Below are 44,333 nucleotides of genomic sequence, written 5' to 3' on the forward strand. Positions count from 1 at the left end.
TACGGACCGGGTCCAGACCGGAGTCGGGCTCGTCGCAGAGGATGATCTGCGGGTCCATCACCAGGGCGCGGGCCAGGCTGGCGCGCTTGCGCATACCGCCGGAGATCTCGCCGGGGAACTTCTTCTCGTCACCGCCGAGACCGACCAGGGTCAGCTTCTCCATGACGATGTCACGGATCTCGCTTTCCTTCTTCTTGGTGTGCTCGCGCAGCGGGAACGCCGCGTTGTCGAACAGGTTCATCGATCCGAACAGGGCGCCGTCCTGGAACATGACGCCGAACAGCGTGCGGATCTCGTAGAGCTCCTTGGCCGAACACTGCAGGATGTCGGTGCCGTCGATGACGACCGAACCGCGCTCGGGCCGCAACAAGCCGATCAGGGACTTCAGGAAAACCGATTTGCCGGTACCCGACGGCCCCAGCAGGACGCTGACCTCCCCGGCGGGGATTTCCAGCGTCACGTCTTCCCAAATCCTCGAGGAGCCGAAGGACTTCGTCAGTCCATTCACCTCGATAGCGACGCCCATGGGGAATCCTTCCGTCGACAGTCGTGCCTGCCACCTGCCCTTTTATGTGGCATGAGTCACTGTAGCGCACGCCTGCCACACGGCATCAGGGATGCGGACGACAGCGGGAAAAATTGGCCGTCCTGAGATCACCCGGAAGCCCGCGCGGCAGCACCTATTTGACGCACGTGTTAGCCAGTGGGCGCCCAGTTGCCGTGGAAGCCCATCGGGACCCGCTGCGGCAGGTGGATGGTGGCCACCGGCTCGAGCGTCTGAGCGTCCAGCAGAAGCAATTGGCCTTCGTCGTGGCCGCGGTGATAGCCGAAGCCCATCAAGATGCCGTCGTCCTCGGCGCGGGGCGCGGGGTTGGGCACGAAGGACATCTCGCCGAGTAGAAGCCCGGCATCCAGCGGCGCAACCGTGCTGGATCCGGTGGCGTAGTCGTGTTTGTAGAGCGCGGTGGACATCTCGGACGCTCCGTTCGCCAGGTAGCCGCCGTCGGTGCCGATGGTGTAGCCGAATCGGTGCCGCCCGCCCAGCACGTTCTCGTTGATGCGCGGGAATTCCTGCGGGCGATCGTCGCGGCGTTCGCTGGTCACCGATCCGGTCCCGAGGTTGATGGTCCAGCGGTCCAGCGTGGGCCGGCTGTCGCCGGGACCGCGTAGGTCGTGGTCGAACATCCGCGAATAGCGGACCACATCGAGCACCAAAACCTCAGCGCCACCGCGCATCTCGGAGTAGGCGTTGAGCGGGTGGTAGACGTAGCAGGGTTCGATGTCGAACCAGCGAATGTCCTTATTGCCGCCCTCGCGCGGCATGACTCCGATGCGCGCCTGGTAGCTGGGATTCCAGCGGTAGGGCATCCGGCTGATCGGCTCGCGATTGTTGTTGATCATCGCGGTGACCGGACGGGGGACCCGGACGCGTCCGATCAACGACTGCATCACGAGCCGGGCCGGCAAACTCAACCAGCGCGGCACATTCGTCGGCATCACCTGCACCGGATCGAACGTCACCGGCAGGTCGTAGATCACCACGTAGTCGTCGGTCAGGGAGAAATCGTGCATCATCGGCGACCCCGCCACCTCGATGTCGACGGTGCGACGAGCGCGTCCCGAGTTATCGATCACCGAGTACTGCACGGTCCGCCCGCGGGTGAAAGCGTAGGACACCGCGTGCAATTCGCCGGTGCGCGGATCGCGGTGCGGATGGGCGGTGTAGCCCCCGAACAGGGTGCCGTCGAAGTCGCATGTCCCGTCGGTGTCCAGTTCCTCGGTCAGCCGGTAATTAGCCCCGCCCCCCTCGACGAGCGCAAGCGTTTGACCGGCGTGGCTCAGCACATTGGTGTTGGGGCCGACGGACAGCATCCCGGCGCGCGGGTTCAGCCCGCGGGGCGCCTGCTCATTCAACGCCCCGCACACGTGCGCGGTGCGCACCCAGCGGTTGCGATACCAGCGCGCCTGCCCGTCGCGCAGCGCCACCCCGTGCACCATGCCGTCGCCGCTGAACCAGTGGTAGACGGCCGGGTCCACCTCGGCGACCGGGTTGGGCCCGTTGCGCAGGTAGCGCCCGTCCAGGTGTTCGGGGATTCGTCCGGTGACGCGCAGATCGTGCGCGGTGACCTCCGTGCGCACCGGCGCAAGGAAGTCCTCGAGGTACGGGTTGCCGAGCTTGGCGGTCGTCGTGGTCGCCATGTCTGAGCTCCTATAACATTGTTATTTCGGCGTTATTGGCACGCTACGCTCCCGATGGGAGGATGGCAACGATGACTTCAGACGTTCAGCGCAGCGTTCGCGAGGAGATGCTGCACGCCGCGGTCGGCCTGCTCGATGAGCACGGGCCCGACGCCCTCCAGACGCGCAAGGTGGCCGGGATCGCGGGGACCTCCACGATGGCCGTGTACACCCACTTCGGCGGGATGCGCGGGTTGATCGCCGAAGTGGCCGAGGAAGGACTGCGGCAGTTCGACGCCGCACTGACCATGCCGCAGACCGCCGATCCCGTCGCAGACCTCTTTGTCATCGGCGCGGCCTACCGCCGCTACGCCATCAGGCGCCCGCACATGTATCGGCTGATGTTCGGCAGCACCAGCGCACACGGCATCAACGCGCCCGCCCACAATGTGCTGACCCTGACGGTCGCCGAGATCGAGCGGCGCCACCCCAGCTTTGCCCACGTGGTGCGAGGGGTGCACCGCTGCATGCAGGCCGGCCGGATCACCGTCGGCGCCGCCGACGACGACCCGTCCGTCGTGGCCACCGCAGCCCAGTTCTGGGCGTTGATCCACGGGTTCGTCATGCTGGAGCTGGCCGGCTATTACGGTGACGACGACTCGGCGGTCGCGCCGGTGCTCAGTGCGATGACCACCAATTTGCTTGCCGCCCTTGGCGATTCACCCGAGCTGGTGGCGCGGTCGCTGCAGTCGGCCAGGCGCTGAACGCGCGAAACCCCCGGGATGGCGATCCCGGGGGTTTGCGCGCGATGACTTACTTGACGGTGACGGTGGCGCCGGCTGCCTCGAGCTTGGTCTTGGCCTCGTCGGCGGCCTCCTTGGCCACCTTCTCCAGCAGCGGCTTGGGTGCGCCGTCGACCAGGTCCTTGGCCTCCTTGAGGCCCAGGCCGGAGACGATCTCGCGGACCACCTTGATGACGCCGATCTTCTTGTCACCGGCGGCCTCGAGGATCACGTCGAACTCCGACTGCTCCTCGGCGGCCTCGGCGGGCGCGCCACCGGCGGCGGCGCCACCGGCAGCGGCAACCGCGACCGGGGCGGCCGCGGTGACCTCGAAGGTCTCCTCGAACTTCTTCACGAAGTCCGAGAGCTCCAGCAGGGTCATTTCCTTGAAAGCGTCGAGCAGGTCGTCGGTAGACATCTTTGCCATGGGTATGGGTCCTTCCTTGTTTTTCCAGGTTTGGAGGTTGGTTGTTATTCGGCTTCGGCCGGGGTTTCCGGCGACTCGGCGGGTGTTTCCGAAGCTGGTTCCGGGGTGGCCTCGGCAGCGGCCGCCGGCTCTGCCGGAGCTGCTGGCCCCTCTGCGGCCTTCTTCTCTTGCAGCGCGGCCGCGAGGCGGGCGACCTGCGACGCCGGAGCGTTGAACAGCCCGGCCGCCTGGGCCAGGTTGCCCTTCATCGCGCCCGCCAGCTTGGCCAAAAGCACCTCGCGCGACTCGAGGTCGGCGATGCGCTCGACTTCGGCGACCGTCAGCGCGCGGCCGTCCATGTAGCCGCCCTTGATGACCAGCGCCTTATGGTCCTTGGCGAAGGTCTTGATGGCCTTGGCGGCGTCGACCGGTTCCCCGGTGACGAATGCGATGGCCGTCGGACCGGCGAACAACTCGTCGAGCCCCTCGACGCCCGCCTCCGTGGCCGCGCGCTTGACCAGCGTGTTCTTGGCCACCGAGTAGGTGGCCGCCCCGCCCAGCGAGCGCCGCAGCTCGGCCAGGTTGGCGACGGTCAGACCGCGGTACTCCGTGATCAGGGTGGCGGTCGATTCCTTGAACTGCTCGGCGATGTCTGCAACGGCGGTGGCCTTGTCAGCCCTGGCCATGCCTACCTCCTGAAGTAAAAAGTCAATGCGACGTGTCGTCTCGATGCCACCGAGAACGACGAACGCCCCGGCGCAGAAGCGGCCGGGGCGTGAACAGACGCCGGCCCGAGCCGGCGTTGATGCCTCGTCCTCCTGCGTGGGCCGCCGGGATACTCCCGGACCTTCAACCGATTGCTCGGTGACCGACGGTCTTCGGTGGATCGGCTAACACAATAGCGTGACCGGCGCGATCAGCCAAAACGGCGGGCTCAGGTGACGGCCAGGGCCAACAGCACGAACACCGCCAGCAGCAGGATCACCCGCACCCGGTGCCGTCGATCCCAGCGGGCGGCGAGCTCGCGGGAGAGCTCACCGGTGCTCGGCCACTTCGCGATGCGGTTGTTGATCGGCACCAGCATGGTCACCGTCAGCAGAATCACCACGGCCATCAGGCCGGCGGCGATGCCGCACAGCCAGTCGCGCTGCTCGCCGCGCTCCTGGATCGCGAGGGAGGCCACCAACAGCAGGACGACGGCGTACCAGAACGGCATCGTCGTGCCCAGGGCCCGGGCGGCGCCGCCGCGGGCGGCGCGAAAGCCGTCGTCGGGCAGCCGGGCGATGAGCGGGTGGAAGAAGACCGCGACCGCCAGCTCCACGCCCACCAACAGTCCGGTGACCACAACCGCGAGCGCATCGATGCTGTTGTTCATGGCAACGACACTGGCATGAACACTGCGGCGGGTCAGCTGAGGCTCGCGAGCCTGGCCGCGCCGATCAGCCCGGCGTCAGCGCCGAGTTCACCCGGCACCACGCGCAACCCGGACAAGAAGTCCAGGCCCGCGTATTCGGCGAGTTTCGCCCGCAGCGGGTCGAATAGCAGCGGCCCGGATCTGGCAACGCCTCCCCCGATCACCACGAGATCGAGATCGCACACCGCGCCGACCGAGGCGATCATCGCGGCGAGCGCGTTGCCTCCCCGCTGAAATGCCTGCCGGGCCGTCGGGTCTCCGGCCACCGCCGCGGCCGCCAGGTCGACCGCGCCGGCGCCGGGCGGCGCGGACCAGCCGTCCTCGCGCGCCCGGCGCACCATCCACGGCCCGGACGCAACGGTCTCCACGCAACCGTGACCGCCGCACGTGCAGGGCCGGCCGTCCAGTTCGACCACCACGTGTCCGACGTGACCGGCGTTGCCGGTGCGCCCCGAGTAGGGGACGCCGTCGAGCACCAGTCCACCGCCCACCCCGGTGGAGACCACCATGCCCAGCATGAATCGGGAGTGCGCGTCTTTCCCCGCTCCGATCCAGTGCTCCGCCAGGGCCATACAGACGCCGTCACCGGCCAGCACCACCGGTAGTCCGGGCACCGCCGCGGCAACTTTGTCGCGCAACGGGAAACGGTCCCAGCCGTCGATGTTGATCGGACTGACGGCTCCGCTGCGCAGATCGATGGGCCCGGCCGACGCGATCCCGACGGCGCCGACCGGAGCGTCGGCGGCCTGCAACGCGTCGCCGATCATGGCTTCGACGACGGCCCAGACGCCGTCGGCGGCGGCCGCGACCGGTGTGGGGCGGGTGGCGGTGTGCACCAGCTTTCCTCCCGAATCCGCCAGCGCGACAGCGATTTTGGTTCCGCCGATGTCCATGCAGAGGGTGAGCATGGCGTTCAGTGCCGGTGAGTGTTGTCGGGTTGGCGAGGGTCTCCGGGATGCTCGTAGCCGGGCGCCAACTTCACCAGCGCGGCGCGGCGCGCGTCCAGCCACAGCCGGAAGGCGCGCCGCCGTGCGGCGCCGCGTAGCTGCTCTTCGATCGCCGATCGCACGTCGTCCAGCGGTGGCGCCGCTGACGCCGCTGTGCGCCAGCCGTGTTCGCCTGGTTGCGGTGCGGCAAAGCGCAGGGGGTTGCGGGCGTGATAGGCGGCCACGTCGGCGTCGGCAACCCGCACCGCGGCGGTGACCTCCGCGAACAGCGCGCGGGCACGCGGATCGGCCAGCGCGGCCGCGGCGAAGCTGCCGATCTCCAGCCGGGCCGTCACGTCGGGCAGCAAGTCGGCCTCGGACGGCGCGCCGCGTCCGCTCAGCCCGCGCGCGGCCGCCTCCGCGGCGACCACCCGCTCGGTGACGATCAGCTGGGTCAGCCAGCGCCGCAGTTGGCGGCCCTCGCTGGAGCCGCTGACCGGCAGGCCGGCCGCGCCGCGTGAGGCGCGCAGCCGCGCTTCGGCGGCGTCGAGGTCACCCGCCGACACGGCCACGCCGGCAACGGTCGCTATCGGCTGGACGCTCATGTCACCGTCACCTTCACCGCCGGCGAGTAGACCAGTCGGCCGGCGCAGCCGATCCGCACCAGCGCCCACCACTGGCCGGGTTCCAGCCAGGCCGGCGGCGTCAGCTGGAAGCCTAGGTCGACGGTGGCGCGGGCGGGTAGCACCGCGCCGAGCGCCCCGGGACCCATCCAGGCCCACGTGCCCCACGGGCTGATCAGATGGGCCTCGAGATTCAGGTCGGCGCCGGCGTGGCTGCCGACCGTGACGGTCAGGGTGCCCGCTTCGCCGGGCTCGAGCGTGACGTCGGTGGGACCGTCGGCGAGGTAGACGAGCTCACCGGCTCCCCCGCCCACGGTCACCACGCAGACGTCCTCGACGGGCTGGCGCCAGGAGGCCGGGACCTCGTCGCCGGTGATGCGAAGTTCGGCGTGGACCGGGTAGCTACCGGGTTCGGCGCGCGCCGGGACCGACACCGCCACGTCGGTGTGCAGGTAGTCGCCGCCGGGCAGGGTGAAGGGCAGCTCGGCGGGTGTGGCCGTCCAGCCGTCCGGGCATCGGAGGGTGACCGTGCCGCGCAGCGTGGTGTCGGTGCTGTCGCTGGCCGCGGTGAGGCGCAACGTCACCTGGTCGCCGGCCTGCCCGGTCACCCGCAGCGGGTGCAGGTGGGCCATCGCAGGCAGCCCGCCGAGCGGCGCGGGGCCGCGATTGTGCAGCCAGTACCGCGCGTACAGCGGCTGCGCGGACTCGGCGTGCGGGGCCAGGTCGGCGGCGCCGGTCGCTGCCCGGGTCGCGTCGAAGCGGGCCAGCACGGTGGCCACCTGGTAGCCGTGCAGCTGGACCGTGGACACCGGCTCGGGGTGCGCTTCCAGCAGATCCGCGCGCGCCAGGTCGCGCACCGTCGCCACGTCGGAGTCGATGACGACGCCGGCGCCCTCGCCGGTTGTCTCCACCAGGCGCAGGGCGACGGCGGTCGGGTCCAGCGGCGCCGCGCTGCCCGCCGCGAGTGGGTTGCCGGCGGCCTTGAGGGCGGCCAGCTGTACCGATTCGGCCGGCTCGACGCGCAGCAGCGACCCGACCGTCGGCAGCCCCGCCCCCCGCCGCCCCGATGCGACGGCGAGCAGTGGCTGGGAGAACTGCGCACTGCGGGTGGGGACCTCGGCCTGCCGCCAGTCGCCGGCCCCGCTGACCAGTGCGTAGTCGAAGGTGTGGGTCCAGTGCTGCAGCTGGAAGTTGGACCCGTCGGGCGCGGTGCGGCGCGGGTCGTCGATCCAGATGCCCGAGGGCCAGCCGGTGCAGGACCGCATCAGCGCGGTGTGCAGCGTGCCCGCGGTGTCGACGGCGAAGCTGGGCACCCCGCGGTTGAGCAGGGCGACGGTGCGGTCCTCGAAACGTTCTGTGCCTGAGGGTGCTTGCTGCGCGACGGTGATCTCGGCGTCGCCGAGGTCGTCGGCCACGGCGGTGATCGCGGCCCGCAGGTCGTGCTCGTCGCGTCCGTCGATGACCAGCACCGGCAGCGCGCGGTGCGCACGCAGGTCGGCGTCGGGCACCCACACCGCGTCCAACGGCGTCTCGGCCGGCACCCACACCCGGGCCCGGCCGGTGGCGGTCAGCTGGCGCTCCAGTTCTTCGGCGTACGCCGGAGCGTCGGCCAGCACGGCCGCGGCGAAGGCGTTGCGGGCGGGCCCGCCCAGCACGATGCGAACGTCGGGCAGATTGGAATCGACCTCGAGGTTGCCGTAGCGGGGCTTGTCCGCGGAGCTGCAGGTGGCCGTGACGCCGGCGCGGACCAGCGCGACCATCAGCTCCCGGGCCAGCGGACCCGACACCGCTTCGGCCGGCGACACCACCTCGGCGACCGACATGGCCCGCACGCCGGTGTCCGATATCCGGACCCGGGCCGCCGAGGACAGCCCGAACCAGCCGTACGCCGGGTTGTCCAGGGTCCACAGGTGCTGGGCGGTGTCGACCGAGCGAGGACCGTCGTGCAGCAGCGCAAAACCCCGGCCCACGACGGCGTCGCCCACCTCGCTGACCGGCATGGCGCCCGGCACCGGGCACGGCCAGCGCAGCCGCACCAGCTGGTCGGCGCCGCTGAACTCATCGATCGTGGTGCGGCACTCCACCCTTGCGACGCCGTGCCACAGGGTCAGGGTCTGCGTGTAGCGCAGCAGCGTGCCGATCCGGCCGTGCACCACCACCCGCTGACCGAGGGGCCCGTGGAAGGCCTGCACCCGCGCCGGACCTTCGGACGAGCAGACCACCGGACCCTTGGGCAGCAGATGCCACGGGCCCTCGCCCTGGTTCGGGTGCGCCGGATATTCCTCGTAGACGGCCAGCTCGTTGCCCACCGCGGGACCGGCGATCAGCTCGCGTCCGTCCTGGATCAGCGAGGAGACTCCCCCGCCGCGCGCCGGGTCGACCTCGAGGCGGTAGTGCTCGTTGGCGATCACCGATCCCGCGACCGGTTGCCAGCCGGCGGGTTCGCCCCGTTCGGGCACGGGCACCAACCGGTATGCCCGCCAACCCAGCGACGGCACCCCGCGCGCCAGCCAGCTGACCGACCGGCCGCCGTGCTCGACGTGGGCCGCGTGCTCGACACCGTCGGCATCGAGCACCCGGACCCGGTCGCCCCGGTCGAGGCGCACGGTGACGATGTCGGTGCGTGGGCAGGTCAAGGGATTCCACACGACCACGTCGCCGTCGATTCCGCCGGACAGCAAGGCCAGCGAGTTGTCGCGGGCCGCGCGGCCCAGCTCCCAGGCGTCGCGCCACCCGGTCAGCAGATCGAGGTACACCTGGTCGGATTCCGAACCGGTGATGGCGTCGTGGTGTGCGCCGTAGACCAGCTGCACCCAGGCCTTGGCCAGGGCGGCCTGCGGGTACGCAGCACCGGTCAGCAGCCCGGCGAACACCGCGAAGCGCTCGGCCTGCAGCACGGCGTTCTCGGCGGCCCGGTTGGCCTGCTTGGTGTCGATGTACGACACGTCCTTGCCGGTGTAGATCGGGTTCATGTCCCGGGTCTGGGGCGATGGTTCTCGAGGCGCACCGCGCCCATGCGCCAGCTCGGCACGGACGGCCGCGAAGAAGTCGCACGGCAGCGCGCACACGAACCGCGGCCAGGTGTAGCGGGCGGCCCAGTGTCGGTGGATCTCGGTGACCCACTTGTTGGGCGGGGTGTAGTCGGTGCCGACGGGCAACAGCACGTTGCGGGTCAGGGCGACCTTTTTGAGCTGATCGAAGAGTTCGTACGTGGCGTTCTCGGCCTCGTCCAGTGACGCCGCGGAATCCATCCACCAGCCCGCCGAATAGTGCGCGGGCATGTAATGGGTGAGCAGGCCGCGCCCAGATGGCGAGATCCACTCGAACTCGCTGCAGAACTGCATCCGCTCGAGGCCGCGGGGTTCCGGGCCGATGTCGGGGCCGCCGTGGGCCGGGCCCCACTGGTGGTGCGGTCCCCTGGCCCACGAACTGGACGTCAGCCCCGCGTCGGCGGCCATCCCGGGGAATTGTGGATCGTGGCCGAACACGTCCAGCTGCCACGCGGTGGCGGGGTTTGCGCCAACGACGTGCCGCTGAAAACCCATGCCGTGGACCAGGTTCCGGATCGTCGTCTCGGGGCTGGTGAGGTTGGTGTTGGGTTCGTTGTAGGTGCCGCCCATCACCTCGACGCGGCCCTGGTCGATGAGCCGGCGCAGGTCGGCCCGGTCCTCGGGGTGGGTGTCCCAGTACGGCTTGAGGTAGTCGACCTCGGCCAGCACGAACTTGTACTCGGGGTCGCGGCGCGCCATCTCCAGGTGCGCGTGCACCAGGTCGAAGCCGTTCTGTTGGCGGGCCCGCCCCGGCGGGTCCTCCGCCCACTCGCTGGTGTAGGCGCCCTGGGTGTTCCACCACACCGGGTCGTAGTGGAAGTGGCTGACCATGAACATGGTCCAGCCCGGCTCGGCCACGGTGAACTCGAACGGCAGCCGCTGACCACCGGCCTGCACCCGCGCGGTGCGGCGCTGCCCGACGACGGCCTCGTGCACCGTCACCGCGACCTCGACGACCTCGCGCCCGGGTTCGGCGATCGCCTGCCCGAGCAGGCCGCGCCCGTCGACGCGGATCGGCGTGGGTTTGTCACACTCGGAGACGGTGACGCGGACCAGCTGCAGCGGCGCGTGCGGTGGCCCGACGAACAGGTCGGTCGACTCGGCCTTCGTCAGTCGCATGCCGAAACCACCTGCATCCCCGCACCTTACGGCGCGCGAGACCCTAGGATCGAGCTAACATCCGACAGTGCCCGCCCTCGCCCCGCCGGTTGCCGACGAACGCAGCGCCCTTCACGAATTCCTGGCATACCACCAGAGCGCGTATTTCGCGGTCAGCCACGGCCTCACCGACGACCAGGCCCGCTCCACGCCCTCGGTCAGCGCGCTGTCGATCGGGGGGCTGGTCAAGCACGCCACCGGAATGCAACGCAGCTGGATGGCGCGCGTGGCCGCGGCGCCGGAGGCGCCGCCGAAAGACCCCCGCCCGTTCGAGCAGATCGCCGCGGAGTTCGCCGACCAGCACGTGATGCGGCCCGACGAGACGCTGGCCGGGCTGCTGGCGTCGTTCAAGGCGCAGAACGCGACATCGCTGCGGCTGGTGGAGACCGCGGACCTGGACGCCGCGGTGCCGGTTCCGCGGGACATCCCGTGGTTCCCCAAGGACCAGCGGGCCTGGTCGGTGCGCTGGGTGATTTTGCACGTGATCAACGAGCTGGCCCGGCATGCCGGGCACGCCGACATCATCCGGGAGACGATCGACGGCGCCACCATGTACGAGCTGATCGCCGCGCGGGAGGGCTGGGCGATCGAGGGCTGGGTGCAGCCGTGGAAAAGCGGGCAAAGCGGTCGGCGCCCGAGTTAGAGGATTGGGACTCATCCGTTCGGGTTTGGCACACTGCACTGATGAGCTCTACCAAACATCGAGAGGGCGCCAAGCTCGACCGGGTGCCGTTGCCGGTCGAAGCGGCCCGGGTAGCCGCGACGGGTTGGCAGGTCACCCGCACCGGCGCCCGCATCCTCACCAAGCTTCCGGGTAGAGGCGCGTGGCAGCAGAAGGTGATCAAGCAGCTGCCGCAAACCTTCGCCGACCTGGGACCGACGTACGTCAAGTTCGGACAGATCATCGCCTCCAGCCCCGGGGCGTTCGGCGAATCCTTGTCCCGGGAGTTCCGCGGGCTGCTCGACCGGGTGCCGCCCGCCGACTCCGGCGAAGTGCACAAGCTCATCGTCGAAGACCTCGGCGGTGACCCGTCGGAGTTGTTCGCCAAATGGGACGAGACGCCGTTCGCATCGGCGTCCATCGCGCAGGTGCACTACGCCACCCTGCACACCGGTGAGGAGGTGGTCGTCAAGATCCAGCGGCCGGGCATCCGGCGCCGCGTCGCGGCCGACCTGCAGATCCTCAAGCGTTTCGCCCAGGCCGTCGAACTGGCGAAGCTGGGCCGCCGGCTCTCGGCGCAGGACGTGGTCGCCGACTTCTCCGACAACCTGGCCGAGGAGCTGAACTTCCGGCTCGAGGCCCAGTCGATGGAAGCCTGGGTGTCGCACCTGCACGCCTCCCCGCTGGGCAAGAACATCCGGGTGCCGCAGGTGTTCTGGGACTTCACCAGCGACCGGGTGCTGACCATGGAGCGGGTGCAGGGCATCCGGATCGACGACGTCGCGGCCATCCGCAAGGCCGGGTTCGACGGTGTCGAGCTGGTCAAGGCGCTGCTGTTCTCGCTGTTCGAGGGCGGGCTGCGGCACGGGCTGTTCCACGGCGATCTGCACGCAGGCAACCTCTACGTCGACGACCAGGGCCGCATCGTCTTCTTCGATTTCGGCATCATGGGCCGCATCGATCCCCGCACCCGCTGGCTGCTGCGCGAGCTGGTGTACGCGCTGCTGGTCAAGAAGGACCACGCCGCGGCGGGCAAGATCGTGGTGTTGATGGGCGCGGTCGGCACCATGAAGCCCGAGGCCGAGGCCGCCAAGGACCTGGAGAAGTTCGCGACCCCGCTGACCATGTCGACGCTGGGCGACATGTCCTACGCCGACATTGGCCGGCAGTTGTCGGCGCTGGCCGACGCCTACGATGTCAAGCTCCCCCGCGAGCTGGTGCTGATAGGCAAGCAATTCCTTTACGTCGAGCGGTACATGAAGCTGCTGGCGCCCAGGTGGCAGATGATGTCGGATCCGCAACTGACGGGCTATTTCGCGAACTTCATGGTCGAAGTCAGCCGCGAGCACTCCTCCGACATCGAGGTCTGATGGAGGTCCGCACCGGGAACGCCACGTCGGGCGACTTGAAGCTGTACTACGAGGACATGGGCGACTTCGACGACCCGCCCGTGCTGCTGATCATGGGGCTGGGCGCCCAGCTGCTGCTGTGGCGAACCGAGTTCTGCGAGAAGCTGGTCGGCCACGGCCTGCGCGTCATCCGGTACGACAACCGGGATGTCGGCCTGTCGAGTAAGACCCCGCGTCCGAGCTCGGGGCAGCCGCTGGTGACGCGCCTGGTCCGGTCCTTTCTGGGGCTGCCGAGCAAGGCGGCGTACAAGCTGGAGGACATGGCCGACGACGCCGCGGCCGTGCTCGATCACTTGGGCATCGAGCGGGCGCACGTCGTGGGCGCTTCGATGGGCGGCATGATCGCCCAGATTTTCGCCGGGCGATTCCAGGGGCGGACGAAAACGCTCGGCGTCATCTTCTCCAGCAACAATTCGTCGTTCCTGCCGCCGCCCGGGCCCCGCCAGTTGCTGGCCCTCATCAAGGGGCCGGCGCCGAGCTCGCCGCGCGACGTGATCATCGACAATGCGATCCGGGTCAGCAAGATCATCGGCAGCCCGCGGTACCTGGCTTCCGAGGAGCAGCTCCGGGCGGAGGCCATCGAAAGCTACGACCGGAGCTACTACCCGTGGGGCGTCGCCCGGCATTTCGACGCCGTGCTGGGCAGCGGCAGCCTGCGTCGCTACAACCGGCGGACCACCGCGCCCACCGTGGTGATCCACGGCCTGGCCGACAAGCTGATGCGCCCGTCCGGAGGGCGCGCCGTGACGCGGGCGATCGATGGGGCCCGACTGGTGACATACGACGGCATGGGCCATGATCTTCCACAGCAGTTGTGGGATCAGGTGATCGGCGTGCTCACGGAAAACTTCGATGAGGCACGCTAGCCAAAAACATTTGATAGAAACGCATCCCCGTGATTTTCAGTCCATGTCGCGGGGTTGTACGGTTGGCACAGAAGGGTGGGTGTCTCAAATGGCCAAGCTGAAGCCGTATTACGAAGAGTCGCAGGCAACCTACGACATTTCGGACGACTTCTTCGCGCTGTTCCTCGACCCGAACATGGTCTACACCTGCGCCTACTTCAAGAACGACGACATGACCCTGGAAGAGGCGCAGCTCGCCAAGATCGATCTGGCGCTGGACAAGATGAAACTCGAGCCGGGAATGACGGTGCTCGACGTCGGATGCGGCTGGGGGGGCGCCGTGGTCCGGGCGGTGGAGAAATACGACGTGAATGTCATCGGCATCACGCTGAGCCGCAACCACTACGCGCGCACCAAAGCGAGGCTGGCGGCGATCCCGACAACGCGGCGCACCGAGGCCCGCCTGCAGGGCTGGGAAGAGTTCGACGAGCAAGTCGATCGGATCATCAGCTTCGAGGCCTTCGACGCATTCAAGAAAGAGCGCTGGCCCGCGTTCTGGGATTGGGCCTACCAGACTCTTCCCGAAGGCAGCAGAATGCTGATGCACAGCATTTTCACGCATCCGCAGAACTACTGGCACGAGCACGGCATCACGATCACGATGTCCGATCTGCGATTCCTGCGCTTCCTCGGCAAGGAAATCTTCCCTGGCGGGAACATGTGCGGCGAACCCGATATCGTCGACTATTCCCGGGACAGCGGATTCACGCTCGAGCACACGCAATATCTGCAACCGCATTACGCGCGCACGCTCGACACGTGGGCGGCCAATCTTGCCGCAAATCGCGAACGGGCCATCGCCATCCAGTCCGAAGAGGTCTACGACCGCTTCATGCGCTATCTGACCGGCTGCGCGGAGCTTTTCCGCAAGGGCATTTCCAACGTGGCCCAGTACACGCTCACCAAGTAACGCCCGGTCGGCCGCGGCCGACCGGTCCGTGGCGGGTGGGTTGGCGTGAAACAGTTCACCCTGGAAAAGTAGACTCCACATTCGCGGTCGGGACCGCGACGCGCACGTGCACCCTTGCGAATTCAGGTCTCGGCATTGGGTATCGTTGCAGGTCACACGCGACCCCGCCGGTGCGTGCGCGGATCGCAGGAAGTGCACCTCATCGGAGGAGAACAGGACGAAAATGGCTGAGCAACCGACTAGCCCGACGAAGACGCGGACGCGTTCGGAGGACATCCAGGCGCATTACGACGTCTCCGACGACTTCTTCGGCCTGTTCCAGGACCCGTCCCGGATCTACAGCTGCGCCTACTTCGAGCGCGACGACATGAGCCTGGAAGAGGCCCAGTACGCCAAGATCGACCTCAACCTGGACAAATTGGACCTCAAGCCGGGCATGACCCTGCTCGACATCGGCTGCGGGTGGGGCACCACCATGAAGCGCGCCGTCGAGCGGTTCGACGTCAACGTCATCGGCCTGACGCTGTCCAAGAACCAGCACGCCCGCGCCGAAGCGTTGCTCGGTTCGATCGACAGCGAGCGCTCGCGCGACGTCCGCCTGCAGAACTGGGAGGATTTCAACGAGCCCGTCGACCGCATCGTGTCGATCGAGGCCTTCGAGCACTTCGGCCACGAGAACTACGACGACTTCTTCAAGCGGACGTTCGACATCATGCCCGACGACGGCCGGATGACCGTTCAAAGCAGTGTCAGCTACCACCCGTACGACCTGGCGGCGCGCGGCAAGAAGCTGAGCTTCGAGACGGCGCGGTTCATCAAGTTCATCGTCACCGAGATCTTCCCGGGCGGCCGGCTGCCGTCCACCCAGATGATGGTCGACCACGGTGAGAAGGCGGGATTCGTTGTGCCCGAACCGCTTTCGCTGCGGCCGCACTACATCAAGACCCTGCACATCTGGGGCGACACGCTTGAGTCGAATAAGGACAAGGCCATCGAGGTCACCTCAGAAGAGGTCTACAACCGCTACATCAAATATCTGCGCGGCTGCGAGCACTACTTCGGCGACGAGATGCTCGACGTCAGCCTGGTGACCTACCTCAAGCCGGGAGCTGCCGCCTAGCTGTCGGATCGGCGCTGCGGCGTTCGTCGAATAGGTAGAGAGTGGAGCACGAGGCTTCGCTCGCAACCGGAGGTGACGAACATGCAGTACTTCGCGCTGTTGATCAGTCAAGAGCAAGACCGCGCACCCGACGATGCGGCCGCAGCGATGGCGGCGTGGGAGAACTTCCACGCCAAAGCCGGCTCGGCGATCAAATCCGGAGACGCGCTGGCTCCCGCCGCCGCCGCGGTGGTCATCACCGGCGGCCCGGACGCGCCGGTGGTCACCGACGGGCCCTTCGCCGAGACCGCCGAGGTGGCCTGCGGCTACTACATGTTCGAAGCGGAGAACCTCGACGAGGCGCTGGCGCTGGCGCGCGATGTCCCGCTCGCCGCGTTCGGGGCCGTGGAAGTGTGGCCCGCGGTGCATTCACTTGAGCTGACCCGCAAGCTCACCGGCAACGACTGGCTCGCGCTGCTGCTGGAGCCGCCCGCCACCGCCCACACCCCGGGCACACCCGAGTGGGACGCGGTGGCGGCCAAGCACGCCGACCTCCACGCGGCCGCGGGCGATCACATCGTCGGCGGTGCGGCGCTGCACGACCGGTCCACGGCGACGACCGTGCGGGTGCGCAACGGCGAGGTTCTGATCACCGACGGGCCATACGTTGAGGGCGCCGAAATAGCTACTGGTATCTACCTACTGAGCGCCGCCGACCGCGACGAGGCCGTCAAGATCGCATCGATGATTCCCGCCTCGACGGTGCAGGTGCGGCAACTGGCTGGAGTCTCGGCCCTGTAGAGCATGGCGAACCTGGACGGCGTCTTCCGCCGGGAATGGGGACCCGCCGTGGCTACCCTCGCGCGGTGGTCCGGTGACCTCACCGTCGCCGAGGACGCCGTCCAGGAGGCCTGCGCCGAAGCGCTGCGCGCCTGGCCGCGCGACGGGGTGCCCGCAAACCCGGGCGGCTGGCTGGTAACCGTCGGCCGCAACCGGGCCCGGGACCGATTGCGCCGCGAGTCCTTGCGTCCGGGAAAGGAATTGGTGGCTGTGCTGGACGACATCATGGCGCGCACCGATCACACCGACCCGCATCCCGTTCGCGACGACGAGTTGCGGATGATGTTCACCTGCGCCCACCCGGCGCTGGACCGGCAGTCGCAATTGGCCCTGACGCTGCGATTGGTGTCCGGTTTGACCGTCGGCGAGATCGCGCGTGCGCTGTTGCAGACCGAGGCGGCCATCGGTCAGCGAATCACGCGCGCCAAGAACAAGATCCGGCACGCCAACATCCCGCTGCGGGTGCCGCCCGCCGAGTTGCTGCCCGAGCGCACGCCGCACGTGTTCGGTTGCGTCTATTCGGTGTTCACCGAGGGCTACTGGTCGACCGCCGGCCCGTCGGCGATCCGGGACGACCTGTGCGACGAAGGGATCCGGCTGGGCGCGGAGCTGTGCGCGCTGCTGCCCGACGAGCCGGAGGCGCACGCCCTGTCCGCCCTGATGCTGCTGCATGATTCGCGGCGCGCGACCCGCGTGGACGATTCCGGGATGCTGGTGCCGCTCGAGGACCAGGACCGGCGCCGATGGGACCGCGGGCGCATTTCGCGCGGGCTCGACCGGTTGCGGCACGCCCAAGGCTCGACGGGCCCCTATCTGCCTCAGGCCGTGATCGCGGCGCTGCACGCCACGGCACCGTCCTGGGAGCAGACCGATTGGGTTACCATCTGCGCGGCCTACGACCGGCTGTTCGGTTTGACCGATTCGCCGGTGGTGGCCGCCAACCGGGCGCTGGCGATCGGATTTCGCGACGGCCCCGATGCCGGCCTGGCCGCTCTGGACAAGGTCGCAGACGACCCGAGGCTGACCCGCTCGAACCTGGTCGCGACCGTGCGCGCCGACCTGCTGCGGCGCGCGGGCAGACCCGCCGCCGCGCTCGCCTGGTATCGAGCGGCGTTGCAGTCCAATGGATCCGACCCCGGCCGCGAGTTTCTGCGGCGGCGCATCGCCGAGTGCGGGGGTTAGCCCTCCGCGAAGTTGCGCGTGACGGCGGGGTCCACCGGGATGCCCGGCCCGGTCGTCGTCGAGACCACGATCTTGCGCAGGTAGCGGCCCTTGGACGCGGACGGCTTGAGCCGCAGCACCTCGTCCAGCGCGGCGCCGTAGTTCTCGGCCAGGGACTTCTCGTCGAAGGACGCCTTGCCGATCACGAAGTGCAGGTTGGCCTGCTTGTCGATGCGGAAGTTGATCTTGCCGCCCTTGATGTCGGCCACGGCCTTGGCGACGTCGGGGGTCACGGTGCCGGTCTTGGGGTTCGGCATCAGGCCGCGCGGTCCCAGGATCCGCGCGATGCGACCTACCTTGGCCATCTGGTCGGGCGTCGCGATCGCGGCGTCGAAGTCGAGGAACCCGCCCTGGATCTTCTCGATCAGGTCGTCACTGCCCACGATGTCGGCGCCGGCGGCCTGCGCCTGCTCGGCCTTGTCACCGACGGCGAACACCGCGACGCGGGCGGTCTTACCGGTGCCGTGCGGCAGGTTGACGGTGCCGCGGACCATCTGGTCGGCCTTGCGCGGGTCAACGCCCAGCCGGATCGCCACCTCGACGGTCGAGTCCTGCTTGGTCGACGACGTTTCCTTGGCGAGCTTGGCCGCTTCCAGCGGGGTGTAGAGATTGTCGCGGTCCACCTTCTCGGCGGCGGCGCGGTATGCCTTGCTGTTCTTGCTCATTGATTCATCCAATCGTGCGTTGGGTCGTGGTTGAAAAGCGGGCCGGAGCTGGCCCTCCCACGGTGGTGGTGCGGGTATTACTCGACGGTGATACCCATCGACCGGGCGGTGCCGGCGATGATCTTGGCGGCTGCGTCGATGTCGTTGGCGTTCAGATCGGCCTTCTTGGTCTCGGCGATCTCCTTGACCTGATCCCAGCTGACCTTGGCGACCTTGGTCTTGTGCGGCTCGGCCGATCCCTTGCCCACACCGGCGGCCTTGAGCAGCAGCTTGGCGGCGGGCGGCGTCTTGAGCGCGAAGGTGAAGCTGCGGTCTTCGTAGACCGTGATCTCCACCGGGATGACGTTGCCGCGCTGGTTTTCTGTCGCGGCGTTGTATGCCTTGCAGAACTCCATGATGTTGACGCCGTGCTGACCGAGCGCGGGCCCGACCGGCGGCGCCGGGTTGGCCTGCCCCGCCTGGATCTGAAGCTTGATCAGCCCGACGACTTTCTTCTTCGGGGCCATGAGATTGTGCTGTTCCTTCCTGGTTTACGCCGGGCGTATGCGCCGGTTTAGAGCTTGGAGACTTGGCCGAACGTCAACTCGACCGGGGTTTCGCGGCCGAAGATCGACACCAGCACCTTGAGCTTCTGCTGTTCGCCGTTGACCTCGCTGATCGTGGCCGGCAACGTCGCAAACGGGCCGTCCATGACCGTCACCGATTCGCCGACTTCGTAGTCGACCTCGATGGCCGGGCGTTCCAGGCCGCCCACCTCGGCGGCGGCGGCGGTGGTGGCGGCGCCCTTGGCGGCCTTCTTGGTCGCGCCGCGCGGCAGCAGGAACTTGACCACGTCGTCGAGCGTCAGCGCCGACGGGCGCGAGGTCGCCCCGACGAACCCGGTGACGCCGGGGGTGTTGCGGACCGCGGCCCACGAGTCGTCGGTGAGGTCCATGCGCACCAGGATGTAGCCGGGCAGCACCTTGCGGTTGACCTGCTTGCGCTGGCCGTTCTTGATCTCGGTGACCTCTTCGGTGGGCACCTCCACCTGGAAGATGTAGTCACCGACATCGAGGTTCTGCACACGGGTTTCGAGGTTGGCTTTCACCTTGTTCTCGTATCCCGCGTAGGAGTGGATGACATACCAGTCGCCGGGCTTGCTACGCAGTTCCGCCTTGAGCGTGGCGGCCGGGTCGGCCTCTTCGGCCGGTTCCTCGGGCGCCGCGGCGGCCTCGGCCGTCTCGTCGGTGGCGGCGTCCGCGGTCGCCTCGGTGACCTCAGCGGCCGCAGAGGTGTCCGTGGCCTGCGCCTCAGCGATTTCGTCCACGTCGACCGCTTCACCCGCGGACGGGTCACCGTCGAAGGTTGTCACGGTTTGAGTCCTCTCTGTCAATCGCTCAGCCGAACACCAACAGCACCAGCTTGGTCAGGCCGAAATCCGCCAGGCCGACCAGCGCCACCATGAAGGCCAGGAAAGCCAGCACAACGGAGGTGTAGGTGAGCATCTGCTTGCGGTTGGGCCAGATGACCTTCCGCATCTCTGCAACAACCTGCTTGAGGTAGTTGTAGACGAACACGAACGGGTTGACCCGCTGGTCGCCGGCCTTGGTCTTCGCGGCCTTCTTGGCCTTCGCGCCCTTCTTGGCCTTGCTCGGCGCGGAGACCTCGACCTCGTCGGAAGCCTCGGCGTCGTCGCCGCCCTCGACCGCCCGCTGCCGGGACCGCTTGCCCGTGGGGCGCTGTGGCCGCGTCACCACCGCTGTCCGACCGGCGCTCGCGCGGCCGTCCTCGTTCTCAGTGCCGTCGCTTGCGGCGTCGTTGGCAACATCGCCTTCGTCGCTCACCGCATGCTCCTTTGTTTGCTAGTACTTCGCGAACCATCCCGCCGATGGTGGGAACTTTCTTCCAGTGTCCACCATGCCAGGACGTTCGCCATTAGCAGGGGCGACAGGACTTGAACCTGCAACCTGCGGTTTTGGAGACCGCTGCTCTGCCAGTTGAGCTACGCCCCTTCGCGGTTGGCAGGCCAACCTGCGCTTACCTACCGGGGCCTACATGACACGCGCGCCTTCCGATTTGCTCGACTCACGGAAAGCGCGCTAATGCTGGGAAAACCCCGAGGACCGAGTGTACAACGGTGCGGGAGTCAGATACTAATTACGCCGTCCTGACGACCTGCCCGGACTCCGGGTCCCAGCGCAGGTTGTCGGACTGTTCGGCGTACTGGCTCATCAGCGTGGTGTAGGCCTCCAGGACCGGCTCACCCTGATCGTTGGTGCAGATGTTCTTGGTGACGACGATGTCGGCCCCGAAGCGCTCGTCTACCGACTGGATCTCCATCCGGGCCCACAGCTTGTCGCCGGCCTTGATCGGCTTGAGGAAGACGAACCGCTGGTCGACCTGGACGATCACCAGGGTTTCCATGCCGATGTCGACATGCCGGAAGAAGTCCAGCTGGACCAGCTTGGCGAAGATGGTCGCGAAGGTCAGCGGCGCGAGAATCGCGCTGTGGCCCAGTTCCGCGGCGGCGTCTTCGTTGTAGTAGGCGGGGTGGTCGTTCTTGATGGATTGCGCGAACGCACGCAGCTGCTCTCGCCCCACTTCGAAGGAATCGGCATACCGCCAGATCATTCCGCGGATGTCTGTCTTGAGCGCCATGGGCTACGCCAGAGTCGCGGACGCGATCGCCCTGCCGAAAATCTTCTTGCCGCCGGTGGTCGCCGTGAGCGCGATGGTCACGGACTTCGTCTCGGGATCAGCGGACTTCACCCGGCCGCTGAAGACTAGTTCGGCGCCCTTGCCGTCGTTGGGCACCGGCACCACGGCAGTGAACCTTACGTTGTACTCGGTGACCGCCCCGGGGTCGCCGATCCATGCGGTGACGTAACCGCCGCCTATGCCCATGGTCAGCATGCCGTGCGCAATCGCCGTGTCCAGGCCGACGACCTTGGCGATCTCGTCGTCCCAGTGGATCGGGTTCAAGTCGCCCGAAACACCCGCGTAATTCACCAGATCCTGTCGGGTCAGCGGGTAGGTCTTCTCGGGAAGCTGGTCACCCACCTTCACGGAACTGAACTCACGCAGTGGCATCAGAAAATCCCTCTTCTCCATCCTCGCCCGCACGGCCCGCGAGGGTCGTGTAGGTCTCTTGCACCACTTCACCGGTTTGGTTGGTGACGATGTTCTTCGTCACGATGATCTGAGTGCCATGCGACTGACGCACCGAATCCACGTAAACGTCGCAGAACAGCTTGTCGCCGGCCACGATCGGCTTCTGCATCTTGAGCACCTGGTCGACCTGGACGATTTGCTGGTCGGCGATCGCGATGTTCGCGTATTGGAAGAACGCGGTCTGGGCCTTGTATCCGAAAACACAGATGAAGGTCGGGGGCGCCACCAGACCGCCGTAACCGAGTTCGGCCGCCGCCTTCTCCTCGAGGAAGCAGGGATCGTGGTTTTGCACGGCCACCGCGTACTCGCGGATCTTCTCGCGCTCCACCTCGTAATGATCGGGGTAGCGGTAGTGCATCCCGACAATGCGTGTGGGTAACGGCACGGCTCTTAAACTACCTAGTCAATCGGAATAAACGCCCGCGGGTTGCCGCTAGCGCGTCTCCCGATGCGCCTGGTGCTTACCGCAGTTGGGGCAGAATTTCTTCAGCTCCAGTCGGTCCGGGTCGTTCCGGCGGTTTTTCTTGGTGATGTAGTTGCGGTGCTTGCACACCTCGCATGCCAAGGTGATCTTCGGCCGTACGTCGGTACTGGAAGCCATTACGGTTCTCTCTCGATTCCTGAACTGTGCTGTTGTGTTGTAGCGATGGCCGGACTCGAACCGGCGACCTAACGATTATGAGTCGTTCGCTCTAACCGACTGAGCTACATCGCCTCTGGCCACCCCATTCGGGGTCGGGGCCGCCACGCCTGCTCGGCGTCCGCCGAGCCCCCTAACGGAATCGAACCGTTGACCTTTTCCTTACCATGGAAACGCTCTACCGACTGAGCTAAGGGGGCCGTTCACCCGCAGCGATCTCCTCCGCGCGGGCCTAAAAGAGGGTACAGCCTGGCTCGCAGCGGAACCAAACCACGGGTAGCGACGACGCCGTCGGAAGCCGGTGCCCCTAATCGTGCGGGTTTACCCGGCGATCGATGAATCCGCGGCAAACATCAGCCGCTCTTGCCGTTGCGCCGAGGTTCCCAGGCACTGAGGTCGCTGAACTCGTCGTACTCATCGTCCTGTTCGACGGAATCGTCGTCGCTGAGCAGGGTCCGCAACGCGAGATTCACAGCCTCGCGCGCGTCGAGGAGATGGAAGCGGCGGATCGCCTCATCGATCAGATCGCCGTCGACCTCGATTTCGACCTTCTTCCTCATGCGCCAACAATACCCAGGGGGTACCGACCTAATCGGCTGCGAAACGGCGGTGTCGGTGGGCCGTTTCGGGTGGCGTCCTAGTCTGGTCACGTGCCAGAGGACCGGCTGTATTTTCGACAACTGCTCTCCGGTCGCGACTTCGCCGCCGGCGATATGTTCGCGACGCAGATGCGCAACTTCGCCTACCTGATCGGCGACCGGCAAACGGGTGACTGCGTGGTCGTCGACCCGGCCTACGCCGCCGGCGACCTGCTCGATGCGCTGGAGGCCGATGGCATGCACCTCTCCGGCGTGCTGGTGACCCACCACCACCCCGACCACGTCGGTGGCTCCATGATGGGGTTCGCGCTGCCGGGCCTGGCCGAACTGCTGGACCGGGCACCGGTGCCGGTACACGTCAATGCTTATGAGGCACTGTGGGTTTCGCGCGTCACCGGGATTGGCCTGGGTGACCTGACCTCCCACGAGAACCACGACAAGATCAGCATCGGCGACATCGAGATCGAGCTGTTGCACACCCCCGGCCACACACCGGGCAGCCAGTGCTTTCTGCTCGACGGCCGACTCGTCGCCGGCGACACGCTGTTCCTGGAGGGCTGCGGACGCACGGACTTCCCCGGCGGGGACTCCGACGAGATGTACCGCAGCCTGCAGCGGCTCGCGACGCTGCCCGGTGACCCGACCGTGTTTCCGGGCCACTGGTATTCGGCGGAGCCCAGTGCGTCGCTCGCGGAGGTCAAGCGTTCCAACTACGTGTACCGGGCAGCGGACCTCGACCAATGGCGGATGTTGATGGGCGGCTGAGGCCGTATCGCTCGGTCGCGACCGGGCGGCGAGGCGACCGCCCCTGTGATATAAGCGGAGGGTGGATTCCATGGGTTGGATCCAGGACAGCTGGCATGATGTCACGCACGTCGGGTCCGACACCTGGATAGCGTGGGCGGCGTGGGCGGCGATCGTCCTGGCAATCGTCACGCTGGTCTTCACCAACAGGCAGATCAACCGGAATCGCCGCGTGGCGGCCGAGCAGACGCGTCCGCAGGTCGCGATGTTCATGGAGCCGCATTCCGCCGACTGGCACGTGATCGAACTCGTGGTCCGGAACTTCGGGCGGACCGCGGCCTACGACATCGGGTTCTCCTTTGCGAATCCCCCCACCGTGGCCGAATACGAGAACGCCACCGACGGCTACGCCGACGTCATCGAACTGCGGCTCCCGCACGAGCTGCCCATGCTGGCGCCCGGCCAGGAGTGGCGCATGGTGTGGGATTCCGCGCTCGACCGCGCCGAGATCGGCAGCGGCATCGAATCGCGCTTCACCGGCACCCTGACCTATTACGACCAGCCCCATCGCGGTCACCGCCGGCGGTTCTGGCAGCGCGCCCGTTCCCCGCTGCACACCGACGTCGTGCTGGACTGGGATGCCCTGCCGCCCGTCCAGCGCATCGAATTGATGACCACCCATGACCTGGCGAAGCGGGAGAAGGAGAAGCTGGAGCTGCTGCGCGGCCTGCTGACCTATTTCCACTACGTCAGCAAGGAGACCCGTCCCGAGGTGTTCCGCAGCGAGATCGAACGGATCAAGGCCGCGGTTCGGGAAACCCAAGACAGATGGCGCACACGCCAACTCGACGAACCCACCGATGTCAGCCTGCGCTGGAGTAACGCCGAAAACGACCTGGGCAAACACCACAGCCAGCCCGCCTGACGGCAAGGAGTAACCGATGAGCGCCCCGGTCCACTACAGCACCAAGGACTCCATCGCCGTCATCAAGATGGACGACGGCAAGGTCAACGCGCTGGGCCCGACCATGCAGCAGGCCCTCAACGACGCGATCGACCGTGCCGAGGCGGACGACGCCGGAGCACTGGTGATCGCCGGCAACGAACGCGTGTTCAGCGGCGGCTTCGATCTGAAGATCCTGACCTCCGGTGAGGTGCAGCCCGCGATCGACATGCTGCGCGGCGGATTCGAGCTCGCGTATCGCCTGTTGTCCTATCCCAAGCCGGTGGTGATGGCGTGCACCGGCCACGCCATCGCGATGGGGGCGTTCCTGTTGTCGGCCGGCGATCACCGGGTGGCGGCGCACGCCTACAACGTCCAAGCCAATGAGGTCGCGATCGGCATGGTCATTCCGTATGCCGCGCTGGAGATCATGAAGCTGCGGTTGACGCCCTCGGCCTACCAGCAGGCCGCCGGGCTCGCCAAAACGTTCTTCGGTGAAACCGCCCTTGCGGCAGGCTTTGTCGACGAGATCGTGTTGCCCGAGATGGTGATGGACCGCGCCGAAGAGGCCGCACGCGAATTCGCCGGTTTGAATCAGCGGGCGCACGCCGCCACCAAATTGCGCACCCGCGCCGACGCCCTGGCGGCCATCCGCGCCGGCATCGACGGGATCGAAGCCGAATTCGGGGTGTGAGCCGGGCGAGGGCGTTCGCCCGAGCCGGTTTCGCGGGCCGCTGCCGGGGAAGTCACCGGAATGGCCATCGATCGCATCGCAGACCCCTGGGGAACGCGAACTCCATACGGACCCGGCACGCACTGGCCCGAACGAGTCGACACCTACCTGGCCGACGGAGTCAGCGCCGAGTCGGTCGACCGTTGGGTGCAGTCGGCCGCGGTGCTTCATTCCAACGGCGACGGCCTGGACATCGCCGTCAAGGACGGGCGGATCGTGGGCGTGCGCGGGCGCGCCATCGACCGGGTCAACCACGGGCGGCTCGATCCGAAGGATCTGTTCGGCTGGCAGGCCAACGCCTCGGCTGACCGCCTCACCACACCGATGATCCGGGTCCGCGGGGAGCTGAAGCCGTGCGACTGGGACACCGCCATGCAAAGGATCGTGGACCGCACAAAGGACTTACTCGCCAGCTACGGCCCCAGCTCGATCGGGTTCTACACGTCCGGGCAGCTGTTCGCCGAGGCGTATTACACCCAAGGCGCGATCGCGCACGGGGCGATCGGCACCAACCACGTCGACGGCAACACCCGGCTGTGCACGGCGACGGCCGCCGAGGCGCTCAAGGAATCGTTCGGCTGCGACGGCCAGCCGGGGTCCTACACCGATGTCGACCACGCCGACGTCATCGCGTTGTTCGGGCACAACGTCGCCGAGACGCAGACGGTGCTGTGGGCGCGGATGCTGGACCGGCTGGCCGGAGACTCGCCGCCGTCGATCATCTGCGTCGACCCCCGGCTCACGCCGGTGGCCCGGCACGCCACCGTTCACCTGGCGCCGCTGCCCGGCACCAACGTGGCGTTGATGAACGGTCTGCTGCACGAGATCATCGGCCACGGATGGATCGACCGGGACTACATCGACACGCACACAGTCGGTTTCGACGAACTGCGCGACCGGGTCGCAGAGTTCCCGCCGGAGCGGGCTGCCGACATCTGCGGTGTGGCGGCCGATGACATCCGGCGCGCGGCGCGGCTGTTGGGCACGGCCAAGCGGTTGCTGTCCACCGTGCTGCAGGGTTTCTACCAGTCCCACCAGGCCACCGCGGCGGCCGTGCAGGTCAACAACATTCACCTGGTGCGCGGCATGCTGGGCAAGCCGGGCTGCGGGGTGCTGCAGATGAACGGGCAGCCGACCGCGGAGAACACGCGCGAGTGCGGGGCCGACGGGGACCTGGCCGGCTTCCGCAACTGGTCCAACGACTCCCACGTCGCCGAGTTGGCGAAGTTGTGGAATCTGGATCTCCTGCAGATTCCGCACTACGGTCCGCCGACGCACGCCATGCAGATCTTCCGCTACGCCGAAGAGGGAACGCTGCGGATGCTGTGGGTCACCGCCACCAATCCCGCGGTGTCGTTGCCGGAGCTATCGCGGATCCGCGACATCTTGTCGCAGGAACGGCTGTTCCTCATCGTGCAGGACATCTTTTTGACCGAGACCGCCGCGCTGGCCGACGTGGTGTTACCCGCCGCTGCGTGGGCAGAGAAAACCGGCATCTTCACCAACGCCGACCGCACCGTGCACCTGTCCGAAAAGGCCGTGGAGCCACCGGGTTCCGCGCGCTCCGACCTCGACATCTTCCTGGACTACGCGCGCCGGATGGACTTCCGCGACTCCGACGGCCAACCGTTCCCGCCCTGGACCGATCCGGAGTCGGCGTTCGAGGCGTGGAAGAAGTGCACCGCGGGCCGGCCGTGCGACTACACGGGTCTGACCTACGACAAGCTGCGCGGCGGCAGTGGAATCCAATGGCCTTGTAACACCGAGCATCCCGACGGCACTGAACGGCTCTACGCCGACGCGAAGTTCTGGGCGGCCCCGGACTACTGCGAGGCATACGGCAAAGACCTGATCACCGGCGCGCCCCTGCAGCCCGACGAGTACCGCTCGATGAACCCCTTCGGCAAGGCCGTCATCAAGGCGGCCGAGTACGTGCCACCGCACGAGCAACCGAGCTCCGAGTACCCGTTCGCCCTGATCACCGGCCGCACCGTCTACCATTTCCATACCCGCACCAAAACCGCTCGGGCACAACAACTTCAGCAGGCCGCCCCGCAGGTCTGGGTAGAGGTCTCCGAAGGAGACGCGCAGCGCCTTGGCGTCGGGGAAGGCGATCTCGTCGAGGTGAGCACGCCGCGCGGTTGCGTGCGCTGCGCCGCGCGCATCTGCGGCATCCGCGACGGTGTGCTGTTCGTGCCCTTCCATTACGGCTACTGGGACACCGACGGCGGGGCTCATCACCGGGCCGGCAACGAATTGACGCTGACCGATTGGGATCCGGTGTCCAAGCAGCCGATCTACAAGACGGCCGCCGCCCGGCTGCGCAAGGTTCGGGCAAGGCCGCCCGGCCGCGACGGGCACGTGCCGACCACCGCGGCGTCGGCACCGGTCAACGGATCCGTGCCCGCGACGGTAGGCGGGGCGATGGCCGGCGTCACCGAAGTCGTCCCCGCGGGAGGCCGGCCATGAAGCTGAAGTTGGCGATCCGCGAGCTGCACCGTTCGGAACGCAAGCTGGCGCATGAGTTCAACGTGGTGGCGGCGCGTCACCCCAGTGACCAAGACATTTACCACCTCGCGCGCGACATGTCGCGCTGGTCGCAGCATCATGTCAGCGAGCTGGCGCGGCACGGCCATCACTATGGTCTGCGCCTGTCCGCGGAGCCGCGCACGGGCGCGATCACCGGATTTCTGCAGTCACGGATGAGTGGCCTGCTGCGCCACCGGCCGGAGCCCGGTCTGGCACTGCTCGCCGACCTGCGCCGGATTCACCGGCTGTCGGCGGGAGTGTCGCTGGACTGGGAGCTGCTGGCGCAGGGCGCACAGGCCGCCAAGGATGCCGAGCTGCTGAGCCTGTCGTCGCGCTGCCACCCCGAGATTTTGCGCCAGATGCGCTGGGCCAACGCGATGCTCAAAGAGCTTTCCCCGCAGGTCTTGATGAACTGAGACGTCGAACGCGGTGGCCGCCGCTGGCCGCCACCGCGTTCCCTTCGCCTCCTCGACGCTAGTCTGACACGGCCGCGACGCGCCGTCACTTCACTTGGCGTCCTCCGCCCCGACCCATTGATAGGGAAGGAATTTCCCGTCGAACGTCACCACGACGCGGTCACCGGACGGGTGGGGCCTTTTTTGCACGTCGAGGCTGAAGTTGATCGCGCTCATAATGCCGTCGCCGAACTGTTCGGCGATCACCTCCTTGAGGGCGCCGCCGTATACCTGCAGGGCCTCGTAGAAGCGGTAGATCGTCGGGTCCGTGGGGACCGCGGTGGGCAGCCCGCCACGCATCGGGGCGGCGGCCAGCACCGGCACCACCGATTCGTCCAGCTTCAACTTGTCGGCCAGAACCTTGGCCTGCTCCACCGGAATCGGATGCTGGCCGAGCAGCGCCGCCGTCGTCCACATGAGCGGCCTGCCGATCGCGTCGGCCAGCTGTTGCCACGTCAGCCCCTCCCGGAGCCGGGCTGACACGACCTGTTCGGTGACTTCGGTTCTGTTCATAGCCCCCAAGCATGCCCGCCGGGCATCACCCTTGCGCGGTCACCAGCGGCCGTGGTGGACGACCTCGGCGAAGGGGCGGCGGTTCGGCTTGCGGATCGGGGTTAGCGGACGATCGGCGGGATAGCCCATTCCGAGCAGGAAGGCCACCAGGTGATCGTCGGGCACGCCCAAAATGGCGCGGGCCTTGTCCTGATCCCCCACCGACGAATGACCGGTCCCGATCCCCAGGTCGGTGGCGGCGATCATCATCGCCATGGTGGCCTGGCCGACGTCGTAGTTGTCGGTGACCACCCGGCGCTCGTCGGGCGGCACCGGGGCCACGATCGCAATCGCGGCCGCGGCCCCGGCGATGTGACCGGCGCCCCGCCAGACCGTTGACAACTCGGCCAGCTGGTCGCGGTCGGTGACGATGACGAAATCCCACGGCTGGCGGTTCTTCGCCGACGGCGCGCGCCAACCGGCCTCGGCGATGCGGTCCAGATCCTCGGCCGGTATCGGCCTCGGCTGATACTCCCGGACATTGCGACGTGCGCAGATCGCGTCCCAAGCTTCCATTCGGGTCCCTCCGGTAACTGTTCGGTTGGATCAACCGGCGCCGCATGGCACCGATTCCCATGGGGTATCCGCGCCCGTAAGCGCCCACCCGCGTCGGCGTCCGGGTTTATCGTGACAGCGCAATGCCGCTTCATCTACACCGTGCCGAGCGCACCGATCTTCTGGCCGACGGTCTCGGCGCTCTGCTGGCCAACCCGCTGCCGGACCCGTTCGCCACCGAACTCGTCGTCGTCCCGGCGCGGGGCGTGGAACGCTGGCTCAGCCAGCGGTTGTCGCACGTGCTCGGTGCGCGTCGCGGCGACGGGGTGTGCGCCGGCGTGGCGTTTCGCAGTCCGGGCTCGTTGATCGCGGAAATCACCGGCACGGCAGACGACGATCCGTGGTCGCCGGACGCCATGGCCTGGCCGCTGCTCGAGGCGATCGACTGCTCGCTGGACGAACCGTGGTGCCGCACGCTGGCCATGCATGTGGGCCACTTCCACACCGGCGCGGAAGCCGAGCTGCGCCGGGGCCGTCGATACGAGGTGGCGCGACGGCTGGCCGGCCTGTTCGACTCCTACGCGCGCCAGCGCCCGCAACTGCTCGTCGACTGGGGCAACGACGACCCCGGCGAGCTCGACGAGGATCTGCGCTGGCAGCCCGAGCTGTGGCGGGCGCTGGTGGCGCGGGTCGCGGCCGACCCGCCGCATATCCGCCACGCCAAGACCATCGCGCGACTGCGAGAGGCGCCCAGCGAGCTGCCGCCTCGGCTGTCGCTGTTCGGGCACACCCGGTTGACCCGCACCGACGTCGAGCTGCTCGAGGCGGTCGCCACCCACCACGACCTGCATCTGTGGCTACCACACCCGAGCGAGGAGCTCTGGCGCGCGCTGGCCGGCACCCACGGCCCGATCCGCAGGCGCGACGACGTCAGCCATCGCGCGGTGTCCCACCCGCTGCTTGCGACGCTGGGACGAGACCTGCGGGAGCTGCAACGCAGCCTGCCGGCGGATCCCGCGACCGACGACTATCTGGCCGGGGACGCGCGCCCGGACACACTGCTCGGCTGGCTGCAGTCCGACATCGCCGCTAATGCCGTTCGCGCACTTGGCCGCACGATGCGGACCGACGACCGATCGGTACAGATCCACAACTGCCACGGCCCGGCCCGTCAGGTCGACGTGCTGCGCGAGGTTCTGCTCGGCCTGTTGCAGGATGACCCGACGCTGGAACCGCGCGACATCCTGGTGATGTGCCCGGACATCGAGACGTACGCGCCGCTGATCATGGCCGACTTCGGACTGGGCGACGTGGTGCACGGCGCCCATCCCGCCCACCAGCTACGAGTCCGGCTCGCGGACCGCTCGCCGATCCAGACCAACCCATTGCTGGGTGTGGCCGCGCAACTGCTGGCCCTGGCGGCCGGGCGGGTGACGGCCAGCGAGGTGCTCAACCTGGCCCAGGCCCCGCCGGTGCGGGCCCGATTCGGGTTCACCGATGACGACCTCGAGGCCATCACCCGCTGGGTCCGGCAGGCGAACATCCGCTGGGGGCTGGACCAGGAGCATCGGCGGCCCTACCACGTCGACTTCGTGCACAACACATGGCGTTTCGGCATCGACCGGATACTGGCCGGCGTCGCGATGTCCGACGATTCGAACGCATGGATCGACGCGACGCTGCCGCTGGACGACGTCAGCAGCAATCGCGTCCAATTGGCCGGCCAGTTCGCCGAATTCATCGCCCGACTGCAGCACGTCCTCGACTCGCTCTGCAAAACCAGGCCGCTGAGCGAGTGGCTGGCTTCCCTCACCGAGGGCATCGCGCTGCTGACGCGGGTCCGCGATGCCGACGAATGGCAGACCGGTCAGATGCAACGCGAGTTCGCGCAGACCCTTGCGCAGGCCGGATCTCGGGGCGGCACCGCGCTGCGGCTGCCCGACATTCGCGCGCTGCTCACCCACCGCCTCGCCGGTCGCCCGACGCGGGCCAACTTCCGCACCGGCACCCTGACGGTGTGCACCATGGTGCCGATGCGCTCGGTGCCACACCGCGTGGTGTGCCTGGTCGGCCTGGACGACGGGCTGTTCCCGCGGCTCGGCATCGTCGACGGTGACGACGCGCTGGCCAGGTGCCCGATGACCGGGGAACGCGACATCCGTTCCGAGGACCGGCAATTGCTGCTCGACGCGGTGGGCGCGGCCACCGAGAAATTGGTGATCACCTACACCGGCGCCAACGAATATTCGGGCCAGCCGCGCCCGCCGGCGGTGCCGCTGGCCGAACTCCTGGACACCCTCGACGTGACCACCCCGACCAAGGTGCGCGAGCGCATCGTCGTCGAACATCCGTTGCAGCCGTACGACATTCGCAATGTCATGCCCGGCAGGCTCGTCCCGGACGTGCCGTTCAGTTTCGACCCCACGGTGCTGCGTGCGGCGCGCGCGGCCACCGGCGAGCACCGCGAGCGGCCGGGATTCATCTCGGCGCCGTTGCCGCCACCGCCGGCCTGTGACGTCATCCTCGCCGACCTGGTCGGCTTCTTCAAAGACCCGGTGAAGGGCTTCTTCCGCGCACTGGAATTCACGCTGCCGTATGACGTCGACGGCGTGCAGGACGCCATGCCGGTCGACATCGACGGCCTCGAAGAGTGGACGGTCGGCGACCGGATGCTGGGCGACATGCTGCGCGGGATGACTCCGGACGACGCGCGGCAGGCGGAGTGGCGGCGCGGCACGCTGCCGCCGGGCCAACTGGGCTGGCGCAAGGTCACCGAGATCCGCGACCAGGCCGCCCTGTTGGCCCGCGAGGCGCTCGGTCACAGGCGAACGCACGGCCACGGCACCGCCGCAGCATACGACGTCGACATCGAACTGGGGGGCGGGCGGCGACTGACCGGCACGGTGTCGCCGGTGTACGGCGACCGCCTGGTGTCGGTGACGTATTCGCGGCTGGACGGCAAGCATCTGCTCGAATCGTGGATCCCGTTGCTGGCGTTGGCGGCTCACGATCCCGGCCGGGACTGGTCGGCGGTGTGTGTCGGCCGCATGCGCAGGGGTGCCAGCACCCGGACCGAGGGGCTGGGCCCGCCGCGCGACCGGCAGCAGGCCGTCGAGGTGCTGCGCGAGCTGGTGGCGATCTACGATGCCGGCCGGCGCGAGCCGATTCCGTTGCCCATCAAGACGTCCTACGCCTGGGCCGCCGCCCGGTACGGCGGCGAAGACCCGGTGGCCGAGGCGCGATACCGATGGAAATCCAGCGACCGCTTCCCTGGCGAGGACCAGGCCCCGGCGCACGCGCGCGCATGGGGCAAGGGCGCGGCGCTGGACGAGCTGATGCAGCCGGTGCGGCCGGGCGAGGAGTGCGCCGGCGAGGACAACCGGCTCGGCGCCTACGCCGCCCGGGTCTGGCTGCCAATGCTGCGCGCCGAGAGGAAACCCACCTGATGGAGCGCTTCGACCTGTTGGGTGCGCTGCCGGCCGAGCGCTCCACCACTGTGCTGGAGGCCAGCGCGGGGACCGGTAAGACCTTCGCGCTGGCTTCTCTGGTGACCCGGTATCTCGCCGACGGCGCCGCCTCACTCGACCAGATGCTGCTCATCACTTTCGGCCGGGCCGCCAGCCAAGAGTTGCGCGAACGCGTCCGCTGCCAAATGGTCGATGCCGTGAAAGCTTTTGCCGATCCATCGACCGTCGGCGACAACCAGGTGGTGGCGTACCTGCTGGACGGCACCGACGGGCAGCGCACGGCGCGCCTACAGCGGCTTCGCGACGCGCTGGCCGGCTTCGATGCGGCGACGATCGCCACCACCCACCAGTTCTGCCAGCTGGTGTTGCGCTCGCTCGGCGTGGCCGGGGACACCGCGGCCAGCGTGACGCTGCTCGACAGCCTCGACGACCTGGTGACCGAGATCGTCGACGATCTCTACCTGGCGCACTTCGGCCAGGAGCGCGACGACCCGGCGCTGCACTACCGTGAGGCGCTGCGGCTGGCGCGCGCGGTCGTCGACAATCCGTCGACCGAGCTGCGGCCGCGCGACCCGGACCCGGATTCGCGGGCCGCAGTCAACGTCAGATTCGCCAAAGATGTTCTGGCGGAGCTGGATACGCGCAAGCGCCGGCTGGGCGTCCTCGGCTACGACGACCTGCTGATCCGGCTGGCCGACGCGCTGGCCACCGACGACTCCCCCGCCCGCCTACGCATGCACCAACGCTGGCCCATCGTGATGGTCGACGAGTTCCAGGACACCGACCCGGTGCAATGGCAGGTGATCGACCGGGCGTTCAGCGGGCGCTCCACAGTGATCCTCATCGGTGACCCGAAGCAGGCGATCTACGCGTTCCGCGGCGGTGACATCGTGACGTATCTGCGGGCCGCCGCGACGGCCGGTGAGCGCAAGACGCTGGACACCAACTGGCGCAGCGACTCCGCGCTGCTGCAGCGGCTGCAGGTGGTGCTGCGCGGCGCGCAGCTCGGCGACCCCGCGATCGTGGTGAACGACGTCGACGCACACCACCGCGGTCATCGGCTGGCCGGCGCGCCGCACAATGATCCCTTCCGGCTGCGCGTGGTCGCACGGAAGGCGTTGGGGCGCAGAGGTGTCCAGAACCTGCCGATCGACCAGGTGCGCGAACACATCGGCGCCGACCTCGCGTCCGACATCCGCGCGTTGCTGGCCAGCGGTGCAACCTTCGCCGGTAGACCACTGCAGGCGCGCGACATCGCCGTGATCGTGGAGAAGCACCGCGACGCGCACGCGTGCTTCAAGGCGCTCTGCGCGGCGGGCGTCCCCGCGGTCTACACGGGCAACTCCGACGTGTTCACCTCCGAGGCCGCCGAGGACTGGCTGTGCCTGCTGGAGGCCTTCGACCAACCGCACCGGCCGGGGATGGTGCGCGCCGCCGCCGCGACAATGTTCTTCGGTGAGACCGCGGAATCGCTGAGCGCCGGCGGCGACGCGCTCACGGATCGGATCGCGAAAACCCTGCGGGAGTGGGCCGGTCATGCCCGCGAACGCGGTGTCGCGGCCATCTTCGAGGCCGCTCAATTGCTGGGCATGGGCAATCGCCTGCTCGCCTGGCAGGGCGGTGAGCGACACATGACCGACCTGGCGCACGTCACCCAGCTGCTGCAGGATGTCGCGCACCGCAACCACTACAGCCTGCCCGCGCTGCGCGATTGGCTGCGGCGGCAGCGTGATGAGCGCAGCGGCGCGCCGGAGCGCAATCGCCGGCTCGACAGCGACGCCGCGGCCGTCCAGATCATGACTGTCTTCGTCAGCAAGGGCCTGCAGTACCCCATCGTGTATCTGCCGTTCGCGTTCAACCGCACCACCCAGGACAGCGACGTGGTGCTGTTCCACGACGAGGACGGCGCGCGTTGCCTGCACGTCGGCGGCAAGGACAGCCCCGACTTCAAAGCCGTTGAGCGGCTGGGGCGCAAAGAGGACGCCAGCGACGACAGCCGGTTGACGTACGTCGCACTGACCAGGGCCCAGTCCCAGGTGGTGGCGTGGTGGTCACCGGCGTATTACGAACCCACCGGCGGCCTGTCACGGCTGCTGCGCGGCCGCCGGCCCGGCGACCCGGTGGTGCCGGACCGATGCGAGCCCGCCAGGATTTCCGACGACGATGCCATGGCCAGGCTGCGGGAGTGGGAGGCGGCGGGCGGGCCGGTCATCGAGGAATCGGTGGTGGCGCCCGCCCCGTCGTTGACCGCCGAGCCGACCCCCGAGCGCCTCGGGAACCGCCACTTTCACCGCGGCATCGACACCGGTTGGCGGCGCACCTCGTATTCCGGTTTGATCCGGGCCGCGCAGGCCAGCGGGGTGGGCAGCGAACCCGAAGCCGGCGAACTCGACGACGAGGCCGGCGACATCCCGTTGGTGTCGGCGGAGGCCGGGCCGGATGTGCCATCGCCGATGGCGGAGCTGCCGGCGGGCGCCACCTTCGGCACCCTGGTACATGCCGTGCTGGAGACGGCCGACCCGTTGGCCGCGGACCTGGCCGCCGAGCTCGAGACGCAGATCCGGGCGCACTGGGCGTGGTGGCCGGTCGCCGCGGCCCCCGAGCAGCTGGCCGCGGCGATGGTGCCGATGCACGACACGCCGCTGGGCCCGTTGACGGATGGCAGGACGCTGCGCCGGATCGGATTGCCGGACCGGTTGCGCGAGCTGGACTTTGAGCTGCCCCTGGCGGGCGGTGACCTTCGCTCGACGGCGCCGGAGGTCCGGCTCGCGGATCTGGCGCCGCTGCTACGCGCGCACCTGCCGGACGACGATGTGCTGGCACCGTATGCCGACCGGCTGGCCGAGCACGGCCTCGGCGATCAGTCGCTGCGCGGATACCTCACCGGGTCGATCGACGCCGTGCTCCGCGTTCCCGACGGATCGGGCCACCGCTTCGTGGTGGTGGATTACAAGACCAACCGGCTCGGCGACCCGGAGCGACCCCTGACCGCCGCCGATTACGACCGGTCACGGATGGCCGAGGCGATGTTGCACTCCGACTACCCGCTGCAGGCGCTGCTGTATTGCACGGTGCTGCACCGGTTTTTGCGTTGGCGGTTGAGCGATTACGATCCCGGCCGGCACCTGGGTGGCGTCCTCTACCTGTTCGTGCGGGGCATGTGCGGCGAGCAGACGCCCGTGCTGGACGGCCACCCGGCGGGTGTCTTCGATTGGCGGCCGCCCTGGCCGTTGATCACGGCCCTGTCGGACCTGCTCGATGCTCAGGGGGTGGCCGCGTGACGGTGGAGGTCGTGTCCGCGACCGGGCTGCTGCGCACATTCAGTGACGCCGGCGTATTCGAGCCCGCCGATATCCATGTGGCGCAACGTCTTACCTCGCTCACCGGCGAGTCCGATGAGCGGGTGGCGCTCGCGGTCGCCCTGGTGGTCCGCGCGCTGCGGGGTGGTTCGGTGTGCGTCGATCTGCGCGCGGTGCACGACCGGATCGACGAAGCCGGCCTGCCCTGGCCCGACGCCGACGACTGGATGGCGGCGGTGCGGGCGAGCGCGTTGCTCGGGTCGCCGCCGGTGCTGCGGTTGTTCGGCGACCTGTTGTATTTCGACAGGTATTGGCTCGAGGAAGAGCAGGTGTGCACCGACCTGCTCGCGCTTGCGGTGACCCCCGCCGCCGTCGAATCGACCAGCTACGAACGGCTTTTCGGCCCCGGCTATGAGGAACAGCGGGCGGCCGCCGAGATCGCGGTCGCGCAGGCGCTGACCGTGCTGACCGGCGGGCCCGGCACCGGCAAGACCACCACGGTCGCGCGCCTGCTCGCCCTGTTGGTCGAACAGGCGGAGCGTGCGGGTCTGCCGAGACCCCGGATTGCGCTGGCCGCGCCAACCGGTAAGGCGGCGGCGCGGCTGGCCGAGGCGGTGGCCGCGGGAAGCGCGGAGCTCACCGCGGCGGACAGGGCGCGGCTGACCGGCCTACCCGGGACCACGCTGCATCGCCTCCTGGGTCCCAGGCCGGATACGTCGGTGCGTTTCAAGCACAATCGCGGCAATCGACTACCGCACGACGTGATCGTGGTCGACGAAACTTCGATGGTGTCGTTGACGATGATGGCCCGGCTGGTCGAGGCGGTCCGGCCGGACACCCGCCTGATTCTGGTCGGTGACCCCGACCAGTTGGCCTCGGTGGAAGCCGGTGCCGTGCTGGCGGACCTGGTGGACGGGTTGGCCGACCGCGACGACGTGCGAGTCGCGGCCCTGCACACACCGCACCGATTCGGCACGTCGATCGGCGCACTGGCCGAGGCGATCCGGGTCGGCGACGCGGACCGGGTCGTGCAATTGCTGGCGGCCGGCGGTGACCACATCGAGTGGGTGAACTCCGAGCGCCCGGCCGAGCGGCTGCGTGAGGTGCTGGTCGCGCACGCGCTGCGGCTGCGCTCGGCCGCGCTGCTGGGCGCGGCGGCCGAGGCGTTGGCAACGCTGGACGAGCACCGGTTGTTGTGTGCGCACCGCGAGGGCCCGTACGGCGCGACGCATTGGAACACGCAGGTGCAGAAGTGGATTGCCGAAGCGACCGGCCAGCCGGCCTGGTCGCAGTGGTATGCCGGCCGTCCCTTGCTGGTGACGGCGAACGACTATGGGCTGCGGCTCTACAACGGCGACACCGGCGTGGCCGTGGCCGCCGCGGACGGCCTGCGTGCCGTCGTCGCCGGCGCCACCGGGCCGCTGGACTTCGCGACCAGCCGCCTCGGCGAGGTGGAGACGATGCATGCCATGACCATTCACAAAAGCCAGGGCAGCCAGGCCGACGAAGTGACGGTGCTGATACCGCCGGAGGATTCGCGATTGCTGACGCGGGAACTGTTCTACACGGCGGTCACCCGGGCGAAGATTAAGGTTCGGGTCGCGGGCCCCGAGGCGTCGATTCGCGCGGCGATGCAGCGCCGGGCGGTGCGAGCCACCGGCCTGCGGCAGCGACTGCGATCGTTCAGCCAGGGCTAGGGGCGCGAGCCTTCGCGGCCATCTGCTTGAGCATGCCGTCGTGGATGATGTCGATGCGGGAACGGGCCTCCGCGCATACGTACGGATCCCGGATCACGGTGAGTTGGTTGTCCTGCTTGGATTCTCCGCCGGTGGACCAGTTGGTCGAACCGGTAATGACGTCGACGCCGTCGATGATCACCATCTTCAAGTGCATGATCGCCGACTTCTCACTGTGCCCGATCGCGATGCTGTTGCCGATCTTGTCGTTGAGCCACGGGGCCAGCAGCGGGCGCTCGGCGGCTCCCGCGGCTTGCGTGGAGTCGAGACTCATTTGCACGTAGATCTTTTCGTCGTTCAATGCGGACTGCAACACCGAATTGAGCTCCGCATCGTCGAAGCCGTACATCGCCACGATGATGCTCTTGCTGGCCGACGTCAACAGGGCCTTGAGGGCGTCGTGCACCTGGTCGACGGGGCTGTAGAAGGTTCGGGTGGTGTCGGGATAGCCGGGCGGAAACGGCGCAGCTTTGAACTTGTTCAGTTCGGTCAAGGAACTCAGTGCCATGGCGGTTGCTCCTTCACAACGCGGGAGAGATCCAGTCTTCCGGGTCGGCGCTGAGCCGCTGCTGCTCGGCGCTGAGAGTCGGAAGGTAACTCGGGTTGTCGCGGCGGCGCACCAGCACGCTGGGATGCACCAGCGCGTCGGGGCCCATCGGCCGGCGCCGGCGCCCGACCACGTACCACAGCTTGCCGTTGTTGTGAATCGGTGCGTCCGCGAAGTCTTCTGCCACCGCGCACTGCCGCCGGTAGGCCGCCGCGTCGAGCGCCAGCTGACCGACGATGCCGTCGGTGACCCATTTCAACGCGATCGTGGCAAGCCGGTGGTCGGGCATGAACGTCCCGCCGACGTCGGCGTGCACGCCGGCGAACCAGCGCTCCTGAAGTCCCAATGGGTGCCGTTCGACGAGGTATTCGCGATAGGGACGGCGACGTTCGTCGATCGACACGGCGTGGCGGATGCGCGCCACGTTGGGCAGCGCGCGAGTGTAGGGCCAGCGCAGATTTCCGAACCGCAGGAAGCCCGCGGCCTTGACGGTGTCCCACAGCCCCAGGTACGCCACCGGCACTGCGTAGTGCCACACCTGGTTCGGACTGTTCTGCCGCACGGTGGAAAACAGCGGCTCGTTCTCGGTGCGCCAGCAGAACGCACGGGCGAACTCGGCCCAGTGATCGTATTCGTCCTGCGTGAAATACCGGTTTACGGCGTACTTTTCGAGGGCGTACGGCAACAGGTTCTCCGAACCGGGCCGCATCAATCCCGGCCGCAGCAGCATGCCGGCCAACGCACGCGCGGTGTAGGCACCCCGGCTGAATCCGAAGATGTAGATCGCGTCGCCGGGACGCCAATGCTGCATCACATAGCGGTAGGCCTGTGCCACATTGTCTTTCAGACCCAGGCCGAATGCCTGGTCGAACAGCAGGTCCAGCTTTCGGGATAGCGATGAATGCGCCGATGCGGGCGCCAGCGTGCCGACTCTCGGGTCGTAGTAGGCGAGTTGTCGAGCCGGATCGTTCTTGTCCAGCATCTCGAACAGTTTGGCGACATTGGTGAGATTCCCGGCCCCGATTTGATTGGCGGTGCCGTCCAGGCAGACGACGATCCGCTTGCCCTGCGGCGGCGCGGGCTGCTCGGTCATCGGAGAATGCCTCTCACCAGATGTTCGCGATATGCGGCACTCTACGGCGATCACGCCCGCACCGCGGCGACTTGGAATCAGCCGGGTGCGGCCAGCACGCGACGATGCGGAACAATCGTCGCCGACATGGACGACAGTGACGGTCCCCCGCAGCGACGGGTCCACATCGTGCGGCTCGCGGTGTTCTGCGGGTTTCTGGCCTTGGTCTTCTATCTGGTGGCCGTCGCGCGGGTGATCAACATAGACGAGATCCGGCGTGTCGTGACTGCGACCGGGCCCGCGGCGCCGCTGACCTACGTCGTGCTCTCGGCGCTGGTGGGCGCGTTGTTCGTCCCGGGTTCGATTCTGGCCGCGGGCAGTGGATTGTTGTTCGGTCCGTTGGTGGGCGTCTTCGTGACGCTCGGCGCGACGGTGGGCACCGCAATCGTCGCGAGTTTTGTCGGCCGACGATCCGGCCGAGGCAGCGCCCGGGGACTGCTCGGGGACGAACGCGCCGACCGCTTCGACACGCTGATCGAACGACACGGGCTGTGGGCGGTCGTCGGGCAGCGCTTCGTCCCCGGGATCTCGGACGCGCTTGCGTCGTACACGTTCGGCGCCTTCGGCGTTCCGGTGTGGCAGATGGCGGTCGGCTCTTTCATCGGGTCGGCGCCGCGGGCATTCGTCTACACCGCGCTGGGTGCCTCGATCGGGAACCGGTCATCGCCGTTGGCCTACGCGGCGATCGCGGTGTGGTGCGTGACCGCCATCATCGGCGCGTTCGCCGCACATCGCGGATACCGCAGGTGGCGTCGGCACGGCCGCGAGAACGGCGGCACGGCCGACACGGACTCGTAACGCCGCGTCTGCGGACGGCCCTTCACCCTGCCGACCCCAGCATCGTCTTCCACCCCTCGTCCCCGACGATGGTCGAATTCGCAACGGAATACACCACACCGTCGGGGCCCACGACCTTGCCGCTGCGGACGTCGTACAGCGCGGTGGGGAGCGTGTTCGGGGTGTAAGTGCACGGGTTCGGCTGCTGCCCATTGCACAAGACGCTGCCCGATCCGGGACGCTGCAGCGGATCGCTGATCGGCGGCGGCGTACCCGGCACCTGATCGGCGGGTGCCGGGTTGAGGCCGTTGTCGACCGACGGAGCCGGGATCACCAGCCCCGGTTTCACCGGCTGGTCACAACGCGCGCTCGGAGCGGGACAGGTCAGTATTTGATTCGGGTCGCCGTACCAGGGGTTGGTTCCGGCCGGCACGTAGGGCTCGGTGCTGCGGCACTCCCGCGGGGTCGCCGCCCGCTTCCCCGGCACGTCTACGCACGGGTAATTACGTGCCCCGCGAACAACATTCGTCGCATCCATCGGAATCTTGCAGTAGGTGCCCGCCGGAAGCGGTGCGGTGCTGGTATCCGCAGGAGCCCGCCACTCCGACGCCGGCAGGAAGCCGGTCAGGCACGGCGGCGGCTGGTTGAGCGAGATGGCGCCGACGCCGAGCGCGGCCTGACCGGGAAACTGTGCGGTCACCGACTGAGCGATCGCACCCGACTGCGGCAGGAACACCAACGCCTGCTCGACGCCGTTGTGATAGCGCTTGAGCATGTCGATCACGACCTCGAGATTGGCCAGCGTCTGCGGCAACGACTCCCGTACGTCGCCAAATGTGGTGTTCACCTGCGCGGCCGTCGGCGCCGCGTTGGCCAAAATGCTGCGCACCGCCGGATCGGACTGCGCGGTCTGCGCGGTCAACGTGTTCAGATTGGCGGCCCAACGCTTAATCGTGCCAGCGGAATCCGCCTGGCTGTCGATTATCGGCGCCGAACGTCCGATGATGTCGTCGACGTCGTCGATACTTCCCCGGAAGTCGTGGGCGATCGCCTGGGTGGCGTCCACCAGGCGTCGCAGCGACGGCCCCAACCCGCCCACGGCCTGCGACGTCTCGTAGAGCAGCGCGGCGATTTTGTCTTTGGGCAGCACCACCAATCCACGGTTGGCGGCGTCCAGCGCGGGACCGATCTGGCTGGGCACGGTGCTTTTGCGAATCGTCTGACCATTTGCCAGGTACGGACCCCGGTTCGCGTTCGATACCAGGTCGACGTATTGCTCACCAACCGCCGAGACCGAATGCACGTTGGCCGATGCGTCGGAGGGTATTCGGTAGCCGTCCTCGATGCTCATCGTCGCGCGGGCGCCGCGCTCGGTCGGTTCGACACCGGTGACCTTGCCGATGGTGATTCCCCGATAGGTGACGTTGGCCGTTCGATACAGGCCACCGGACTGCGGCAATTCGGCATAGAGGGTGTAGCGACCGACGCCGACCAGGCTCGGTATCCGAAGGTAATACCAGCCAAGGACCACCACCGCGGCCACCGCCACCGCCGTCAGAAGCACCAGCTGGGTTTTGATCAAGCGGGGCAGCATGTTTCATTCGCCCCGTTCCACCAGCGGCCCGCCCGGGGCGTCATTGGGGTTGGGCGTGTAGCGCACGTCCGGGATCATGGTGTCGGGATTGCGTCCCCATGATTGCTCGAGCGCCCGCAGCGCCCCGGAGAATCCGGTGCCGGTCAGCGTCGTGTTATCGATGGTGGACAGGGTCAGGTCGAGCGCACCGGAAACATTGACATAGTCGCCGCGGATCACCTGGGAGACGTCGTCGATGTTGAACGGCGCCGTGAGACCCAGCTTCAGTGCGCCGGCCACGAACGGCGAGGCCGGGACGAGTTGGCGCAGCGGTCGCTGCAGCGACTGTAGGCTCCGGTAGAGGTTGGGCCGGGTATCGGCCAGCGCCCGGTGGGCGGCACTGCTGAATCGTCCCAGGGATTCCGTCGCGTCGGCGAACAGTTCGCGGGTGTCGGCGAAATGCCGGATCAGCGGCGGGACATCGGTCAGGACCCGGTCCAGCGTGTCTTTGCGGTTCGCGAAGATGCTCAGGAGCTCGTTGCTCGAATCGATTGCGCGGGTGAGGTCATCGCGTTGACGGCTCAAATCGCTGATGAAAGTGTCCAGCCGCCCCAGGAATTCGCGGATCTGCTCGGCGTGACCGTCGAGGATGTTGACCACCTCGGTCTGGATCGCGTCGAGGTTGGCAATGCCGCCGCCGTTGAGGATCACCGCGACGCTTGCCAACGTCCGTTCGACGGTGGGATAGGCCGAGGAGTTTTTCAGCGGGATCGTGTCGCCGCTCCTCAATTGCTGCGCGGAAGGGTGTTTCGGCGCGGCAAGCTCGACGTGCTGGGTGCCCAGCAGACTGGTCTGGCCGATTTTTGCGGTCGCATTCGCCGGTAGCTTCACGCCCGGATCGAGATCCAGCCTGACCGTGGCGATCCAGTTCTTCAACGTGATGGCACGAACGGTGCCGACCCACACGTCGGCGACCCTCACCCGGCTGTTCGTGTTCAGCGCCAACGTGTCCGGCATCTGCACGTAAACGGTCATATGGTCACTGCCGGTACCGTGACCGACCGGGAGCGGCATGTCGGCGATGCCCCGCCAATGGCAGGACGCCAGCATCGCCACGGCCAGCAGTAACACCAGTCCGCGGCGGCCCGCGACGATCATGCGGCGCTTCACCGGCCCGCCCCCGGGGGCCGCGGAAACCAGGGCGGCGGTGCGGGATTCGACTCGCCATACGCGTTGGGCGGCCCGGGTGCATTGGTCCCCGGCGGAGGCAGCGCGATGTCCTGTCCGCCTACGAGCTCGGCGAGCGATTCGGCGGTGAGCATGTTGGCGGTGCCCGGCTGCACCTGCGTGCCCTGCATCCCGGGCGCGACCACCCAGCCCGGCTCGTGGTTGCCGTATGAAAATGGGGTGTCGCGCGAGAAGATCCCCGGAACGGTGGTGTCTTTGTATCCGGGCGGCGGGTGCAGTCGGTCTTCGGAGTACGCGACTTCCTTGGGCAGCGTGGCCGCGGAGTTGAACGGGTTCAGGCTGGCCGGTCCATAGTTGAATTTGATGGTGTCGAGAACCGGCGCCAGATACTGTGCGCACAGCTCGGCCGAGTCCTGATAACCCAGCCGGCTGCCGGCCTGAATCGCGCTGCAGATGAAATGAATCGGGTTGGCGAAGTTGGGGAAGACGAACAAGCCCACCAGCGAGCTGTGGGCGGGTTGGTAGAGGTTGTTGAAGTTGCCCGCAAAGGTGGGCAGCACGTGCAAGGCCGTTTCCAGGCCGTTTCGCGGCTCGGGTTGCAGGATCGTGGTGGTCACGTCGGCGAGGTTGTTGACATCATGCGTCAGCGGGGCGCCGTTGTCGTTCAGGAACTTTCGGGCGGCATCGAGTACGTCGTCGAGGTGGGTGACGGTGTCGCTCACGTCGTGATCGGACTTGGTGAACCAGTCGGTGAACTCAGCCAAGTCGTCGTTGAGCGCGACGAACTGTTGCTTGTGCTGGTACAGCGCGGTGACGAACTGCGCCAGGCTTTTGGTGATGGCGACGAAGTCCCCTCGGCCCTCGTTGAGCGCGGTCAGCGCCTGCGACAAGCTGTTCAGGGTGTCGTTGACCTGCTTGCCCTTGCCGGCCAGGTTGTCGGCGGCCGACTCGATGATGTCGCCGAATGGCCCCGCCGGCTGCTGGGGTGTCGGGCCGAGCTGCCGCAGGATCCCATTGATGGAGTCCCGCAACTGATCCCACTCGACGGGCACCTGAGTGCGCTCGATCGGGATGACCGCGCCGTCTTTCAGCACCGGACCGCCCGTGTAGGGCGGTGACAACTGGATGGTGCGCGAGGCCACCAGGCTCGGGTTCAGAATCGATGCGGTGGCCCTGGCGGGCACCTTGTATTTGCTGTTGTAGTGCAACGTGACTCGCATCTTGTCGCCGGCCGGCTCGATCTTGTCGATCGAACCGACCCGCACGCCCATGATCTGAACTCTGTCGCCCGGGTACAGGGCCAGGGTCTCGGAGAAGTACGCGACGACCGTCGTGGTGGTGAGTTTTCGGTAGAGCTGCACCCCGGCGGCCGCCGCGGTGAAGACGAACACCGCCGCCAGCGCCGCGACGACCACCACCCGGGCGGACACTTTGGGCAATCGCAGGTTGCGGATGTCGAAGATGGTGCTCATCGGTCCCCTGTCCCGTCGGGCGTGAGGAACGGTGCCGGCAGCTGCGGCCCCGGTC

At 67.9% G+C, this 44,333-nt stretch carries 40 protein-coding genes, 3 tRNA genes and 1 pseudogene (1 of these 44 running past the window's edge); 17 read left to right on the plus strand and 27 right to left on the minus strand.

Annotated features, from left to right (window positions below; all coding sequences use genetic code 11):
- Positions 1–526 carry the 5' portion of an ABC transporter ATP-binding protein gene (locus AC5Y4H_RS09350; protein WP_499980621.1) on the minus strand. Its footprint begins 485 nt before the window's first position, so only the first 526 of its 1,011 coding nucleotides appear in the window; its start codon is at positions 524–526; its stop codon lies beyond the left edge, outside the window.
- A 170-nt stretch (positions 527–696) separates the two neighbouring features.
- Positions 697–2,199, minus strand: a complete 1,503-nt coding sequence (locus tag AC5Y4H_RS09355; protein WP_499980623.1) for a carotenoid oxygenase family protein — start codon at positions 2,197–2,199, stop codon at positions 697–699.
- 71 nt (positions 2,200–2,270) lie between these two features.
- On the opposite strand from AC5Y4H_RS09355, the gene AC5Y4H_RS09360 reads away from it, so the two are divergent.
- Complete coding sequence (locus AC5Y4H_RS09360) at positions 2,271–2,942, plus strand: TetR/AcrR family transcriptional regulator (RefSeq protein WP_499980625.1); 672 nt, start codon at positions 2,271–2,273, stop codon at positions 2,940–2,942.
- A 49-nt stretch (positions 2,943–2,991) separates the two neighbouring features.
- On the opposite strand, the gene rplL is transcribed toward AC5Y4H_RS09360, so the two are convergent.
- From rplL to AC5Y4H_RS09390, 6 genes are all read right to left on the minus strand, one after another.
- On the minus strand, positions 2,992–3,387 hold the full coding sequence (gene rplL, locus AC5Y4H_RS09365) for a 50S ribosomal protein L7/L12 (protein ID WP_067102843.1): 396 nt from the start codon (positions 3,385–3,387) through the stop codon (positions 2,992–2,994).
- Between the two features lie 44 nt (positions 3,388–3,431).
- Positions 3,432–4,052 (minus strand): 50S ribosomal protein L10, encoded by a 621-nt coding sequence (rplJ, locus tag AC5Y4H_RS09370; RefSeq protein WP_499980631.1) that lies wholly within the window; start codon positions 4,050–4,052, stop codon positions 3,432–3,434.
- A gap of 248 nt (positions 4,053–4,300) precedes the next feature.
- Positions 4,301–4,741, minus strand: a complete 441-nt coding sequence (locus AC5Y4H_RS09375; RefSeq protein WP_499980633.1) for an anthrone oxygenase family protein — start codon at positions 4,739–4,741, stop codon at positions 4,301–4,303.
- Between the two features lie 32 nt (positions 4,742–4,773).
- Positions 4,774–5,688, minus strand: coding sequence for an ROK family protein (locus AC5Y4H_RS09380; RefSeq protein ID WP_499980635.1), 915 nt, complete (start codon positions 5,686–5,688; stop codon positions 4,774–4,776).
- A 5-nt stretch (positions 5,689–5,693) separates the two neighbouring features.
- Positions 5,694–6,311, minus strand: coding sequence for a DUF7158 domain-containing protein (locus AC5Y4H_RS09385; RefSeq protein ID WP_499980637.1), 618 nt, complete (start codon positions 6,309–6,311; stop codon positions 5,694–5,696).
- Complete coding sequence (locus AC5Y4H_RS09390; protein ID WP_499980638.1) at positions 6,308–10,498, minus strand: glycoside hydrolase family 38 N-terminal domain-containing protein; 4,191 nt, start codon at positions 10,496–10,498, stop codon at positions 6,308–6,310. Before AC5Y4H_RS09390 ends, AC5Y4H_RS09385 begins: the two co-directional genes overlap by 4 nt.
- Positions 10,499–10,565: 67 nt before the next feature.
- On the opposite strand from AC5Y4H_RS09390, the gene AC5Y4H_RS09395 reads away from it, so the two are divergent.
- The 7 genes from AC5Y4H_RS09395 to AC5Y4H_RS09425 all read left to right on the plus strand — a co-directional run bounded on the left by AC5Y4H_RS09395 (position 10,566) and on the right by AC5Y4H_RS09425 (position 17,543).
- The gene (locus AC5Y4H_RS09395; protein WP_499980641.1) at positions 10,566–11,180 is read left to right on the plus strand and encodes a DinB family protein; all 615 of its coding nucleotides are present in this window, start codon (positions 10,566–10,568) and stop codon (positions 11,178–11,180) included.
- Positions 11,181–11,221: 41 nt separating this feature from the next.
- Positions 11,222–12,568, plus strand: coding sequence for an ABC1 kinase family protein (locus AC5Y4H_RS09400; protein ID WP_499980647.1), 1,347 nt, complete (start codon positions 11,222–11,224; stop codon positions 12,566–12,568).
- A complete protein-coding gene (locus AC5Y4H_RS09405; protein ID WP_499980649.1) occupies positions 12,568–13,473 on the plus strand; it encodes an alpha/beta fold hydrolase in 906 nt (301 codons plus the stop codon). The genes AC5Y4H_RS09400 and AC5Y4H_RS09405 overlap by 1 nt, the downstream gene beginning before the upstream one ends.
- 88 nt (positions 13,474–13,561) lie before the next feature.
- The gene (locus AC5Y4H_RS09410; protein WP_499980651.1) at positions 13,562–14,422 is read left to right on the plus strand and encodes a cyclopropane mycolic acid synthase family methyltransferase; all 861 of its coding nucleotides are present in this window, start codon (positions 13,562–13,564) and stop codon (positions 14,420–14,422) included.
- A gap of 223 nt (positions 14,423–14,645) precedes the next feature.
- Positions 14,646–15,542: a hydroxymycolate synthase MmaA4 gene (gene mmaA4 / locus AC5Y4H_RS09415; protein ID WP_499980653.1), complete on the plus strand. Its 897-nt coding sequence runs from the start codon at positions 14,646–14,648 to the stop codon at positions 15,540–15,542.
- Between the two features lie 81 nt (positions 15,543–15,623).
- Positions 15,624–16,322 carry a YciI family protein gene (locus AC5Y4H_RS09420; RefSeq protein ID WP_499980655.1) on the plus strand — a complete coding sequence of 233 codons (699 nt, stop codon included), beginning with the start codon at positions 15,624–15,626 and terminating at the stop codon, positions 16,320–16,322.
- A 3-nt stretch (positions 16,323–16,325) separates the two neighbouring features.
- The gene (locus AC5Y4H_RS09425; RefSeq protein ID WP_499980657.1) at positions 16,326–17,543 is read left to right on the plus strand and encodes an RNA polymerase sigma factor; all 1,218 of its coding nucleotides are present in this window, start codon (positions 16,326–16,328) and stop codon (positions 17,541–17,543) included.
- Here the strand turns inward: AC5Y4H_RS09425 and rplA are convergent.
- The 12 genes from rplA to AC5Y4H_RS09485 form a co-directional block, all read right to left on the minus strand.
- Positions 17,540–18,247 carry a 50S ribosomal protein L1 gene (rplA, locus tag AC5Y4H_RS09430; protein ID WP_499980662.1) on the minus strand — a complete coding sequence of 236 codons (708 nt, stop codon included), beginning with the start codon at positions 18,245–18,247 and terminating at the stop codon, positions 17,540–17,542. The genes AC5Y4H_RS09425 and rplA overlap by 4 nt on opposite strands.
- 77 nt (positions 18,248–18,324) lie before the next feature.
- Complete coding sequence (gene rplK / locus AC5Y4H_RS09435; protein WP_066907205.1) at positions 18,325–18,753, minus strand: 50S ribosomal protein L11; 429 nt, start codon at positions 18,751–18,753, stop codon at positions 18,325–18,327.
- 47 nt (positions 18,754–18,800) lie between these two features.
- The gene (gene nusG / locus AC5Y4H_RS09440) at positions 18,801–19,598 is read right to left on the minus strand and encodes a transcription termination/antitermination protein NusG (protein WP_499980663.1); all 798 of its coding nucleotides are present in this window, start codon (positions 19,596–19,598) and stop codon (positions 18,801–18,803) included.
- 25 nt (positions 19,599–19,623) lie between these two features.
- Positions 19,624–20,070, minus strand: a complete 447-nt coding sequence (gene secE / locus AC5Y4H_RS09445; RefSeq protein WP_499980665.1) for a preprotein translocase subunit SecE — start codon at positions 20,068–20,070, stop codon at positions 19,624–19,626.
- Between the two features lie 95 nt (positions 20,071–20,165).
- Positions 20,166–20,238: transfer RNA gene (locus AC5Y4H_RS09450), tRNA-Trp, on the minus strand.
- A gap of 145 nt (positions 20,239–20,383) precedes the next feature.
- Positions 20,384–20,884: a (3R)-hydroxyacyl-ACP dehydratase subunit HadC gene (hadC, locus tag AC5Y4H_RS09455; RefSeq protein WP_499980666.1), complete on the minus strand. Its 501-nt coding sequence runs from the start codon at positions 20,882–20,884 to the stop codon at positions 20,384–20,386.
- 3 nt (positions 20,885–20,887) lie between these two features.
- Positions 20,888–21,316 carry a (3R)-hydroxyacyl-ACP dehydratase subunit HadB gene (gene hadB / locus AC5Y4H_RS09460; RefSeq protein ID WP_067122372.1) on the minus strand — a complete coding sequence of 143 codons (429 nt, stop codon included), beginning with the start codon at positions 21,314–21,316 and terminating at the stop codon, positions 20,888–20,890.
- The gene (hadA, locus tag AC5Y4H_RS09465; protein WP_499980761.1) at positions 21,303–21,755 is read right to left on the minus strand and encodes a (3R)-hydroxyacyl-ACP dehydratase subunit HadA; all 453 of its coding nucleotides are present in this window, start codon (positions 21,753–21,755) and stop codon (positions 21,303–21,305) included. The genes hadB and hadA overlap by 14 nt, the downstream gene beginning before the upstream one ends.
- A gap of 75 nt (positions 21,756–21,830) precedes the next feature.
- Complete coding sequence (rpmG, locus tag AC5Y4H_RS09470) at positions 21,831–21,998, minus strand: 50S ribosomal protein L33 (protein WP_003898538.1); 168 nt, start codon at positions 21,996–21,998, stop codon at positions 21,831–21,833.
- A 40-nt stretch (positions 21,999–22,038) separates the two neighbouring features.
- Positions 22,039–22,112 (minus strand) — tRNA-Met (locus tag AC5Y4H_RS09475).
- A gap of 52 nt (positions 22,113–22,164) precedes the next feature.
- Positions 22,165–22,237, minus strand: a tRNA-Thr gene (locus AC5Y4H_RS09480).
- Positions 22,238–22,390: 153 nt separating this feature from the next.
- Entirely contained in the window at positions 22,391–22,597 is a 207-nt protein-coding gene (locus AC5Y4H_RS09485; RefSeq protein WP_499980668.1) for a type II toxin-antitoxin system VapB family antitoxin, read from the minus strand.
- A 90-nt stretch (positions 22,598–22,687) separates the two neighbouring features.
- Here AC5Y4H_RS09485 and AC5Y4H_RS09490 point away from each other — a divergent pair, with 90 nt between their 5' ends.
- From AC5Y4H_RS09490 to AC5Y4H_RS09510, 5 genes and pseudogenes are all read left to right on the plus strand, one after another.
- A complete protein-coding gene (locus AC5Y4H_RS09490; RefSeq protein ID WP_499980670.1) occupies positions 22,688–23,401 on the plus strand; it encodes an MBL fold metallo-hydrolase in 714 nt (237 codons plus the stop codon).
- 70 nt (positions 23,402–23,471) lie between these two features.
- Positions 23,472–24,325 (plus strand): annotated as a pseudogene (locus tag AC5Y4H_RS09495) (DUF8453 domain-containing protein).
- Complete coding sequence (locus tag AC5Y4H_RS09500) at positions 24,322–25,017, plus strand: crotonase/enoyl-CoA hydratase family protein (protein WP_499980672.1); 696 nt, start codon at positions 24,322–24,324, stop codon at positions 25,015–25,017. The pseudogene AC5Y4H_RS09495 and the gene AC5Y4H_RS09500 overlap by 4 nt, the downstream one beginning before the upstream one ends.
- 60 nt (positions 25,018–25,077) lie before the next feature.
- Positions 25,078–27,525, plus strand: a complete 2,448-nt coding sequence (locus AC5Y4H_RS09505; protein WP_499980674.1) for a molybdopterin oxidoreductase family protein — start codon at positions 25,078–25,080, stop codon at positions 27,523–27,525.
- Positions 27,522–28,001 (plus strand): hypothetical protein, encoded by a 480-nt coding sequence (locus tag AC5Y4H_RS09510; RefSeq protein WP_499980676.1) that lies wholly within the window; start codon positions 27,522–27,524, stop codon positions 27,999–28,001. Before AC5Y4H_RS09505 ends, AC5Y4H_RS09510 begins: the two co-directional genes overlap by 4 nt.
- 90 nt (positions 28,002–28,091) lie before the next feature.
- Here the strand turns inward: AC5Y4H_RS09510 and cynS are convergent, their stop codons facing one another.
- Together cynS and AC5Y4H_RS09520 are read right to left on the minus strand one after the other, a co-directional pair.
- The gene (gene cynS, locus AC5Y4H_RS09515) at positions 28,092–28,553 is read right to left on the minus strand and encodes a cyanase (RefSeq protein WP_499980678.1); all 462 of its coding nucleotides are present in this window, start codon (positions 28,551–28,553) and stop codon (positions 28,092–28,094) included.
- 39 nt (positions 28,554–28,592) lie between these two features.
- A complete protein-coding gene (locus AC5Y4H_RS09520) occupies positions 28,593–29,108 on the minus strand; it encodes a nitroreductase family protein (RefSeq protein WP_499980680.1) in 516 nt (171 codons plus the stop codon).
- 122 nt (positions 29,109–29,230) lie between these two features.
- Here AC5Y4H_RS09520 and recC point away from each other — a divergent pair, with 122 nt between their 5' ends.
- The 3 genes from recC to recD are packed head-to-tail and all read left to right on the plus strand — an operon-like array spanning position 29,231 to position 37,550.
- Complete coding sequence (gene recC, locus AC5Y4H_RS09525; protein WP_499980683.1) at positions 29,231–32,533, plus strand: exodeoxyribonuclease V subunit gamma; 3,303 nt, start codon at positions 29,231–29,233, stop codon at positions 32,531–32,533.
- Positions 32,533–35,835 carry an exodeoxyribonuclease V subunit beta gene (gene recB / locus AC5Y4H_RS09530; protein ID WP_499980689.1) on the plus strand — a complete coding sequence of 1,101 codons (3,303 nt, stop codon included), beginning with the start codon at positions 32,533–32,535 and terminating at the stop codon, positions 35,833–35,835. The genes recC and recB overlap by 1 nt, the downstream gene beginning before the upstream one ends.
- Entirely contained in the window at positions 35,832–37,550 is a 1,719-nt protein-coding gene (gene recD / locus AC5Y4H_RS09535; protein WP_499980692.1) for an exodeoxyribonuclease V subunit alpha, read from the plus strand. Before recB ends, recD begins: the two co-directional genes overlap by 4 nt.
- Here recD and AC5Y4H_RS09540 read toward each other — a convergent pair.
- On the minus strand, positions 37,537–38,097 hold the full coding sequence (locus tag AC5Y4H_RS09540) for a phospholipase D-like domain-containing protein (RefSeq protein ID WP_499980698.1): 561 nt from the start codon (positions 38,095–38,097) through the stop codon (positions 37,537–37,539). The genes recD and AC5Y4H_RS09540 overlap by 14 nt on opposite strands.
- Positions 38,098–38,110: 13 nt before the next feature.
- Positions 38,111–39,229 carry a T6SS phospholipase effector Tle1-like catalytic domain-containing protein gene (locus AC5Y4H_RS09545; RefSeq protein ID WP_499980701.1) on the minus strand — a complete coding sequence of 373 codons (1,119 nt, stop codon included), beginning with the start codon at positions 39,227–39,229 and terminating at the stop codon, positions 38,111–38,113.
- A 126-nt stretch (positions 39,230–39,355) separates the two neighbouring features.
- Here AC5Y4H_RS09545 and AC5Y4H_RS09550 point away from each other — a divergent pair, with 126 nt between their 5' ends.
- Positions 39,356–40,066: a TVP38/TMEM64 family protein gene (locus AC5Y4H_RS09550; protein WP_499980704.1), complete on the plus strand. Its 711-nt coding sequence runs from the start codon at positions 39,356–39,358 to the stop codon at positions 40,064–40,066.
- 22 nt (positions 40,067–40,088) lie between these two features.
- On the opposite strand, the gene AC5Y4H_RS09555 is transcribed toward AC5Y4H_RS09550, so the two are convergent.
- The 3 genes from AC5Y4H_RS09555 to AC5Y4H_RS09565 are packed head-to-tail and all read right to left on the minus strand — an operon-like array spanning position 40,089 to position 44,278.
- A complete protein-coding gene (locus tag AC5Y4H_RS09555; RefSeq protein WP_499980707.1) occupies positions 40,089–41,639 on the minus strand; it encodes an MCE family protein in 1,551 nt (516 codons plus the stop codon).
- A 3-nt stretch (positions 41,640–41,642) separates the two neighbouring features.
- Positions 41,643–42,776: a virulence factor Mce family protein gene (locus AC5Y4H_RS09560; RefSeq protein WP_499980765.1), complete on the minus strand. Its 1,134-nt coding sequence runs from the start codon at positions 42,774–42,776 to the stop codon at positions 41,643–41,645.
- Positions 42,777–42,784: 8 nt separating this feature from the next.
- Positions 42,785–44,278 (minus strand): virulence factor Mce family protein, encoded by a 1,494-nt coding sequence (locus AC5Y4H_RS09565; RefSeq protein ID WP_499980768.1) that lies wholly within the window; start codon positions 44,276–44,278, stop codon positions 42,785–42,787.
- Between the last annotated feature and the right edge of the window lie 55 nt (positions 44,279–44,333).

Source organism: Mycobacterium sp. NGS58 (genome assembly GCF_059812385.1).

Bases quoted from the DNA above. Each gene is read 5' to 3' on its own strand.
- rplK (WP_066907205.1), bottom strand. From the start codon at position 18,753: ATGGCCCCGAAGAAGAAAGTCGTCGGGCTGATCAAGCTTCAGATCCAG.
- rplJ (WP_499980631.1), bottom strand. From the start codon at position 4,052: ATGGCCAGGGCTGACAAGGCCACCGCCGTTGCAGACATCGCCGAGCAG.
- AC5Y4H_RS09405 (WP_499980649.1), top strand. From the start codon at position 12,568: ATGGAGGTCCGCACCGGGAACGCCACGTCGGGCGACTTGAAGCTGTAC.
- rplA (WP_499980662.1), bottom strand. From the start codon at position 18,247: ATGAGCAAGAACAGCAAGGCATACCGCGCCGCCGCCGAGAAGGTGGAC.
- AC5Y4H_RS09400 (WP_499980647.1), top strand. From the start codon at position 11,222: ATGAGCTCTACCAAACATCGAGAGGGCGCCAAGCTCGACCGGGTGCCG.
- AC5Y4H_RS09520 (WP_499980680.1), bottom strand. From the start codon at position 29,108: ATGGAAGCTTGGGACGCGATCTGCGCACGTCGCAATGTCCGGGAGTAT.
- AC5Y4H_RS09410 (WP_499980651.1), top strand. From the start codon at position 13,562: ATGGCCAAGCTGAAGCCGTATTACGAAGAGTCGCAGGCAACCTACGAC.
- AC5Y4H_RS09545 (WP_499980701.1), bottom strand. From the start codon at position 39,229: ATGACCGAGCAGCCCGCGCCGCCGCAGGGCAAGCGGATCGTCGTCTGC.
- AC5Y4H_RS09550 (WP_499980704.1), top strand. From the start codon at position 39,356: ATGGACGACAGTGACGGTCCCCCGCAGCGACGGGTCCACATCGTGCGG.
- AC5Y4H_RS09485 (WP_499980668.1), bottom strand. From the start codon at position 22,597: ATGAGGAAGAAGGTCGAAATCGAGGTCGACGGCGATCTGATCGATGAG.
- AC5Y4H_RS09565 (WP_499980768.1), bottom strand. From the start codon at position 44,278: ATGAGCACCATCTTCGACATCCGCAACCTGCGATTGCCCAAAGTGTCC.
- AC5Y4H_RS09560 (WP_499980765.1), bottom strand. From the start codon at position 42,776: ATGATCGTCGCGGGCCGCCGCGGACTGGTGTTACTGCTGGCCGTGGCG.
- AC5Y4H_RS09375 (WP_499980633.1), bottom strand. From the start codon at position 4,741: ATGAACAACAGCATCGATGCGCTCGCGGTTGTGGTCACCGGACTGTTG.
- AC5Y4H_RS09390 (WP_499980638.1), bottom strand. From the start codon at position 10,498: ATGCGACTGACGAAGGCCGAGTCGACCGACCTGTTCGTCGGGCCACCG.
- hadB (WP_067122372.1), bottom strand. From the start codon at position 21,316: ATGCCACTGCGTGAGTTCAGTTCCGTGAAGGTGGGTGACCAGCTTCCC.
- recB (WP_499980689.1), top strand. From the start codon at position 32,533: ATGGAGCGCTTCGACCTGTTGGGTGCGCTGCCGGCCGAGCGCTCCACC.
- hadA (WP_499980761.1), bottom strand. From the start codon at position 21,755: ATGCACTACCGCTACCCCGATCATTACGAGGTGGAGCGCGAGAAGATC.
- cynS (WP_499980678.1), bottom strand. From the start codon at position 28,553: ATGAACAGAACCGAAGTCACCGAACAGGTCGTGTCAGCCCGGCTCCGG.
- AC5Y4H_RS09385 (WP_499980637.1), bottom strand. From the start codon at position 6,311: ATGAGCGTCCAGCCGATAGCGACCGTTGCCGGCGTGGCCGTGTCGGCG.
- rpmG (WP_003898538.1), bottom strand. From the start codon at position 21,998: ATGGCTTCCAGTACCGACGTACGGCCGAAGATCACCTTGGCATGCGAG.
- AC5Y4H_RS09510 (WP_499980676.1), top strand. From the start codon at position 27,522: ATGAAGCTGAAGTTGGCGATCCGCGAGCTGCACCGTTCGGAACGCAAG.
- AC5Y4H_RS09380 (WP_499980635.1), bottom strand. From the start codon at position 5,688: ATGCTCACCCTCTGCATGGACATCGGCGGAACCAAAATCGCTGTCGCG.
- recC (WP_499980683.1), top strand. From the start codon at position 29,231: ATGCCGCTTCATCTACACCGTGCCGAGCGCACCGATCTTCTGGCCGAC.
- AC5Y4H_RS09420 (WP_499980655.1), top strand. From the start codon at position 15,624: ATGCAGTACTTCGCGCTGTTGATCAGTCAAGAGCAAGACCGCGCACCC.
- rplL (WP_067102843.1), bottom strand. From the start codon at position 3,387: ATGGCAAAGATGTCTACCGACGACCTGCTCGACGCTTTCAAGGAAATG.
- AC5Y4H_RS09540 (WP_499980698.1), bottom strand. From the start codon at position 38,097: ATGGCACTGAGTTCCTTGACCGAACTGAACAAGTTCAAAGCTGCGCCG.
- AC5Y4H_RS09425 (WP_499980657.1), top strand. From the start codon at position 16,326: ATGGCGAACCTGGACGGCGTCTTCCGCCGGGAATGGGGACCCGCCGTG.
- AC5Y4H_RS09500 (WP_499980672.1), top strand. From the start codon at position 24,322: ATGAGCGCCCCGGTCCACTACAGCACCAAGGACTCCATCGCCGTCATC.
- AC5Y4H_RS09555 (WP_499980707.1), bottom strand. From the start codon at position 41,639: ATGCTGCCCCGCTTGATCAAAACCCAGCTGGTGCTTCTGACGGCGGTG.
- AC5Y4H_RS09355 (WP_499980623.1), bottom strand. From the start codon at position 2,199: ATGGCGACCACGACGACCGCCAAGCTCGGCAACCCGTACCTCGAGGAC.
- mmaA4 (WP_499980653.1), top strand. From the start codon at position 14,646: ATGGCTGAGCAACCGACTAGCCCGACGAAGACGCGGACGCGTTCGGAG.
- AC5Y4H_RS09505 (WP_499980674.1), top strand. From the start codon at position 25,078: ATGGCCATCGATCGCATCGCAGACCCCTGGGGAACGCGAACTCCATAC.
- hadC (WP_499980666.1), bottom strand. From the start codon at position 20,884: ATGGCGCTCAAGACAGACATCCGCGGAATGATCTGGCGGTATGCCGAT.
- AC5Y4H_RS09360 (WP_499980625.1), top strand. From the start codon at position 2,271: ATGACTTCAGACGTTCAGCGCAGCGTTCGCGAGGAGATGCTGCACGCC.